At 58.5% G+C, this 57,671-nt stretch carries 43 protein-coding genes (2 of these 43 only partly in view); 4 read left to right on the forward strand and 39 right to left on the reverse strand.

The annotated features are described in order from the left end of the window. The 9 genes from ACK2JC_RS00850 to ACK2JC_RS00890 all read right to left on the reverse strand — a co-directional run. Window positions 1-3,029: the 5' portion of an FtsK/SpoIIIE family DNA translocase gene (locus ACK2JC_RS00850; protein WP_320936495.1), read on the reverse strand. It extends 85 nt beyond the left edge of the window; only the first 3,029 of its 3,114 coding nucleotides appear in the window; it begins with the start codon at window positions 3,027-3,029; its stop codon lies beyond the left edge, outside the window. Between the two features lie 232 nt (window positions 3,030-3,261). Continuing rightward, window positions 3,262-4,020, reverse strand: coding sequence for a ClpP family protease (locus ACK2JC_RS00855; protein ID WP_092360428.1), 759 nt, complete (start codon window positions 4,018-4,020; stop codon window positions 3,262-3,264). A gap of 233 nt (window positions 4,021-4,253) precedes the next feature. Then, window positions 4,254-6,014: an adenine deaminase gene (locus tag ACK2JC_RS00860; RefSeq protein ID WP_411338333.1), complete on the reverse strand. Its 1,761-nt coding sequence runs from the start codon at window positions 6,012-6,014 to the stop codon at window positions 4,254-4,256. 33 nt (window positions 6,015-6,047) lie between these two features. Continuing rightward, window positions 6,048-7,391 (reverse strand): NCS2 family permease, encoded by a 1,344-nt coding sequence (locus ACK2JC_RS00865; RefSeq protein WP_092360426.1) that lies wholly within the window; start codon window positions 7,389-7,391, stop codon window positions 6,048-6,050. 286 nt (window positions 7,392-7,677) lie between these two features. Next, a complete protein-coding gene (locus ACK2JC_RS00870; RefSeq protein ID WP_276947979.1) occupies window positions 7,678-9,306 on the reverse strand; it encodes a C40 family peptidase in 1,629 nt (542 codons plus the stop codon). A 244-nt stretch (window positions 9,307-9,550) separates the two neighbouring features. Then, the gene (locus tag ACK2JC_RS00875) at window positions 9,551-10,348 is read right to left on the reverse strand and encodes an ABC transporter ATP-binding protein (RefSeq protein ID WP_092360424.1); all 798 of its coding nucleotides are present in this window, start codon (window positions 10,346-10,348) and stop codon (window positions 9,551-9,553) included. Beyond that, entirely contained in the window at window positions 10,348-11,280 is a 933-nt protein-coding gene (locus ACK2JC_RS00880) for an ABC transporter permease (protein WP_182481691.1), read from the reverse strand. The genes ACK2JC_RS00875 and ACK2JC_RS00880 overlap by 1 nt, the downstream gene beginning before the upstream one ends. Window positions 11,281-11,583: 303 nt before the next feature. Further along, on the reverse strand, window positions 11,584-12,642 hold the full coding sequence (locus ACK2JC_RS00885) for an ABC transporter substrate-binding protein (protein WP_118756668.1): 1,059 nt from the start codon (window positions 12,640-12,642) through the stop codon (window positions 11,584-11,586). A 191-nt stretch (window positions 12,643-12,833) separates the two neighbouring features. Continuing rightward, the gene (locus ACK2JC_RS00890) at window positions 12,834-15,041 is read right to left on the reverse strand and encodes an ATP-binding protein (protein ID WP_320936472.1); all 2,208 of its coding nucleotides are present in this window, start codon (window positions 15,039-15,041) and stop codon (window positions 12,834-12,836) included. A gap of 190 nt (window positions 15,042-15,231) precedes the next feature. Here ACK2JC_RS00890 and ACK2JC_RS00895 point away from each other — a divergent pair, with 190 nt between their 5' ends. Both ACK2JC_RS00895 and ACK2JC_RS00900 read left to right on the forward strand, forming a co-directional pair. After that, window positions 15,232-15,927, forward strand: a complete 696-nt coding sequence (locus ACK2JC_RS00895) for a response regulator transcription factor (RefSeq protein ID WP_227168981.1) — start codon at window positions 15,232-15,234, stop codon at window positions 15,925-15,927. A gap of 273 nt (window positions 15,928-16,200) precedes the next feature. Beyond that, window positions 16,201-17,514, forward strand: a complete 1,314-nt coding sequence (locus tag ACK2JC_RS00900; protein WP_092360421.1) for a CitMHS family transporter — start codon at window positions 16,201-16,203, stop codon at window positions 17,512-17,514. A 76-nt stretch (window positions 17,515-17,590) separates the two neighbouring features. On the opposite strand, the gene ACK2JC_RS00905 is transcribed toward ACK2JC_RS00900, so the two are convergent. The 23 genes from ACK2JC_RS00905 to ACK2JC_RS01015 all read right to left on the reverse strand — a co-directional run bounded on the left by ACK2JC_RS00905 (window position 17,591) and on the right by ACK2JC_RS01015 (window position 47,593). Beyond that, on the reverse strand, window positions 17,591-18,169 hold the full coding sequence (locus ACK2JC_RS00905; protein ID WP_320936473.1) for an urea carboxylase-associated family protein: 579 nt from the start codon (window positions 18,167-18,169) through the stop codon (window positions 17,591-17,593). 103 nt (window positions 18,170-18,272) lie between these two features. After that, window positions 18,273-18,851: a hypothetical protein gene (locus ACK2JC_RS00910; protein WP_320936474.1), complete on the reverse strand. Its 579-nt coding sequence runs from the start codon at window positions 18,849-18,851 to the stop codon at window positions 18,273-18,275. Continuing rightward, window positions 18,848-19,168, reverse strand: coding sequence for a hypothetical protein (locus ACK2JC_RS00915; RefSeq protein ID WP_320936475.1), 321 nt, complete (start codon window positions 19,166-19,168; stop codon window positions 18,848-18,850). The genes ACK2JC_RS00910 and ACK2JC_RS00915 overlap by 4 nt, the downstream gene beginning before the upstream one ends. Then, window positions 19,165-20,034 (reverse strand): hypothetical protein, encoded by an 870-nt coding sequence (locus tag ACK2JC_RS00920; protein ID WP_320936476.1) that lies wholly within the window; start codon window positions 20,032-20,034, stop codon window positions 19,165-19,167. Before ACK2JC_RS00920 ends, ACK2JC_RS00915 begins: the two co-directional genes overlap by 4 nt. Before the next feature lie 322 nt (window positions 20,035-20,356). After that, a complete protein-coding gene (locus ACK2JC_RS00925; RefSeq protein WP_368274696.1) occupies window positions 20,357-28,033 on the reverse strand; it encodes a type II secretion system protein in 7,677 nt (2,558 codons plus the stop codon). Between the two features lie 9 nt (window positions 28,034-28,042). Continuing rightward, window positions 28,043-28,669, reverse strand: a complete 627-nt coding sequence (locus ACK2JC_RS00930; protein WP_227168970.1) for a hypothetical protein — start codon at window positions 28,667-28,669, stop codon at window positions 28,043-28,045. Beyond that, on the reverse strand, window positions 28,666-29,247 hold the full coding sequence (locus tag ACK2JC_RS00935) for a hypothetical protein (protein ID WP_092360415.1): 582 nt from the start codon (window positions 29,245-29,247) through the stop codon (window positions 28,666-28,668). Before ACK2JC_RS00935 ends, ACK2JC_RS00930 begins: the two co-directional genes overlap by 4 nt. Window positions 29,248-29,267: 20 nt before the next feature. Beyond that, the gene (gene pilM / locus ACK2JC_RS00940) at window positions 29,268-30,269 is read right to left on the reverse strand and encodes a pilus assembly protein PilM (protein ID WP_368270983.1); all 1,002 of its coding nucleotides are present in this window, start codon (window positions 30,267-30,269) and stop codon (window positions 29,268-29,270) included. Between the two features lie 49 nt (window positions 30,270-30,318). Beyond that, window positions 30,319-31,128 (reverse strand): prepilin peptidase, encoded by an 810-nt coding sequence (locus tag ACK2JC_RS00945; protein WP_320936479.1) that lies wholly within the window; start codon window positions 31,126-31,128, stop codon window positions 30,319-30,321. Further along, window positions 31,115-31,567 carry a hypothetical protein gene (locus tag ACK2JC_RS00950; RefSeq protein ID WP_320936480.1) on the reverse strand — a complete coding sequence of 151 codons (453 nt, stop codon included), beginning with the start codon at window positions 31,565-31,567 and terminating at the stop codon, window positions 31,115-31,117. Before ACK2JC_RS00950 ends, ACK2JC_RS00945 begins: the two co-directional genes overlap by 14 nt. Window positions 31,568-31,727: 160 nt before the next feature. Beyond that, on the reverse strand, window positions 31,728-32,177 hold the full coding sequence (locus ACK2JC_RS00955) for a prepilin-type N-terminal cleavage/methylation domain-containing protein (protein ID WP_320936481.1): 450 nt from the start codon (window positions 32,175-32,177) through the stop codon (window positions 31,728-31,730). A 100-nt stretch (window positions 32,178-32,277) separates the two neighbouring features. Continuing rightward, window positions 32,278-33,489, reverse strand: coding sequence for a type II secretion system F family protein (locus ACK2JC_RS00960; protein ID WP_276947958.1), 1,212 nt, complete (start codon window positions 33,487-33,489; stop codon window positions 32,278-32,280). A 29-nt stretch (window positions 33,490-33,518) separates the two neighbouring features. Then, window positions 33,519-34,568, reverse strand: coding sequence for a type IV pilus twitching motility protein PilT (locus tag ACK2JC_RS00965; protein WP_320936482.1), 1,050 nt, complete (start codon window positions 34,566-34,568; stop codon window positions 33,519-33,521). Between the two features lie 8 nt (window positions 34,569-34,576). Beyond that, window positions 34,577-36,271, reverse strand: coding sequence for a GspE/PulE family protein (locus tag ACK2JC_RS00970; RefSeq protein WP_320936483.1), 1,695 nt, complete (start codon window positions 36,269-36,271; stop codon window positions 34,577-34,579). 243 nt (window positions 36,272-36,514) lie between these two features. Continuing rightward, entirely contained in the window at window positions 36,515-37,810 is a 1,296-nt protein-coding gene (locus ACK2JC_RS00975) for an amidohydrolase family protein (protein ID WP_320936484.1), read from the reverse strand. Continuing rightward, window positions 37,794-40,049 carry a prolyl oligopeptidase family serine peptidase gene (locus ACK2JC_RS00980; protein WP_368270984.1) on the reverse strand — a complete coding sequence of 752 codons (2,256 nt, stop codon included), beginning with the start codon at window positions 40,047-40,049 and terminating at the stop codon, window positions 37,794-37,796. The genes ACK2JC_RS00975 and ACK2JC_RS00980 overlap by 17 nt, the downstream gene beginning before the upstream one ends. Before the next feature lie 24 nt (window positions 40,050-40,073). Next, complete coding sequence (locus tag ACK2JC_RS00985) at window positions 40,074-41,594, reverse strand: AbgT family transporter (RefSeq protein WP_320936486.1); 1,521 nt, start codon at window positions 41,592-41,594, stop codon at window positions 40,074-40,076. 149 nt (window positions 41,595-41,743) lie between these two features. Next, window positions 41,744-42,340 (reverse strand): TetR/AcrR family transcriptional regulator, encoded by a 597-nt coding sequence (locus ACK2JC_RS00990; protein WP_320936487.1) that lies wholly within the window; start codon window positions 42,338-42,340, stop codon window positions 41,744-41,746. Window positions 42,341-42,416: 76 nt separating this feature from the next. After that, the gene (locus ACK2JC_RS00995) at window positions 42,417-43,949 is read right to left on the reverse strand and encodes a bifunctional UDP-sugar hydrolase/5'-nucleotidase (protein WP_320936488.1); all 1,533 of its coding nucleotides are present in this window, start codon (window positions 43,947-43,949) and stop codon (window positions 42,417-42,419) included. 18 nt (window positions 43,950-43,967) lie between these two features. Then, window positions 43,968-44,723 (reverse strand): ABC transporter ATP-binding protein, encoded by a 756-nt coding sequence (locus ACK2JC_RS01000; RefSeq protein ID WP_007717776.1) that lies wholly within the window; start codon window positions 44,721-44,723, stop codon window positions 43,968-43,970. A gap of 15 nt (window positions 44,724-44,738) precedes the next feature. Beyond that, a complete protein-coding gene (locus ACK2JC_RS01005) occupies window positions 44,739-45,539 on the reverse strand; it encodes an ABC transporter permease (protein ID WP_092360402.1) in 801 nt (266 codons plus the stop codon). Between the two features lie 59 nt (window positions 45,540-45,598). Beyond that, complete coding sequence (locus ACK2JC_RS01010) at window positions 45,599-46,708, reverse strand: NrtA/SsuA/CpmA family ABC transporter substrate-binding protein (RefSeq protein ID WP_320936489.1); 1,110 nt, start codon at window positions 46,706-46,708, stop codon at window positions 45,599-45,601. A 54-nt stretch (window positions 46,709-46,762) separates the two neighbouring features. Beyond that, window positions 46,763-47,593: an amidohydrolase family protein gene (locus ACK2JC_RS01015; protein ID WP_233460704.1), complete on the reverse strand. Its 831-nt coding sequence runs from the start codon at window positions 47,591-47,593 to the stop codon at window positions 46,763-46,765. 106 nt (window positions 47,594-47,699) lie between these two features. Between ACK2JC_RS01015 and ACK2JC_RS01020 the strand changes: the two genes are divergently transcribed. Further along, window positions 47,700-48,398, forward strand: coding sequence for a cyclic nucleotide-binding domain-containing protein (locus ACK2JC_RS01020; protein WP_092360401.1), 699 nt, complete (start codon window positions 47,700-47,702; stop codon window positions 48,396-48,398). A gap of 56 nt (window positions 48,399-48,454) precedes the next feature. Here the strand turns inward: ACK2JC_RS01020 and ACK2JC_RS01025 are convergent, their stop codons facing one another. The 7 genes from ACK2JC_RS01025 to ACK2JC_RS01055 form a co-directional block, all read right to left on the reverse strand. Next, window positions 48,455-49,849, reverse strand: a complete 1,395-nt coding sequence (locus ACK2JC_RS01025; RefSeq protein ID WP_092360400.1) for an ATP-binding protein — start codon at window positions 49,847-49,849, stop codon at window positions 48,455-48,457. Continuing rightward, window positions 49,842-50,546, reverse strand: coding sequence for a response regulator transcription factor (locus ACK2JC_RS01030; RefSeq protein ID WP_092360399.1), 705 nt, complete (start codon window positions 50,544-50,546; stop codon window positions 49,842-49,844). Before ACK2JC_RS01030 ends, ACK2JC_RS01025 begins: the two co-directional genes overlap by 8 nt. A gap of 127 nt (window positions 50,547-50,673) precedes the next feature. Further along, window positions 50,674-51,669 carry a dipeptidase gene (locus tag ACK2JC_RS01035; protein WP_227168944.1) on the reverse strand — a complete coding sequence of 332 codons (996 nt, stop codon included), beginning with the start codon at window positions 51,667-51,669 and terminating at the stop codon, window positions 50,674-50,676. 160 nt (window positions 51,670-51,829) lie between these two features. After that, window positions 51,830-53,008 (reverse strand): ABC transporter permease, encoded by a 1,179-nt coding sequence (locus ACK2JC_RS01040; RefSeq protein WP_092360397.1) that lies wholly within the window; start codon window positions 53,006-53,008, stop codon window positions 51,830-51,832. Beyond that, window positions 52,992-53,747: an ABC transporter ATP-binding protein gene (locus tag ACK2JC_RS01045; protein ID WP_092360396.1), complete on the reverse strand. Its 756-nt coding sequence runs from the start codon at window positions 53,745-53,747 to the stop codon at window positions 52,992-52,994. Before ACK2JC_RS01045 ends, ACK2JC_RS01040 begins: the two co-directional genes overlap by 17 nt. A gap of 48 nt (window positions 53,748-53,795) precedes the next feature. Next, a complete protein-coding gene (locus tag ACK2JC_RS01050) occupies window positions 53,796-55,589 on the reverse strand; it encodes an efflux RND transporter periplasmic adaptor subunit (RefSeq protein ID WP_276853302.1) in 1,794 nt (597 codons plus the stop codon). Window positions 55,590-55,604: 15 nt separating this feature from the next. After that, complete coding sequence (locus tag ACK2JC_RS01055; RefSeq protein ID WP_092360394.1) at window positions 55,605-56,762, reverse strand: S-layer homology domain-containing protein; 1,158 nt, start codon at window positions 56,760-56,762, stop codon at window positions 55,605-55,607. Between the two features lie 281 nt (window positions 56,763-57,043). Here ACK2JC_RS01055 and ACK2JC_RS01060 point away from each other — a divergent pair, with 281 nt between their 5' ends. Next, window positions 57,044-57,671, forward strand: partial view of a sodium-translocating pyrophosphatase gene (locus tag ACK2JC_RS01060; RefSeq protein WP_092360393.1) — the 5' end (the start) only. It continues 1,490 nt past the right edge of the window; only the first 628 of its 2,118 coding nucleotides appear in the window; the start codon lies at window positions 57,044-57,046; the stop codon falls past the right edge of the window.

Below are 57,671 nucleotides of genomic sequence, written 5' to 3' on the forward strand. Positions count from 1 at the left end.
ACGCCGGCCTCGGCCAGCTGGTCCATGATGCGGGCCGCCCGGTTAAAGCCGATCTTGAACATGCGCTGCAGCATGCCGATGGAAGCCTTGTCCTTGTCGATGATCAGCTGTCCGGCCTGGACGAAATACTCATCCCGCCCGTCGTCCGCCTTGCTCCCGGCGCTCTCCGCCGCAGGGGAGGCGATCCGGTTCTCCACCTCCGGGCTGTACTGGGCCGTCAGACCCTGCTCGGTGAGGAATTCCACCACCCGGCCCACCTCCTCGTCGGACACGAAAGCGCCCTGCACACGCTGAGGTTTGGGGAAGCCCGCCGGGTAAAAGAGCATGTCGCCCTTGCCCAGAAGCTTCTCGGCTCCGTTCATATCGATAATGGTCCTGGAGTCCACCCCCGAGGACACGGAAAATGCGATTCGCGACGGCACGTTGGCCTTGATCAGGCCGGTGATCACGTTCACCGACGGGCGCTGGGTTGCGATCACCAGATGGATTCCCGCAGCTCTTGCCAGCTGGGCCAGACGGCAGATGGACTCCTCCACCTCGCCGGGGGCCACCATCATCAGGTCCGCCAGCTCGTCGATGATAATCACGATCTGGGGAAGCTTGGTCGGCTTGTTGTCGCTCTCCACGTCCTTCAGCTTCTCCACCCGGTCGTTGTAGCCCTTCAGATCCCGGACATTGCAGGAGGCGAACTTCTTGTAGCGGTCCTCCATCTCAGCCACGGCCCAGTTTAACGCGCCGGAAGCCTTTTTCGGGTCCGTAACCACCGGGATCAGCAGATGGGGGATGCCGTTGTAGACGCTGAGCTCCACCACCTTGGGGTCCACCATGATCAGTTTCACGTCCTCAGGTTTGGACTTGAAGATAATACTCATGATCAGCGTGTTGATACACACGGATTTACCGGAGCCGGTGGCGCCCGCGATCAAAAGGTGGGGCATCTTGCCGATGTCCGTCACCACCACCTGGCCGCCGATGTCCTTACCCACCGCAAAGGCCAGACGGGACTTGTGGTTCTGGAAATTGTCGGACTCCAGCAGTTCCCGCAGATAAACCACGTTGTTTTCCTTGTTCGGCACCTCGATGCCCACGGCGGATTTGCCGGGGATGGGGGCCTCGATGCGGATGTCCGCGGCTGCCAGGTTCAGCTTGATGTCGTCGGTCAGACCCACGATCTTGCTGACCTTCACGCCCTGCTCAGGCAGCAGCTCGTAGCGGGTCACCGCCGGTCCGCAGCTGATATTGGTCACGGTCACGCCCACGCCGAAGTTGCGCAGGGTCTGCTGCAGTTTGATGGCTGTGGCCTTGTATTCGTTCTGGGAAAATGCGCCTGCATTGCGGTTCCCGCGCTTTAACAGGGTGGTGGGCGGGAAAATGTACTCCTTTTTCACCACCTCTTCCTCCTTGCGGATCTCCTCGGCCACCTCCACGCTCTCGCTGGCCGTAGCCGCGGCCTGTCGCTTCTTCTCAAGCTTTTTCTGCAACAGCTCGGTTTCGGTCTCAATCACCTTGCCGCCTGCCGTCACCACCCGCTTGGGCTCCTCCGGCACAAAGATGCTGTCGTAATTTACGCCCTGCTCCGAATGATCCTGGCTGTAGTCGTCCTCCTGAACCGAGAGCATCCCGGCCCCGGATCCAGCCGTCTCCCAGGGAGCGGTATCCTCGTAAACCGTGTTTTCCTCCCGGCCGCCTGTTTTTGCCGCATATGGCGTTTTCTCCGGACCGGATGTTCCCTCCGCGCCGGACAGGCCTTCCGCGTAAGCCGTTCCCGCAACGCCGGACAGGCCCTCCGCGTAAGACGTTTCCCCCGCATAAGACACGCCCTTAACGCCGGACAGGTCCTCCTCACCGGACAAGCCCTCCCCATAAAGTTTTTCCTGCCTGCCCACAGGAACATCCAGGCTCACCCGGACCACCGGCTCCTCAAAGGGAGGAATATCCTCCTCGAAAGGCGCTTCCTCCGAGATATCCTGCAGGAAATCCGGCCTGGCCCCAGGTTCCGCTTCCGCGGTCCTCATCCCCGGCTCTCTGTAGCCGTCCTCCACAAACTCCATCTCTCCCAGGGTTCTGTGGTCTCTGGGAAGCCGGATCGTCTCCTCTCCGTCCTCCCTATGTAACAGATACGCGTCCGCTGGCTCCCTGGCCGGGGTGGCCGTCCGCTCCCTGCCGGTTCCCTTCACCGGGGCAGCGGGCTTCTGGTGGCGTTCGATAGAATCCGCCAGCACGGCCACATCGTCGGTCTCATAGGGCAGCTCCTGCTCTCCGCCCTGATACTCCGGCGGCAGATTGATCTGCCCCCGGAACACATCCGCGGCGGCCGCAGCCGGAGCCGCGCCCCCCTGGGCCGATTCGTATCCAATGTTCTCCGGTTCCTCATCTTCCATAATATCCGGCAGATCCCTGGGATCAGTGAGCCTGGTGGCCTCTAAATTGACGCCGCGCACCATCTGCTCCTCCCGCTCCTGCCTGCGCTCCTCCTGCCGTCTGGCGTGGTTTTCGCGCCTGCGCTCCATATCTTCCCTGGCATAGTGGTACGCCTTGTCCCCGCCGGACCGGACCACGGAAACAAAGGATTTCTCCGTGATGCAGACCGCGCAGATAATCAATACCACAAAGAGCACCAGGTAGGCTCCGGCCCGTCCCAGCGCCACGGTCAGCAAGGAGGCCAGCACGCCGCCCAGCCATCCGCCGCCCCGGCCTGTGTCCGCGGACTGCTTGTAATACTCCATCCACTTGGCGCCGTCGGGCGTGGAGCCGAACATAAGCTGCAGCAGGCCGCAGACCGTGATCACGGCCAGGATCACCGCGCCCAGCTTCAGCGCCGCATGGATATTTCCCTCATTCGACATGTGAAAGCATGTCCCCACAAACAACAGAATGGGCACCAGAAAGCCCACCATGCCAAAAACTCCCAGCTGCGCCCGGCGCAGGGCTTCGCCCACCACGCCGCAGAGCCGGAAATTGCTGAGAAACAACAGCACTGCAACAGCAAAAGAGCAGATGACGACCACTTCTGCTCTCAAAAATCCCATATCCTGTTCTGTATTCGCTGACTTTCCCTGGCTTCTCTTCGCCCCGGAACCGCCCTTCCTGGACGTTCCCGCACCTCTTGTGCTTTTCCCTGTATTCTTTGGTGTGCTCTGCCTTTTACGATTTGAATCAGCCACGAAATCAGCCTCCCGTCATTCTATACACGTCTCCGGGCATAAGCCCAGTTAGTATATAGTATACAAAAAAATCCGGGGAAATGCAACGCCAAGGCATTTAATTTTTCGCGTCGATCATCTGATAGAGTTTGTGCAGCGCTTCCTTGATGCCCCCTACCTCGTCGATCAGCCCGGCTTCCACGGCCTCTTTTCCCACCAGAACGGTGCCCAGATCGCGGGTGAGCATCTCGGTGTTGTGCATGAGTTCCTTCAGCTGATCGTAGGCGATGCGGGCGTGGCTCTCCACGAAATTCAGAATCCGGTCCTCGATCATGGCAAAATACTCATACGTCTGGGAACTGCCGATCACCATGCCGGACATGCGCACGGGATGAATCATCATGGTTCCCGAGGGCACAATAAAGGAGTAGTTGGTGGAGACCGCCAGGGGCACGCCGATGGAATGGCTTCCGCCCAGCACCAGGGAGACCGTGGGCATGGACAGTGAGGCGATCATCTCCGCGATGGCCAGACCCGCGTCCACATCCCCGCCGGAGGTGTTGAGCAGCACCAAAAGGCCGTCCACGGTGTCGTCGTCCTCAATCTGGGCCAGCTGGGGCAGCACGTGGTCGTATTTGGTGGCTTTGCTGTTGCCGGACAGGTTCTCGTGGCCCTCCACCTCGCCGATGATGGTGATCAGATGGATTTTCCGATGCCTCCTGTTTTCTTCCAGGGTCATCTGGCCGTACTCCTCCAACTTCTGATCTTCCTTGGCCTCGATGTCCTTCTCGTTTATCTTCTCCTGTGTATTGTCCTGTCCGCCGTTGTTGTCCACAACCGCGTTTTTCTTTTTATTTTTGCTCTTATCCTGCGCCATGGCCTTATCTTCCTTTCCTCGTTCTGCCGCCTCAGACCGTTTTAAGGGTCTGCGGCTGTTCAGGGAATAGTCTGCGCCGGGCGCGGGAAAATATGCATGGCGGCGTTGTGGGCTGCGCAGGACATTTTAAGGCCCGCTTCCCGGAAACGGCGCTTAAAACGGGGCTGCAGCCTGAATTTCATAAATTCGGCAGCAGCCCCGGTATGATCAAAATGAAGGTTAAATGGAACCTACTATTTGAATAGCTCCACAAACGTCTGGGTGCGGCCGTCCACCAGTCCGCGGTCGCTGATGCAGAGAATAGGCGCCGCCAGCAGAGAGCTGATGGCGATCCGCATCATCATCTTATCACTCTTGCAGACCTGTCCCACCGCCTTCTCCAGAGCGCTGATCTGCTCCATCAGCTCATGGCAGGGAAGCTGGGACATCAGTCCGGCCACCGGAAGCGGAAGCCCGGCCAGCACCTGGCCGTCCAGCACCGCGCACATTCCACCGCCCACCTCCTGAAGATAGTTGGCAGCAATAAGGGCATCTTCCGGATTTTTGTAGGCCACGGTAAAATTGTGGCTGTCGTGGGAGACCGTGGAAGCCACCGCGCCGCGCTCCAGGCCGAAGTTTTGAAATACACAGATCGTCCGGTCCTGGGCGCCGTGCCGGTTGCAGACGCTTAAAAAGCAAAGCTCCTCCCGGCCCGTGAGATCGATTCTCCCATTCTTCACCGGCAGCCTCTCGTACAGCGGCTCAGACAGAGCCCGGCCCGCCTCGTTGCAGGGAACGATGCATACCAGGCTGTCCGGCCCCGGAGGCGCCAGATAGAAATCCTCCTCCCCCCGCAGCCAGGACAGCTGCACCGTGTTGGGGAATGGGATTTTTTCCGCGCCGGACGGTCCTGCGCACAGTCTGCCGTCCTCACACATCAGTTTTCCGCCCACAAAGACGGCGAAAGGATTGCGTCCATCCAGCTCCTCCACCAGCTGCAGGTCCGCGGCATAACCGGGAGCCACGGCGCCCAGATCCGCCATCCCAGCCTCCCTGGCCGCGTTGTACGTGCCCCAGCGTATGGCGTCCATCGGGTCCACGCCCAGCTCGATCAGTTTTTTCATAATGCGGTTGATATGGCCCGTCTCCAGCAGATCCTTGGCGTGAACATCGTCGGTGCAAAGGGAAACATTATCATGGTAACGGTGGCCCCGCAGCCCCTGCAGCATCTCCGGCAGGCTCCCGCTGGAAAGCGAGCTGGCCTGCAGGTTCACGTGAAGTCCGGCCCGCAGGTTTTCGCAGCACTCCCTGGCGGTCCGCCCGGAATGATTGTCCGTGGGACCTCCCAGGATATAGGCGGCCAGCTCCTTTCCGTAGACCCGTGGCGCATGTCCCTGGATCAGAACGTCCCGCCGCAGTCCCTCCGCGAGAATGCCGTGCATGCGCTGCGCATCATTGACCACGCTCAACACATCCATCACCTCCGCGATGCCCACAACTCCCTCCCGGTCCAGGAGCATCGCAATCTCCTCCGGGCCGAAACTGGCGCCGGAGCCTTCCAACCCGGGTACGGAGGGCACGCAGGATGAGGCCAGGTTAAACTGACGCACAGGCGACCGCCTGGCGTCCTCCAGCATATACTCCACGCCGGAAATCCCCATGACGTTGGCGATCTCGTGGGGGTCCACGAAAACCGCGGTGGTTCCGCAAAGCACCGCCGCCCTTCCGAATTCCCCGGGGGTGAGCATGGTGCTCTCCACATGCATATGGATGTCGATAAAGCCGGGCATCAGGTATGCGCCGCGGCCGTCATAAACCGTTCCTGACGGCACGGCCGTCATCTCCCCCTCCCGCACGCGCACGATCACGCCGTCCAGCACGTCCACTTCGGCGGGATAGATTTCCCCGGTGATCACATTGACCAGACGGATATTTTGAATGGTCAGATCACAGGGAATCCGCTGCATCGCCGCCGCTATCAGTCTGCTGCGGTCCGGATTTTGAATTGCTCTCAAACGATTACCTCCTTTCATCTTCCGTGTCTGGCGTTAAATGAAGAACTGCAGGCAGGTCAACAGCGCCAGCACAATGGTAAACAGAGATGGCAGCGTTTCCTTGCTCCGCTCATCCGTGAACGTGTAGTACATAATGTTTACGATGCAGTAGGTGACTAACCCGATGGCGATGCCCTTTGGGGTTCCGCCGAACAGGCTTCCGATCATCAAAATCGCCACCGGCGTCCACTTCAGCGGATCGAAATCCACTGATTTGAGTCCGTTCATCATGGAAATTCCAATCAAAATCAGCGCCGGGGATGTTGCGGCCGTGGGGATCATGAGAAACAGCGGGGCGAAAAATACCGCCGCGATAAACAGCAGGCCCGTCACCACGGAGGCCAGGCCGGTGCGTCCGCCCACCTCCACGCCGGTGGCGCTCTCCACATACGTGGTGACCACGGAAAGGCCCATGACGGCCCCTGTAATCGTTCCCATGGAGTCCACCAGGAAGACCTTTCCAATCAGTGGGAAATTGCCGTTCTCATCCATCATTCCCGCCTTGTTCGCCAATCCCAGGGCCGTGCCCAGAGTGGAAAAGAAATCGCTGATAAAAAATGCCAGCATGAAGGCGATGTACTCCGGCCGCAGGGCCCCCAGCACGTCCGCCTTGAAGGCCACGTTGCCCAGGGATGAGAGCGCGCCTTTGGTAAAAATGCTTTCCGGGAATTTCACAACGCCCATGATCAGGCCCAGGACCGTGGTAATGATGATCCCCAGCAGAATGGCGCCGCGGATCTTGTAGGTGCGCCCTTTGATGGTAAAACGGGCGTAGTTGAGAACCAGACAGATGATAAGGCCGATGCCGGCCAGCGCTACGGAGGGCTGGGAAAAATCCCCCAGACCTTTAAAATTCTCCGCCACCAGCTTGGCGTTGACCAGGGCCGTGCGGATGATGAACAGGCCCAGGCCCGCGCTGATGCCGATCTTAATGTCCTTGGGAATCAGCTTCACGATCAGCTCCCGCACCCCGAAAATACTCAGCAGCAGGAAAACGGTGCCGGAGATGAAAACCATTCCCAGGCCTACCTGCCAGGATGCGATGCCGGCGAGAACAATCGAATTGGCGAGAACCGCATTGGACCCCATGCCGGGGGCCAGCGCGAAGGGCATGTTGGAAACCAGGCCCATGACAATGGTGACCAGGCCGGACACAAGGGCGGTGGCCAGCAGCACGCCCACCGCGTCCATGCCGGCTTCACCCATGTATTTCGGCTGAATGATGAGGATATAGGCCATGGTGGCAAATGTGGTGGCGCCCGCAATCACCTCAGTGCGGACGGTGGAGCCTCTTTTTTGAATCTGAAAATATTCCAGCACGTTGCTCACAGTTTGCATCTCCTTTCTTTTTCCGGGCACCTCCCGCGCTGTGCGGTTCAGACCAGGCTTGTGCCGCCGTATTCTGTATACCGGGTGTCCGTCCTCTCCCCTCCTCTCCCGTTCCACCGCAGGAACAGCGTATCTTATAATTTTATTATATGGGACAGGCATAGCCCGATGCAATAGGCGCACAAAATATAATGCCCAAACCCCCTGCTAATTGCAAAAAAAAGCGCCAATGCATGGGGCTTTTGGGGATTTCTCCCAAGCCACAGGCATTGGCACTTCGCTATTTTGCTGTCTGTCAGTCGCCCAGCACGTTGCGGATCGCAACGGGCGTGCGGTAGTTCCAGGTGGAAATCTTGATTCCGCTCTTCTTGCTGGCCGCGTGGACGATCTGGCCGTTGCCGATGTACATGGCAACGTGGTTGACCGTGCCGCCGCTGTTGGCGTAGAAGATCAGATCGCCGGGACGCATCTCGCTGGACTTCACCGGCTTGCCCATCTTGGCCTGGGCTCCGGAGTAATGCGGCAGGGACACGCCGAACTGCTTCATCACCTGCATGGTGAAGCCGGAGCAGTCCGCGCCCTTAGTCAGGCTGGTGCCGCCCCACACGTAGGGATTCCCCACGAACTGAAGGGCGTAGTTGACCACCTTGGAACGCCTGGACGCCGCGGCGTTTGCCGCTTCCTCGGCCGGCGAGAACTTGATGGCCTCGTTCAGCGCATAGCGCACCTCCACGTTGTTGTCCCGGGTGGAGATGTAAGCCTTGTCGCCCTCAGAGCCGTCCTCCTCGTCCACGGAATCCAGCTCAATCTGCACCCAGCCGTCCAACTGGGCCAGCACCGGGTAGCGCTCGTCCTTCACGATCTGGGTCCAGATTTTGGCATCCGTGTTTGGCTCGGTGCGGACATTGAGCACGTCCGTGTTGATCACGGCCCTCAGAGTGGCCGTCTGCATGGCGATATCCTTCGCCTCCTGGCCAGTGGCCGTGTACTGGGGATCCGCCGTGATATATCCGGTAATGGGACCGGACTTGATCTTGTACCATCCGTCCAGGCTTTCCAGGATTTCACCCGCCGCCTTACTGGTCATCTTACCGATGATCTTGCCGTCGGATTTGGGCTCCGCCCGGACGTTTAAGTAGTTGTTCACCTTGGAGATCACCAGGTTGTCATACTGGTTGATGGCCATGGCCTTAAGATCCATCTTGCGCCCCTCGTTCAGGGCGTATTTCACGTCTGCATAATCCGCGGAAATGTAGCCCTCCTCGATCTGGATCCAGCCGTCCTGCTGTCCCAGCACCACGTAGCGCTCGTTTAACAGGGCCTGTCCGATCACGTTGTTGGGGTCGAGAGCGGGCTCCTTGCGGATATTCAGGTTGTCCGTGGTCACAATGGCCCGAAGCTTCACCAGCTCCTTTGCCTTAGACTTAGCCTCGTCGCCGGTGAGCAGGTACTGGTTGTTGATATAGCCGTCCACCCCGCCGGAGGTGATATGGGACCACTCCCCGTCCGTCTCCAGAATCTCACAGCCGGCGTCGCCGGACAGCTTGCCGATGATCTTGCCGTCCAGGCTGGGCGTTTCCCGGATGTTCAGGTAACCGGACACCTGCACAAGTCCCAGATTCTGGTAAGAATTCACCACCTCGTCGATGGCCGCCTGCTGCTCCTGCCGTTCCTTCTCCTCCTGGGAGAGGGTGGGCTCCGCCGCCTGGGCGGGGGTTGCTCCGGGACCTGGGCCGGCTTCCTGTCCCGGTTCCCCGGCCGCGCGGCCGCTGGCCGGCTTCTTCAGACTCATGGCCAGGGCGGCCACGATGCCGATCAGCACCACGGCTCCCAGAATCATCAGAAGATAGCGGGGATCCCATCTGCGGTTGCGCTTCCTTCTGGCTTTGTTCAACGTCTCCAGATAATCTTTATGGTCCAGCATATTTCAACTCGTCTCCATTTTTTATTCTCGCGGGCACAATGAGCCGAAGAACCGTATCCTACGGCAAAAACGGTTCCTGTCCGCGGAGTCGAACGCCCCAAATCCGTACCGTGGCGTTCGGCATTGCCGGTGTACCGGCACATATCAGCAACCAGTATACCATAAAATCAGCCAAAAAAATGTGAAATCTTTCTTAAAATTTACCGATAATTTTGGGGTTTGCCGGACTCTCATCCAAATTTTTCTATTTTGACAGCAGCATACGGTCGTTGGCGAAGGCTCCGCCGCTGGCCTGCGCGAACTTCTCCAGCAGATCCTCCACGGTCAGATTCTGCTTCTCTTCTCCCGCCACATCGTAGATAATCTGCCCGTCGTTCATCATGATCAGGCGGTTTCCGATCTGAATGGCATCCCGCATATTGTGGGTCACCATCAGGGCGGTCAGCTTCTGCTCCTCCACCATCTCCCGGGTCAGATCCAGCACCTTTTTGGCCGTCTGGGGGTCTAAGGCCGCCGTGTGCTCATCCAGCAGCAGGAGCTTGGGTTTCTGGAGCGTCGCCATGAGCAGGGTCAACGCCTGGCGCTGGCCGCCGGAGAGCAGGCCCACCTTGCTGGTCATGCGGTTCTGGAGCCCCAGTCCCAGGCGGGTCAGAAGGTCGTGGTAATAATCCTTCTCCTGGGAACGGATTCCCCAGCCCAACCCGCGCCGGTGTCCGCGCCGGAAGGCCAGCGCCATATTTTCCTGGATCTCCATACCCGCGGCGGTCCCCTTCATGGGGTCCTGGAACACGCGTCCGATAAATTTGGCCCGCTTGTACTCCGGCTGCCGGGAAATGTTCACCCCGTCGATCTCGATGCGCCCCGCATCGATGGGATACACGCCTGCGATCATGTTCAGCATGGTGGATTTCCCCGCGCCGTTACCGCCGATCACGGTCACAAAATCGCCGTCGTTTAAGGTCAGGTTCAGGTTCTTTAACGCCTTCTTTTCATTAATGGTTCCTTTATTGAAGGTCTTGCTCACATTGGTCAACTTCAGCATTACTGTTCTCCTCCTTCCGAGTAGGACCGGTAGGCCTTCCATTTATTGGCAGCCACCGGCACGCAAAGGGCCAGAGCCACGATGAGGGCGGACAAAAGCTTCATATAGTTGGGATTCATTCCCAGCTCCAGCACCACGGCCCGGATCACAAAGTAGACCACGGAGCCGATCACGGCCGCTGCCAGCTTCAGCGCAAAATTCCGGAACCAGCCGAACAGCACCTCGCCGATGACGATGGCCGCCAGGCCGATGACAATGGCGCCCTGACCCATCATCACATCCGCGTACTTCTGGCTCTGACACACCAGCGCGCCGGAAAGGCCCACCAGACCGTTGCTGATCATCAGGCCCAAAAGTTTGGTCCACTTGGTGTTCACGCCCAGGGCGCGGATCATGTCTTCATTGTTGCCGGTGGCGCGGATGGCGCTGCCGATCTCCGTTCCGAAAAACCAGTAGAGCAGGGCCACCACGGCGATGGCCGCCGCGATGCCGATCAGCTGGGATGCCTTTGCCTGGGAGAAGCCGGTGCTCTCCGCCAGAAGGCTTACCATATTGTCCACCTTCGCCAGGGGCGTGTTGCTCTTGCCCATGACCCAGAGGTTCACGGACCACAGCGCCAGCTGGGTCAGAATTCCGGCCAGAATCGCGGGAATATCAAAGGCCGTGTGCAGAGCGCCGGTGACCAGCCCGGCCGCCATTCCGGCCAGAGTCGCAAGAAACAGCGCCAGAAAGGGATTGACTCCCTTCTGGACAATGAGCATGGCGCAGACGCAGCCGCCCAGAGCGAAGCTGCCGTCCACGGTCAAATCCGCGATGTCCAGCAGCTTGTATGTAATGTAAACGCCCAGGACCATCAGCCCCCAGAGCACGCCCTGCCCGGTGGCGTCCAGAAGCTTGGGACCCATACCCGAGAAAAAGTGAATGATAACCATGATTTACCTCCATCAATTTAAAATTACCGCTATGATCAAATAAACCGCCTGCACCCCGGCGTTGCCGCCGTTTCACGGTCTTAACAGGCAGACTCCGTATAAATGGCTTGCCCAAACTCCCTCCAGCCCCTACGCTGCGGCCTTCCTGCGCGCGCAAAACAGCTTGAGTAAACCATCTATGGGATTGCGGATCTGCCGCCTGTTCTCCCCGCACCTAAAGATGGTGCTGCAAGCTCCCGGGCGGTTTTGCCCAGGGCGCTCACAACACCGTTTAAACTCTGATCCGGTTCGGACTGGCTCCGCTTATTTCAGCACGGAAACGTCGATTCCCAGCGTCTGCGCGGTCTCCTCGTTCACGGTCAGCTCGCAGTTTTCCGCCTTCAGATACTCGATGGGCATATCGGCCGGTGAAGCGCCCTCGGTGAGGATCTTCACAGCCTGCTGGCCGGTCATGTAGCCCAGCTGGAAGTAATCGATGCCGTAGGTTGCCAAGCCGCCGCTGTTCACCATGCCGGACTCACCGCAGATCACCGGCAGATTGTTGTCGTTGGCGACCATTGCCACCGTGGTCATTCCCGCCGCGATGGTGTTGTCCGTGGGAGCGTAAACCGCGTCCACCTTGCCCACCATGGACTGAACCACGGTCTGGATCTCGTTGGAGCTGGATACCGTGAAGTCCTGGCTCTCCATACCCGCAGCCGCGATCGCATCTCTTGCCATCTGGGCCTGGATCTCAGAGTTGGACTCAGCAGAGCAGTACAGGATACCGATCTTCTTCGCGTCCGGAAGAACCTTCTGCAGCAGATCAATCTGCTCCGCCACCGGAGTCAGATCGGAGGTGCCGGTTACATTTCCCCCGGGAACCTCGTTGGTATCCACCAGGCCGGATTCCGCCGGGTCGGTCACTGCGGTGATCAGCACGGGAGTGTCGGTCACTGCGCCGGCCATAGCCTGGGCCGCCGGTGTTGCGATGGCCAGAATCAGATCCTTGCCGTCGTTGGCGAATTTGGACGCCACGGTCTGGCACACGGACTGATCGCCGGAAGCGTTCTGCTGGTCCAGATCATACTGGACGCCCGCGTCGTCCAACGCCTTTATAAAGCCCTGGTTGGCGGCATCCAGAGCCGGATGCTGGGTCAGCTGTAAAATGCCGATTTTGTAGACAGCGCCCTCAGCGGGAGCTTCCGCCTGGCTCTCTGCACCCGTCTCCTCCGCGGAGGAAGCAGCCTCGCTTCCGGCCGCCGTAGTGGTCGCGGCAGTGGTGTCAGCAGCTGCATCGGTTTTGCCGGAACCGCATGCGCTCATGGACAGAACCATGGCGCCGGCCAGTACCAGGGACATGATCTTGGATGATTTTTTCATAATACTCGCTCTCCTCTTTTTATAACATTTTTTACGGCCGTTTCGTGGAACGCTGCCGCAATCCGTCCTCACCGTTTGAGGATGTTTCCTATCATACTACAAAAAAATCGGAGAGTCAATTTTATTACTTTAAATTTCTGCGAATTCAACGCGATAAAGTGTACTTTTTTTCATACAATCCGAATAATCGCCTAAATACATCCATTTTTGATAAATTTTAACAGCTGGTCTCCATGGGCTGGCTTGAGCAGATAGCCGTCGATGCGGCCCCTCTGGCAGGCGTCCACGATCTCCGATTTGATCAGGCCGGAGAGAATAAGGATTTTTAAGTTTTTATTCAGGAACCGGGCCTGGGTGGCCAATTCTACGCCGTTCATCTCGTCCATCTGGTAGTCGGAGATTAACACGTCATACTCCGCCAGCCCGCTCTCCAGCGCGGCCAGGGCTTCCCGCGGATCGGCGTAATAGTCGGCCTTAAAACCGTTTTTGCCCAGCACCCGCCGGATCATTCTCAAGGTACTCTCATCGTCGTCCACCACCAGCAGACGGCCCGCGCCCTCGCCTCTCCCCTGCTGCGGCTCCTCCTCCCGGGCGCGGACCGGCTCCTCCTCCCCGGCGTTCCGGAACGGGATACAGTAATAGAAACTGCTCCCCTCCCCCAGCCGGGATTCCACGCAGATGTCTCCCTGGTGCTCGTCGAGGATTTTCTGGGTGATGGCCAGTCCCAGGCCTGTGCCCTCGCCGTGCCTCTTGGTGGTGAAAAACGGGGTGAAAATGTTGTCGATGATCTCGGGGCTTATGCCGCCGCCCGTATCCTGCACCCGCACCAGCACAAACCGGCCGCCCAGGGAAAGGGGGCTTAACCCCTCCGGCAGCTCCTGCGCCTCCGCCACCGTGGCGGTCAGGGTCAGACTGCCCTCGGCGGGCATCTCATAAAAGGCGTTGACGCACAGGTTTAACAGCACCTCGTACAGCTGGGTGGGGTTGCCGTACACCCAGGCTCCCTCCGTGTGGATGCGTGTGTTCAGGGTGATCTTCTCCGGCTTGATGAGGATCACCGACTTGATCCATTTGCGCAGCTCCTCCTCAAAGTCGAACAGGCGGTACTGGGCCTGGTCCGCGCTCTTCTGGCTCAGGGAGGAAATCTGGGCCACCAGCTCCTTGGCCCGCAGGGCCGCATCATAAATCTCCGCCGCGTCGCTGTGGGATAGGCAGTTCTGGGGCAGGTCCCCCATCAACAGCTCCGAATATCCCAGGATGGGAGCTAAAATGTTGTTGAACTCGTGGGAAAGGCCGCTGGTCATGATTCCCACCATCTGCAGCCGCTCGCTGTGTTTGGCCTGCTCCCGGGTCTGGTTCAGCTCCGTCACCGCGCTGCCCAGCTCCTTCAAATACTGGGTCTGGCGCAGCAGTTCCCGCTGGCGCTGGCTGGTCCGGATGAGCCCCCAGGCGCCGATGCCCAGACAGATGAAAATGGCGGCCAGAATTCCCATGGATTCCGCCAGCAGTTGATTGTAGGGACCGATAAAATCGTCGTAGTCCATAGTCAGGGCAATCACCCAAAAACCGTCGTCCATGGCGAGCGGCGAGAAGGCGGAGAACTTCCTGGCCTTTTGGGGCTCCTCGTCGTCGGAAAACCAGTAGGAGTCGTAGACGAAGGTCCCCTCCTGGCCGGAGAGCTGGCGCTCCACCAGCTGCTTCATGCCGGAAATATCCAATCCCGGATAATGCTCCAGACGTCCGGAAACGGCCTGAAGTCCCACCTGCTCCCGGCTCTCGTGGGACAGGATGATTCCGTTCTGGTCCTTGATCACAAAATACCCCCGGATGTCCGGTTTCAGGGCCGCGCTGTCGATCACCCGGTCCAGGTCCGCGAAATCCACCAGCTCCGCCAGGTACAGCGGCCCCTCATATCCATTTACGGATACGGGCGTAACCACCGGAATCAGGCAGCTTCCCTCCTGGGGGATATAGGCGCCCGGCGCCAGCACCTCCCCTGTCCCGGGAAGCGCAAAATCAAACCGGTCCGCCTGGTAATTCACCCCCGGCTCCCGGCTCTTCACATTGAGGAGCACGTCCCCGTTGGCGTTTAACAGCAGCATGTTTCTCCGGGCCTGGGGCTTCATGGCAAGAAACTCCTCCATGGCCCCGGCCAGCTCCTCCCCTGAGCCGTAGCTGCGCCCCGCCTCCCAGGCCAACAGCTCCTTCTCCGTTTTAATATAGGTGCGGACCGTACCGCCCACCGAACGCACGATGCGCAGCATCTGCTCCTGCTGCTGGCTGATCAAAAGCGCGCTGTAGCGCGATATGCAGTGCCCCAAAACCCCCGCCATTGCGGCCAGGGCAATCAAAGCGGCGGCCAGAGCGGCCCGCCCCTTCAAGCTCTTCTTCCGTTCCATATCCAAACCGTTCCTCTCTCGTGACCGGGATATTCCCGCCGTCCCGGCGCACCTGCCTTGCCGGGTGTTCCTATTATAGAACGCCCACAAAGAATTTGCAATTCTTTCCTGATTACGGTAAAATAGGGGAAAACGGCCGGATTTACGGCCAGGACACGGGCCCCAGGCCCGCTGAAAGGAGTTCTTACATTTGCCACAGGATAAAGTTCTGATCGTGGACGACGATCTTCATATACTGCGCATGGCCTCCCGCATTTTACAGAGCGACGGGATCGCAACCACCGAGGTTTCCTCGGGCAGGGAGGCGCTGAATCAGATTCTCTACAGCCATTACGACCTGGTGCTGCTCGACATCAACCTGGACGACTTAGACGGCTTCTCCATCGTGAAGAAGGTCCGGGCCCAGGGTATTTCCACGCCAATCATTATCATCAGCGGCAACACGGAGGAGTACAACACCATCTTCGGCCTGGGGATCGGGGCCGACGACTACCTGGCCAAGCCCGTGAGCCCGGCGATCCTGGGGGCCAAGGTCAAGGCCCTGATCCGGCGCAACCGCACGGCCATGGAGAGCAGCGAGAAGGTCCTGGAGCGCGGCCCCTTCTCCTTTGACTTAGAGACCTACACTCTCTACATGGACCACCGGGAGATTCCGCTGACCTCCAAGGAAAAGCAGCTGGTCTGCCTGTTTCTGAAGAACATCAATACGGTGTTCACGAAGGAAATGCTGTTCGAGCAGGTGTGGAAGGACAAGGCGGTGGACGACAATACCATCATGGTCAATATCAGGAACATCCGCTCCAAGATCGAGCCGGATCCCAAAAATCCCCAGTATTTAAAGACCGTCTGGGGGATGGGGTATCAGTTCGTGCTGCCGCAGAGGTAGCGGGGGACGGGTACGTGGAAGGCGAATACGCGGAAGGCGGGTACTCGGAAGGCGAATACATGGAAGGCAAGTACGCGGAAGGCGTGAAAATGGCTTCGGCCTCTCCCCGGCACTCCCGAACCGCTTTTGTATATTTTGCATAAAAATTCCATTAAAATTTTGTAAGCCAAACCGCGGGATTCTGTAGATTTCTTCAGGATTCCCGCGGTTTTCCTTTATATTTGCAGGGTATAGTTGAGTCCATCGAACGACAAAAGAGGAGGTTACTCAATTATGTATCTTGCGATTATCGGATTCGCCATGGTGGCGGTCATCGTAGCCCTGCTGTTAAAGGGAAAAATGAGCCCCATCGTGGTCCTGATCACCATTCCCACCATCGCCGCCCTGCTGGCCGGTTTCGGAATCAGCGACATCGGTAAATTCATTGTGGACGGGGTGAAAACCACCCAGAACAACGCGGTGCTGTTCATTTTCTCCATCACCTACTTTGGCATCATGACCGACGTCGGCCTGTTTGACATCCTGGTGGGCAAGCTGGTCAAAAAGGCTGGCAACAATGTCATCGCCATCACCGTGGTGACCGCAATCATCGCCATCATGGCCCATCTGGACGGCTCCACCGCCTGCACGGTGCTGATCACCATCCCGTCCATGTACCCCATCTACAAGCGCATGAACATCCGCCCCTACGTACTGCTGCTTCTGACCGCGTCCGCCATGGGTGTTATGAACCTGCTGCCCTGGGGAGGTCCCACCGCCAGAGCCGCAACGGTCCTGGGCATGGACGCCAACGACCTGTGGCTGAAGCTGATCCCCATTCAGATCGTGGGCGTTGTGGTCACGCTGACCCTGGCTGTGATCATGGGTATCATCGAGAAAAAGCGCGGCGCGGGTCTGAACGCAGGCAGCTCTGACACCGTGGAAACCGCCGCTGCCGCCGAGGCCGACAAGAAGGCCGAAGAGTTAAAGCGTCCCAAGCTGCTGTGGTTCAACGGTCTTCTGACCATCGGCATCATCGTTTCCCTGGTGCTCAACGTGGTCAGCTCCTACGTGGTGTTCATGATGGGAACCTGTATCGCCCTGATCGTCAACTATCCCTCCCTGAAGGCCCAGGACGCGCGTTTTAAGGCTCACGCCGCCTCCGCCCTCTCCATCGCCACCACCATGCTGGCCGCAGGCGCAATGGTCGGCGTGATGGAGGGAACCGACATGCTGAGCGCAATGGCCAACGTGCTGATCTCCTTCATCCCGGAAGCGCTGGGACAGTACATCCATGTGATCTTCGGTATCTTCGCCCTGCCCATGGGTATGATGATCGGAACCGACGCCTATTTCTACGGCATCATGCCGCTGATCATCGAGGTGGGCACCAAGTACGGCGTAACCGCCCTCAATACCGCTATGACCATGATCATCGGCAAGAACGTGGCTCTGATGATCAGCCCTCTGGTACCCGCCACCTTCCTGGCCATCGGCCTGGTGGACGTGGAATTGAAGGACCATATCCGTTTCTCCTTCAAGTGGCTGTTCGGGATCAGCCTGGTAATGCTGCTGGCTGGATTTTTGCTGGGCGTTATACAGTTGTAAAAGTAATCAATAGAAAAGGGTGCCCCCAAAATGCCTTGCAGCGGCATTTTGGGGGCACTTTCAATGATTACTAGTCTTAATCAATAACGATCTTGACAGGGGAACACTTTCCGCTATTGCATTTGCTTTCAGAAACGCTGCAGGCGGCCACTCCCAACGTGATATCCATCAGAGCTTTTAATACAATCTTATCTCCCGCTTTCGAGATTGGTTCTTCCACGGAAATACTGCCATCAGTGTTAATTTTCGTGTGCATAAATAAGTTAACAGGCGTGATGACGGCGCGTTTTTCTTCAAGCGCCTTGTTGATATTGTCTAAGCAGTTTGGATGTCCTTCGCCGTTGTGATAAAAGAAGTCATACATCTCCGGCCGGCAGCATGGGTGGATTAAATCGTGTTCTCCTACATCGTCAGAAACCACCTCCATCATTGGATGGTATAAATTGGTATAAATAAGATTGCCCGCATTTAATTTTAGAGATTCATTGCAGTCGATTGTCACTCCGGTTGAAAGAAATTCATTTGCGTTTCCGTTAACCTCGGCGAAAAAATCTACAACCTGACCGCCTTCTATATCAATCACTGTGATGCTTTGACCTTGTCTGACATCAATTTTTATCCCCGAACGCGCCGGAATTATATACTCTTTACTCATCTTCTTATCCTCCATGAATGTTCCGTTTAGCGACAGCCTCTCCATATGGCATTCTATCCGGTCGCACCGCTCTATATCCGTTTTGGGCGTCGTAAGCTCCGCCCTATTTGGGTCCCGCGTTAAGTAGCCGGATTCTGACCCCCTCCAGCTCCGCCTGAACCTTGCCGAAGGGATCGCACACATCATAGGAGATCACCAGGGGTTCCCCGTCCAGGGAGAACAGTGGTTCCTCGCCGTGGGGCTGAATCCGGTAGCCGGAGTAGGTGCTCTCCTGGAACAGATCGTCCGTCCGGGGAGCGGCGTGCTCTCCCTCCCCGCTGTAGGTCAGCTTGATCAGACCGCCTTCCCCCACGCCCTGGGATTCCAGCTTCATGGTGGTTCCTGCCCCGTAGCTTCGGCTGTCGTAGGATACCGACGTTCCGTCCTCCCCGACGGTCAGGCCGGAGGCGTAGCGCAGCTCCTCCGTCATGGCTAAAAGCACCGTGTTGGCCAACACTCTGGATTCCGAGTAGGCTTTTTCCGACCGGTACACCTTCACCGCAATGCCCGTGCCCCCGGCCACCACCATGGTCAGCATCAGCAGGATCAGAACCGCCACCAGCATCTCTCCCAGGGTCGTCCCTCTCCTGCCTGACAATTTTTTCCATATGCCGCACGGCTGCTTTATTCCGGGAATTTTCATGTTCCGGCACCTCCATCCAGCTGGTACGATACCATGTCGTCGCCGTAAAACACCGTCACCGGAAGTTCTTCCGAGACGCCGGTTCCCTCCACCCGGAGAGAACCGCTCCTCTGCTCCACCGCATCTTCCTCCGCCTCAAAACACTCCAAAAGGGACATGGCCTTGTAAAACCGGGAATCCGCCTTTACGGCCTGCCGGTTAATGCGGGCGGCCACCGCCACCATGCCCAAAAACAGAGAGGCGGATACCGCCACCACCAGGATGGCCACCAGCACCTCAGCCAGGGTCTCGCCGCTTTTACTTCTCAGCTTTCTCATGATCCCCCACCTCCCAGGCCGGATCCGTCATAGGGCGGCCTGCCGGAAAATACCGGACGGTCTGAGGATATGACTGCCCTGGATGTGTACTCGTAACGATATTCCGGTCCGCTGTCGGAATCACCGCCCTCGCCGTCCTCCTCATCCTCGCTGTCCCCGTCTCCGCTCTCCACCTCCGTGACTGTCTCCTCCAGCACATAGTAGACCACCCCGTTGGCTGTCATCCGCAGGTAATACTGCCCCTGCGTCCCTTCATCCGGTTCCAGGGAAAGCGCGGACTCAATGCGGACCTGAAGCTGCTGGGAATCCCCGCTGTCCATAACCACGTAGTCCGGCGTCAGGGTAACGTCCGCCCGGACCGTGTCCATCGTCGGTTCCCCCTCGTCCCCCGCTTCCAGGCGGAAGGTGAAGGTCAGGGATTCCCCCTTTTCCTTGCGCTCCTCCTCGTCCTGAGGAACGTACAGCCGGTTGTCCTCCTCCACACAATTTAAATAAACGCGGTACAGCGCGGCCGCGAGGGCCGCCTCCGTCCCGGTACCTGCCGCCTCAGAACCGGCCTTTGCCAGCAGTTCCCCCTTAAAGGCCGCCCGCTGGCTCTCACCTGCCGGGTCATCCTGTTGGCCGTGATCCTCGGAGCACTCCCGCGCCGCGCCCTCCAGCTGTTCTTTCAGCGCCGTGCCCGCGGACATCACGGCCAGGTAGCTCCCCTCGTTGATTTTCTCCGACTTCACATGGCTGATATTGGCCATAGCCGCCGCCAGAACTACGGAGCCCACGGTGGCGCATATGAGAAAATACACCAGGCCGATGGCAAGGGACGCGCCCTTTGTGCTCTGGATTTTTCGGATTCCGCTGTTTCCTGCCAACTGGCGCGCCTCCTTTCTGTTTACTCGGTGTTTTCGTATCAGTTGATGTTTGGGGCCCGGCCGCTGTCCCCGCCCCAGTCGCGGTTCCCGCCTCAATCGCTGTGTCCGTTCCGGCAGCGGTTCCCATTCCAGTCGCAGTCCCCCGGGCCAGTCGCGGTTCCCCGTACCAGTCACAGTTCCTCGTACCAGTCCGCGGCCCCCCGTTCCAGTCCCGGTTCCCCGTACCAGTCACGATTCTTCGTACCAGTCGCGGACCCCCGTTCCAGTCGCGGTCCCCCACCCCAGTCGCGGTTCCCCGTACCAGTCACAGTCCCCGCCTCAGTCACCTTCTAAAAACCGGGTGATACCCCTCAGGTTTATTTCCAACATGGTACAGTCCCACAAGCCCCGCTCCCGTGTCGCTCAACATCGGGAAGGGATATCCGGGGTAGGACGGGCCGGTGTTCTCCATATTCGGCTGCATCTGCGTCAATCTGGCCGTTCCCTGGCCGTCCGCCTCCCGCGTGAGCTCCTCCGCAAACTGCGCCACGCTCCACGCCTCGATCAGGCCGTCGATCCCCTGGTGGGAAGCGTTGTAGGCCGCCAGGCCCGGCTGGGTTCCATCCTCCCTGAGGAAGAAACAGTCGCCCATATTGGACGTACTCCAGGAGCCGGAACCGGTCTGAAGCACATAGTAGGTTGTGCCGTAGGAGCTGTTAAAGCTCTTTACCTCCATCCGGCTGTTGACCTCGATCAGCGCCCGTCTGTCCTGCCGGGAGGCCGCGCTCTCATATCTGGGAAGGCTGACCCGGAAAGCCGTGTAGGTCCCCTCTTTTATCTCGGTCTCATTGATCCAGTAAAGGTAATTGTTATCGATTCTCCAAAGCGTCATAACACCCTGGGCCAAAGACGGCTCGTGGATGGTCTCAAAGTAGCTGTCCCCGGCGTCCGCGCCGTAATCCGGCTCCGTGCGCGGATCCTTCACGATCCCGCTGCCGTCGATCACCTTGCCGTAGGTCTCCACCATCCTGTCCCGCTCCGCCCGCGTGTTCGTCCCCTCGATCCCTTCCTTTAACACATTGGGGTAATAGGGGTATCCCAGAATGTTGTACACCAGAGCCGAGTTTCCCTCCCCGTCCAGCGCTCCGAAGGTGGAGGAGTCCATGGCCGGGCGGCTCTGCATATTCCAGATTGTATTCCCGTTCTGGGCGGCGGGCCGGTTGTGCACCTCCGCCTGTTTCATAATTTGTATCAGGCTCAAAATCATAGGATCGGCCTGGTCAAACCGCGCGTCGGCCCCCTCAGCGGCTCCCAGGAATCCGCCGGTGTCTACGCCCTCAGGCTGCCCCTGGGGAACTCTGCCCACGGAGTAACACTCCCGCAAATCAGCCGAAGCGTTCCCGGATCCGCCGGACCGTCCGCCGAACCCTCCAAAGGATGCGTACTCCGCCAGCCCGTCGCCGGTGTTTACATCCCCCGACGCGTAACAGGACCGCAGCGTCCCGTTCTTTGCGATGAGGCCGAAAAATCCGCCCGTGTCACCGCAGCCTGTCACCGAGCCAGAGGCGTAACAGTTCTGTATCTTTCCGCTGTTGACCGTGCCCACAAAACCGCCCGCAGGCCCGCCACCCCGGCTCTCCACCGCCACATAGGCGAAGCAGTTCTCTACCGTCCCGCCGTCCAGACTGCCCGCAAAGCCGCCCAGGCTGAGGCTGTCCGTGACGCTGCCGTCCTCCCGGCGGATTCCGGCCACCCGGGTTCCCTCCGCCGACAGGTGGGTCACAGCCGTTTTGGTGTTGATGGTTCCGGCCGCTGCCCCTGCGATCTGGTCCGTCTGTATTTCACCACCTAAAAGTGCGATATTCTGGAACAGGGTTTTATCGGAGATCGCGGCCGTCAGCCCTCCAGCGTTGCGGCAGCCCTCCGCCGTAATCGTACCCAGATGGACTTCGCTCCGCTCCCCGGCCACCGGTTTCACGGTCACCGTGCCTGCCGCCCGGCCCAGCAGACCGCCTGCCGCCACGGCGCTGTCCGCCGCTTTCACTTCAATGTCCGGCAGATAGACCTGGCCCGGCAGAAGCAGCGAGGCCGTGGTGGAAAAACGTCCCGCCAGCCCGGCCACCGCGGAATCCTTGTTCATTCGATTGGAAACCGCTACGATGCGGCTGTTGGAGAAATCCCACACCGACTGATCCGATGCCGGACGGATGTTGACGTCCTTCACATTTCCCACGATCCCACCGTAATAGCACACCGGGTTCTCGCCCGCGCTGCCGGTTTCGTCGGTCAGCAGGCGGCCGTTTTCCACGGTCACCGCGCCGAGAGTCAGGGTATTGCCGTTGGATACGCCGGATTTATAGAGGGAACCCACCAGGAACCCACCTACATAGGAGAGGCATCTGCTGCCGTTCTTCACCTTTAAAAGTCCGTCCCCGGCCCCAGTTTCCCCCGCGCCCGCAGGGATTCCGTGCAGCTCTATGCCTTCCAGGCTGACCGGATAATTGACCTCACAGAGACCCGCGATCAATCCAGCGGCATTGTAGAAGCCCCGGTTCTCCCCACTGCCGTGGTTTGCCTGAGCTTGGCTGATATCCGCCGTCCCTTCCATGCGGATGCGGGACAGCGACACTTCCTTGTTGGACAGAATCTGCCCGATCACACCGCCCACCGCTCTGCGGCCCTGCACGGTGATCTCCCCGGAGAGCGTCAGGCCGTCCACGGAGCCGCTGTACATCTTGCCAATCGCGCCGCCCAGCCAGCTGGCCTGGTCGTTGATCACGCTGGAATCCGCAACGCGGCAGTCCTCAAATACCGTGCTCTCCGCCTCAGCCGCCAGAATACCGGCCGGTTTATCCAGATTGTTCGGGCGCAGCCTGATGTCGTGTGCAACCACATTTTTGAGGTGTGCGCCGGAGGCGTTATTGCACAGCGCGGCGCTCCCGCCCGAGATGGAGGAGGACGCCAACGTCAAATCCTCCACCGTTCCGCTCAGATACCCGAACAGCGACGTGTTCACGTTGAACTTGCTCATATTTGAGAACTCCGGAAGGTTGGTGGGACCGCCGCTCCAGGCTCCCAGCCCGGTAATCTTGTGGCCGTCCCCCAGATAGGTCCCCGTAAAGGGGATGTTCTGGCTTCCGATGGAGCTGTTAAACCACCGGTAATTCTGCCTGGGCCTGCCGTCCTTCGAGTTCATGGGTGCCCCGTCCGAATAGTAAAATGCGTACGCATTGTCCGATCCCAGCGGAATGTCCAGCTCCTGGCGGAAGGTATAGCTGTAATAATTGTCGATGCCGTTGGGCCGCTTGGCGATATTCTCAAATCCCAGCGTGCAGAGCTGGCGGGAGGTCCGCACCAAAAGCTCTACCGGCGCGCCGTCCTCCTCCGACCGCTCGCCCACTCCGATTTGCGATTTTGCAAAATGGGGACAGTAATAGAAGATCCGGCTCTTCTCCACCGAAGCTCCCGCCCCCTGGCCGCCGCCCTCGTCCCGGTAATTGCTCTCCACGAACACGTTCAGCTCCTGGTAAATGCTGTCCTCCTCCACGTAGGCGTTGGTGACCACCGCCGCGGGCGGCAGGATGCGGAAATAATACCGTCCGTCGCGCCCGTCCAGATTCAGCGCCACCGGCTTGTCGCCGTAAACAGAATCCGGCTCAAACTCTGCCCTTTTGCCACCGATATTGGTGTAATAGGTCAAATTCCCCTTAAACCGGCTGTCCGTGAACACCTTTCCATTGTTGTCCTTGAGATTGTATATGGATTTTAAGTAATTGGTAGCGCTGCTCACGCTGTTGTCCCCTCCCGCATTGTCCATCCAGCTGAGGTACGCCTTTTTGTTGGAGGAAGAGCTGCCCTGGATCAGGTTCTTCACATTGATATCGTCCATATCGATATACTCTTCGTTGAACAGCAGGCTGTAACCGTCCAGGAAAATTTTCCGGTCGTCCCTCAGCGTATCCAGCCCCAGCGTTTCATTGTAAAATCCCACCGAGTAGGAGGAGTCCCCCTCCTTGTACACCTCAAAATACGCCATTTCCGCGCCCACATACTCGTAGCTGGGCCAGTCTCCGTACTGGATCAGGCCCTCCGCCTTTGGAAATGGGAACAGAGGCCCAAGCAGGCGGCTGAACGCTTTCGTGTCCGAGCCGTCGGCCTTTGCCTTCCAAAGTCCGTCTATCTTGATCTCGTCCCTGAGCTGGCGATAGGTAACTGCTTTTGCCCCGATCACCGGCTGGCCCTCTTTTATATAGTTTTCCGACCAGCTGAGCACATAGCAGTCCTCGCCTGTGACGGATGAAAACGGGTACAGAAATACACCGAAGGGGTCTGCGTACACGCAGTCTTCGTAATGAATCTGCCCATTTTCAATTCTATAATTGGCGGAGTAGCCGTTGCTCACCGCCGCGTAGCAGTTTTTGATCCCGTTTGCACTCCCTGAGAAGCCGGAAGCTGAACCGCCGCCCAGGGTGATCACCCTTCGAAGGGCGTAGCAGCCGCTCACCTCATTGGAGGACATATTGACAAAGCCCGCCGCATAACTGCTGGCCGTGTAGCAGTTGGCGTAGGAATTTCGGACGATTCCATTGTTGTTGTTCACAAATCCGGCCGCCTGGTTCCCGTAACTCGGGGCAACACTTTCCGTCTCCTCATCGTAGACGCCCGTGGTGACAGCGCCCGCCGCCCCGCAGAGTTCGATTTGGCCCACGTTATTGTTCACGAACCCGGCCGCCTCATTCTGGCAGGTAATCAGGGCGTTGGCGTAATTGTTGAACGTCACATTCCAGTTCTCATCATAGAGATGGCGGTAGCGGTCCGCCTCCCCCAGTTTCTCCGGCTGCTGTGGCAACACGTAGCTCTGGGTAATCGTCCCTCCGCCCCCGTTGTTATTCAAAAATCCGGCCGCATCCCCGCTGGCTGAGTAGATTTTGGGGCTCACCACGGAGACATTTAAAATCGTTCCGAAGTTATGGACGGCCAGTCCGGCCGCGCTGCCTCCACCGGAGAGCTTCACCACAGGGTTGACTATTGACAGATTTTTCACCGTCCCGCCGGTTCCAATGGTTCCGAACAGGGCCGCTTCCCCGGAGCCGGGCTCCATGCGCAGGTTGCGGATCGCGTGTTTCTCTCCGTCATACTGTTTTACAAACGCCCCAAGCCTGGAGGCGTCCCCGCCGATCATGCCCTGGACAAACGCATTTTTCGGGTCAGAAAACACATCCCGGTCATAGGTGCTCAAATCATACGCCGCGTAATCCGCGTCCCGCTCCTGGCGGTAATCCCACGGGGCGGACCAGTAATCACTGTTGTTTTTGCTCCCTGTGTTGAACTGGTATCCCAGCTCGTACAGGTGCCGGACCGTGCGGACCACCGCCGTTTCCGGTATCGTCCCGGCCGCCGCCTGGCTGGGGGCGATGGCTTTGGCGAAATGGGGATTATAGTAAAAGGTGGACGGACTCCCGTCGATCTCCAGCTTCAGGGTATCGTAAAACTGGCCGCTGCCGCCTTCAAACTCCCGGAATCCCTTGTGTACCACATTCCACGGCAGGGCGTAGAGATACTGGGGTTTTCCCTGCACCTCCACCTCCACGCTCTTTAAATCCCCCTTCTCCCCGGAAATGATCACGCTGCTCCCGTTCCTGCTTCCCAGGTACCCGTACCCGTCGCTGCGCACCGGCGCGTCGTCCCGGAGCGTGCTCTCCTCCTCCATTCCCGGCGACCAGAAGCCGTACTCCGGCCCGCCAAACGCGCCGGTGTCGTACCGCTCATAGTAGACCAGGCCGGTCAGCGAACCGCCGCCCGCCCAGTCGCCGTGGTAGGTTTTCAGCCAGGAAGGATAGGGGTAGGCCGCAGCCTGTTCCTTCCGGTACATCTCGTCGTAGGGGTAGGTGCCCGCGTGGCCGGGCGTCGCCGCCCCCGCCTCCGCAAGGCCGTCAAGCGGACCGCAGCCGATGGAATTGACCTCCCCTCCGGCTGTGGCAAACGCGCCGCCCAGCGCGTAGGTCATGGACAAATTCTCCGGGGAAGCGGCAGAACCCGCAAATGGCCCGCAGACAGCTCCCCGGACAGAACAAGTGGAAAAGGAACGGCTCACAGCGGCGCGGTCCTCGATCAGCCCCACAAATCCCCCCGCCCGGTTCCTTCCGGTCACATTGGGCCGCTCCAGGGCGTAAGAGCCGTTCTCCGTCTGCCCGCCGGAATAGCAGCTCTCAACTGAAGAACGGCCGGACAGCGCGCCCGCAAAGCCTCCCGCCGCAACCTCCCCCGCCACCTTGACGGAGGCGAAGGAATCTGAGGCTTTCAGATTCCATCCCTTGCCCACAAGCCCGCCCGCGTAGCTGCTGCCGGAAATGACCCCGCTGGCCTGATAGCGCTCGGAAAGACTTTCCTCCTCGGTCCCGTCGATATACACACCGCATTTTTCCACATCGGCGTCCTGCAGATACCCCGCCAGGGCCCCCGCGTAGGACTCCATGGCCGCCCCGCCGGGAAACTCCGGCCGGATCACCGGGTTGACCAGGGTAATTCCGCTCAGGCGCACCTGGCGGCCCTCCCCTTCCCCACCCGCCATGAAACCGAACAGGCCGGCGTACCCGTAACCGCGCCCGCCGTAATCCAGCACGGCGTTTCGGGAAACGTGCAGATTGCGGATCACATGCCCGTTTCCCTCAACTGTTTTAAGTCCCGTGCGCTCGTTGCTGACAGGATAAAAATTCACCGTTTCTCCGCTGCCGCCTCTGGCGGTGCAGACCTGGTCCCAGGACGCCGCGGCCCCGCTCTCCCCGTAAACGGGCTCCATCCAGTCGATGTCCCGGATCAGGCTGGCCCTCTTCGGAGCCAGGTCCGAGTATTCCTCCGTCTTCCAACCGGTCCCCGTCAGGCGCATCCCAAGCCCCGAGACCTCCCAGGACAGGTTCTGGAGATGGCGTCCGTTCTCAATCAGCACGCTTTCGCCTCTCCCGTCCCCGCCCCTGAGCCCGGCAAACAGGCTGTTGATCTCGACGGTCCTGACCTGCGGGAGATAGAGCTGGTCACTGCTCGCGCCGTAGCCGGTCACCGAAATCCGCAGGTCGTCCCCCGCGGCGATGCCGGAAAAATTGTCCGCAAAATGAAGCCCCGGCCTGAGACTGTCCAAGGTGATGGTGTACTGGGATTTCCCGTCCCCCGCGGCCTCCACGTCAAATCCCAGGCCCGCGCTCTGCACCGCGTCCACCGGCGACTCCAGGGACAGGTTTCTGCCCTTTAACCGGTAGGTGTAGACCGGAGAATGCTCCGGGTCAGTTTTGGAACCGATCTCAATCTGGTAGGCGGTCCGGTCCCACAGCCGCTGTTCCATGGAGATGGTCACCTGCAGCTCCTCCGCGTTGCGCAGAATCACCGCGAATTCCAGGTTTTCCGTCCCCTCCACCAGCGCCGCAGCCTCGCCGCCATAATAACCCACCGAGGGCGCCATCCGGTTCTTCCGGTTGGCCGCCCCCCGCAGGTCCAGGGATTCGTACTGGTTGAAATGCTGTGGGTAGGAAAATTGGCTGTCTCTCTGAAAGGCCCCGCCCTTCTCCTCCCAGTAAAACACGGCGTAGACTCTGCCGGTCTGCCGGTTGTACTCGATCACATAGCTCCCGCCGTCGTCCTTCACCAGTCCGGGCGCAAAGGCGGTGTCGTTCATCCACAAAAAGGTGCTGTCCCCATGACAGAGAGCGTAGGTGTCCGGCTTCTCCCCCTGCCCGTCCACATAGTCCGACGGAACCATGGATTCGTCCATCTTCTGTCCGTCCGCCCCCTCCGGCTGCGGCACAGGCAGTTTTCCGCACAGCTTTAACCCCGACATCTGGTTCTGGGCCACATTGAAAATCTCCTTCGCCCGGTCGTCCAGCTCGGTCTGCCGCAGGGAATTGCGCATATGAATGAGCGCAGGAAATGACACCGCGGCCAGAATTGCGATGATCCCCACTACGATCAGCAATTCCGCCAGGGTGTAACCGCCCGCTCTGTGTTTTCTGCCGTCACAACCTGCACTCATAAAAATCAGTTACTCCTGTCCTTCATTTTCCGATTTGCTCTCCTGCTTTTCAAAGACCAGGCCATTGGTATTTTCCGCACCCACCAGGGTCTCGTAGAAGGTGATGTTCACATTCACATTGATCAGCTCCGCCGCGGACATGCCGCCCGCCTCCCCCCTGCTCTTGTTCACGGAAATGGACAGGTCCTTGAGGATACAGCGGTAGGGGCTGGAATGCATCTGCTCCAATATGGAGCGCACCTTCTGGTACGTATCTGCCTGGAAGGAAATGGAAATATCCCGTCTGACAATATTTCCCGACGCCACCGCCTCGGAGAAGCTTAAGTTGTAGGTGGCGGCCGGGGAAAGGGCCTCGTAGAGGTCCGTAATCTCGTTCTTGATATTGTTGTAGGGAAGCAGCTCCCCCTGCTGTTTCTCCGGGGCGTTTTCCAGCTCATCCACCATCTTCTTTTTCCGGGTTGCTTTCATCATCTGCAGCTCCAGGTCCTCCTCCACCGGCACCTGCAGGGCGGCGCACCGCTCCACCTCCAGATTCACCGGGCGGTAGAGGGCGAGATAGTAAAACAGAGCCAGCAACATCACGCTGAGCAGCAGAAGCAGCCACGCTTCCCGGGCCGTAAATTTGCGGTTCATCATCGGTCCTGCCCTCCTGTCAGCGTGATGGTCACATTGGCCGTCACGTTCTGCCGGTCCTGGACTTCCTCATTGTTCTCGGTGGCGGCCGTGGCCACCGATATGTACTGCACCTGGGGATTGCTTTCCAGGTCCGCCACAATCCCGGATATGGTGTTTAAGGGCACGTCGGTGATGGAAATCCGGCAGATATTACCCTGAATGGAGATGCTGGACAGATCGGCCTGATTCATCACACATTCCTCCAGCAGGGTCAGAACGTCCAGACGGTCCCTCAACACGGCCTCGTCCTCGTTCAGATAGTCGTTGAAATACTGGCTGTACTGTTCCCGCACCGCCTCGTAGTCCCGGTTGTACTCCACCAGTCCGCTTAAATCCGCCTGAACCTTTTCAAGCGAGGCCTGGGCGGAGGTCATTTTCTGGAGCTGTCCCTGAACGCCGAAGCGGACAAAGAGGGCCAGAAAGACCAGAAACAGGAGGAAGGCCGGAATCGCTCTGGAAGGGCTGTTGATGGACCGCTCCCGGAACACTAAATTGACCGTCTGTTTTGAGGGATATTCATTTTTTCGGACAGTAAACATATCTCTTACGCTCCTTCCCCCTAACGGTAGGTGATCCCGGCCGCCGCCGGGCTGGTGAACGCCTCCGGGGGCAGCTGTCCCACGGTTTTAAACAGCTCCGCCACCGGCCTTGGGGCCAGCGGAATGCTGCGGACCACCGTGTCCACCAGCGGGGTGATTAACGAACCTCCGCCGCAGAAATACACGGTGTCCAGCCTGCTTGCCGGATTGTTGAAGCCGTAGAAATTGATGGCGCGCATGATTTCTACTGCGATGGTGTCGAAAATATCCTGACAGCACGGCAGCGACCACACATTTTCATAGTTCTCCGTCACGTAGGCGTGGGCGATGTGCTCATCCAGATTCCGCTCATCCGCCACGGCCCGATCCAGCAGGGAACAGCCGTGGTCGATTTCCCGGGTCACCTCAAACCGGTGGCTGGAAAATATATGCAGCTTGGTGGTGTAATACCCCAAATCCACAAAGCAGTATTCCCTGGTTTCCTCCGGCTGCTCCTCAGCCTCGTACGCCCGGATCAGGTTGGAGTAGGCAAATATCTCCGGCGCCGCAACAGTCAGCTTGAATCCCGCGTGCTTTATCATCAGCGTGTACTCCTGAAGCTTTTCTTTCGGCGCCGCTGCGGCCATCAAATCCATGGAAAAGGGCCTGCCGTCGTCGTTATAGTGCATTTCCAGCAGGCAGTAGTCGAACACATACTTTTTCCGGCTCTCGTTGATGAAATCGTGGAACTCGTAGGGGATGTTGATTTTCAAATGCTCCACCGTCATGGCGGGCATGGTCAGCCGCTTGGAGAACGCCACGCTGTTCGGAAGCACCAGCGCGCACTTTTTGTCCGTAAAACGGTGTTTTTTCGCCATCTCCTTCAAAAATTCACTCATCGCCTCCATGGAAACGATGGTTCCTCTGTTCACATAGTTGTCCGGCAGCGGTTCTATGGCCACCCGAAGCACGCAGTTGTCCTCGCACTGCGTCATCTTCACCTGCCTGGAACCGATCTCAATTCCTGTAAAACTGTCCGACATCTTCCGTCTCCTTTCAGGTTTCCCGCGAAAAGCCGCGGTCCCCGCCTTTTTATGACAGGCCGAAAAGCCCTAAATACCAACTGACCAAAGGACCGCCCCCCAGAAGGCACAGCCAGGTGCCTGCGGCGATGGCCGGGCCGAAGGGGATCGCCGCCGGGTCCCCCGGTTTTCTCCCGGAATCCGGCAGCAGAGCCGCCAGAATCAGGGCCAGGAGGCAGCTTACGATCACGTTCAACAGATTCACCGCCAAGCCCAGATAGAGGCCCGTGACAAAGAACAGCTTCACGTCCCCGCCTCCCAGACTCTCCCGGCCCAAAAGCCGGTCGAATACCAGGGAGACGGCGAGCATACCGCCTGCGATGAGAATTCCGCCTGACAGACCTGATATGATATATGAGCCCAACGGTTTTTCCGTGATCAGCGCTCCCGCGCACCACCAGAGGATGGCCGCCACATGAAAACGATCCGGTATCTCATAGGATTCCAGATCCGTCAGCGCCACCCCCAGCAGAATCAGGGAGAATACCAGGTAATAGGGAGCCGCTGGCGTCAGGCCGAAGCGGTACAGGAGGCAGATTGCCCCGAAGGCGGACAACAGCTCTACGGCCGCATAGCGGGAGGAAATCCGCTCCCCGCAGTAGCGGCATCGGCCTCTCAGCGCAAACCAGCTGACTACGGGCACCAGGTCCAGGGCCCCCAGCACATGGCCGCAGGACGGGCAGCAGCTCCGCCCCTTCGTCACCTTCTGTCCCCGGACCAGCCGCCAGGACAGGCAGTTCACAAAGCTTCCTCCGGCCGCGCCTGTGACGGCGGCCAATATTGTAACGTAAAGGGTGAACCCCCAATCATCTGCCGGCATTGTATCCCTCTCTGACCCAGGACAGGGTGTAGTCTGTCCCGTCGTATTCAATCCTGATCACCATGGTTCCGGCTTTTCCCTCGAATGTTCTGCCGTCGATTTCCATGGTGTGATATTCGTTGTAACCCCGGGGAATCTCCCCGGTGATGGTGTTGGTGTCGTGGTCGAAATAGCCTGTCTGGACGCCGTTTTGGGTGTGGGGACAAGCGCTCCCGCCGTCGCAGCCTTTGACGATGCAGCCGTCGATGGAGTTGAGGCTGGCTACCCGCTGGGCCGTCTCCACCATGAGGCGGTCGTTGCCGATTTTGACGGAACGGGTGTAGCTGGTGATGGCGGTGGCCAGGAGGGCAAGGGCAGTGGCGGTGAAGCAGAGGAGGCAGATTGTTTCGATGAGGGATAGGGCGTGGGGGGAGTTTAGTTTGTGGGAGGGTGTTTGCATGTGGGGTTCCTGTCTGTTGTTTTTTGAGGTGTGTTTTGGTGCTTAGCAAAATGTCTCAGGATAGAGATATTTTGCTAAAAGCCAAAAAGTGAGTGGACTTAGAATTTCTATAAATGGGGAATGAGAAGCCGCAACCCTTCGGCTTCTCAAAAACATTTTATTACGTGGTCCCTACAGGTACCCACTTCATTCCAATTTCAACCTCACCATCCGTCGTCGTAGGTGCCGTTATTGTAACTTCTATTATCTGTCCTTTACACTTTGTATCATCAGGATAATACTCTCCATATGTTACTCCACCCTTGGTCTCTGTTCCTTGCCCATATCCATTTATGTCGCTTTTCTTATCCTTCGGCTGCAAAACACCATTATCCGCATCGTAATAAAATGGATCAGCGTAATTAGCATCTGATTCAGTTAAATACATCGACGCAGCCGCAGCCTTCGCCGCCCTCATATTCGCCACATCCGCAGCCTCCCTAGCCTTCTCCAGCTTACTGCTGAAAATCGGCACGGACACCACCACCAGCACTGCAATAATTGCCACAACAATCAGCAACTCAGCCAATGTAAAGCCCTTTTTATTTAATTTCTTACTCATCCTATTCATTTTTAAATCCTCCTGCTATGGTTTCTATCAATGTACTTCTCTGATCTTTCATCCTGCAGACTCAGGAACCACGGGTTGTGATGGTCCGGCCTGCATATTGCTACATCATATCGTAGATATTAAAAATCGGCAGATAGATGGAGATCACGATAAATCCGGCGATTCCTGCGATCAATACCAGGATCGCCGGTTCCAGCTTGGAGAGCGCCTTCTGGGTGGCGTGCTCCGCCTCATTGTCAAAATACCGCCCGATGGTCTTGAGCGTTTCTTCCAGCTCCCCCGTCTCCTCACCGATCACACACATGTCGTTGAGGGTCTGTGGATAGCAGCCGGACTCCTTCATACAGGTTCCCAGGTGGCGGCCCTCCTCCAGCCCGGTGACCATCTTGCTGGTCTCCAGTGAGAGCATATAATTGTCCAGCGTTTTAGCCGTCACCGCCAGCGCCCTGGCCACGGGAAGCCCCGCCCCCAGCAGCGTGGACATGGTATTGGCAAACTGGCTGGAAGCGTTCAGCATGCTGATCTTCCCCAGAATGGGAACCTTCAGCTTCAGCCGGTTCCATTTCACCCTGCCCTCCTCCGTCCTCACAGCGGCCACAGACAGGGCTGTCAGAAGCAGCAGCCCCAGCAGAATCCAGAGAATATGCTTCTGGAAAAATGCCGACACAGAGATCAGCGCCTTCGTGGACGGCGGCATATCCCCGCCCAGCTCATCAAAAATGCCGCTGACCGTGGGAATCACCTTCACCATCACCACGATCATCACCACCACGGCGATGATCATGACAAATACCGGGTAGGTCAGCGCGGCCGACACCTTCTGTTTCGTCTTGTAACGCCTCTCGTAGAACCCGCTCAGGCTCTCAAAGGCATTTTCCAGCGTTCCCGATTGCTCCCCCGAGCGGACGGTCTCAATAAACGTCAGGGGCAGCAGCCCCTTCCCGGCGGTCTCAAAGCTGTCCGCCAGCCCGTACCCCGCCGACACGTCCCGGGCCACATTACTGAGAATCCGTTTCAGCCGTTTGTCCTCCGACTGGCCCGCAATCAGCCCCACGCATTTGGCGATGGGCATCCCCGCCGCCAGAATCACGGAAAACTGGGAGCACACCATGGACAGGGCCTTCAAATCGATCTTTTTTACATTTATTTCCTTTGTCAGGAAACCGGAGCGCTCCCGCACCGGCGTAATCCTGGTCACCAGGCTGCACGTCTCTTTGATCTGAGCCACGGCCGCGTACTCGTCATACGCCTCCACAATGCCGCTCACCGGCAGGCCGTCCCGGGAAATCGCCTTGTATTTAAATGTGACCATGTCCTATCACCCCCATCCGGCGGCGGCCGTCACACCAGCACATACCGTTTCATATAATCCGCGTCCCGGGCGGCTTCCTTCGCCGTCCTGGCGGAAATGACCTGATCCTTGTAGAGCCGCACCAGGAAATTGTCCATGGTGATGCTCCCCTCCTGAGCCGCGGAGGCCATGGAGCTGGCGATCTGAGGCGTCTTGGCCTCCCGGATCAGATTGCGGATGGCGGGCGTCACCATCATCAGCTCGCAGGCCGCCACCCTGCCCCTGCCGTTTTTGCGCTCCACCAGCTGCTGGGACAGCACCGCCAGAAGGCAGGTGGAGAGCTGAAGCCGTATCTGCCGCTGCAAACCGTCCGGGAACACATTTACAATGCGGTCAATGGAATCAGCCGCGGAATTGGTGTGCAGGGTCCCGAATACCAGATGGCCGGTCTCCGCCGCCGTCAGCGCCGTCTCGATGGTGTCCAGATCCCGCAGCTCGCCGATGAGAATCACATCGGGGTCCTCCCGCAGGGCGGCCCTTAAGCCGTCCCCGTAGCTTCTCGTGTCCGTCCCGATCTGCCGCTGGTTGACCACGCACTGGTCCGGCGTGTAAATGTACTCCACCGGGTCCTCCAGCGTGATAATATGCCCTTTTCTGGTGCGGTTGATCTCATTCAAAATGGCCGCCAGGGTGGTGGATTTACCCGAGCCGGTCTCCCCCGTCACCAGGATCAGCCCCCGCTTCATGGACGGGAACTGGGAAACCGCCGGTGGAAGCCCCAGACTGTCCAGCTCCGGAATCCGCCCGCTCAGCAGCCGGATGGCGGCGGAAATATGCCCCTGCTGCCGAAACAGATTGATTCGGACCCGGATGCCCGCAAAGGTTCCCGCCAGATCCAGCTCTCCGATCTCCCGGATCCGCTCATACGCCTCTCCGGCCAGCTCCCTGGCATAACCCTCGCAGTCCGCAGCCGTCAGCATTTCCCCGTCCATATCTTCCAGCCGCCCGTCCCGCCTGAATCTCGGCGGCAGTCCTTTTACCAGATGAATATCCGAAGCGCCCGCGTCCCCGGCCGCCCGAATCATTTCTTCGATTGTCACGTCTGTTCCTACCCTTCTATGGAATTGATGGTGCGGCGGGCCTCGTCAGCCGTGGTAACACCCTCCAGCACCAGGCGCCGGCAGTTGTCCCGGATGGACACATAGTCCGCCCCCTCGGCCGCCTGCACCAGTTGTTCCTTTGAACCGCCCTCCGCGATGCAGCGGCGGGTCTCCCGGTTCATCATCAAAATCTCAAAAACACCCGTCCTGCCCCGGTAGCCGGTGTCAAAGCAGTAGGGACAGCCCTTGCCCTTATAGAAGGTGACATCGCTGCCGCGGTCCATGCCCAGAATCTCCAGATCCTCCGGGGTGGGCTTGTAGGCCGTTTTGCAGTTGGGGCAGATCCGCCGGACCAGGCGCTGGGAAACGATTCCGTTGAGCGCGCTGGCGATCAGATACGGCTCCACGCCGATATCCTTCAACCGGTCGATGGTGGAAATGGCATCGTTGGTATGTATGGTGGAAAGCACCAAATGTCCCGTGATCGCGGCCCGCATGGCGATCTCCGCGGTCTCGCCGTCCCGAATTTCGCCCACCGCGATGATATCCGGGTCCTGGCGCAGAATGGAGCGCAGGCCGTTGGCAAAGGTCATATCCACCTTCTCGTTGATCTGCACCTGATTGACCCCAGAAATATTATATTCCACCGGGTCCTCCAAAGTGACCAGGTTGACCTCCTCCCGGTTCAACTCCCCGATCATGGTGTACATGGTAGAGGATTTACCGCTGCCCGTGGGGCCCACGATCAGGATCACGCCGCTGTGGTTGGAGATCAGCTTGGCGTATTTATCCAGGTCCGGGCCGCTGAGGCCGATGCCCGCCTTATTCAAAAGGTCGGTGGACTTGTTCAGGAGACGGATCACCACCTTTTCCCCGTAAATAAGCGGCAGGGTGGAGATTCGCAGATCGATGTCCTGGCTCTTGATCCTCACGTTGGCGCGGCCGTCCAGCGGAATTCTGCGCTCCGCGATATTCATTCCGCCCATGATCTTGATGCGGGATATCACCGACGACTGCAAATCCTTGGGCACGGTGAGAATCTTGTGGAGCATGCCGTCGATTCTCATGCGAACCGCCACGTCCGTCTCCCGCGGCTCGATGTGAATGTCGCTGACCCGCTCGGTCACGGCCCGCTCGATAATGGAGTTCACCAAGCGCACCGTGGGCGCGCTGATGGTGTCCTCGTCCCCGATCTCCAGGGAGGGCACCGCGGACTCCGGCGACTGCTCCGCATTTCCCGACTGGCGCATCTCCTCGATGGCCCGGGCCACGCCCTCGTTTCCGTACAGGTTCATGATGGCCCGGTCGATGCTGTTGGCGGTGGAAATCATGGGGATCACACGCTTCCGGGAGGCGGTTTTGGCCTCCTCGATGGCCATGAAGTTCATAGGGTCCTTCATAGCCAGGTAGAGCGAATCCTTCTCCACCCGGACCGGCACCACCCCGTATTTGCGCGCGATATTCTTGGGCACCTGGGCGGACATTCTGGGATCGATGTCAATTTTGGACAGATCCACAAACTCGATCCCCAGCTGCATCTGAAGGGCCTCGATCAGCTGTTTCTCCGTGATCACGCCCCGGTCGATGAGCAGCGTTCCCAGGCGCTCCTTCGTCTCCTTCTGCAGCTGCAGCGCATGGTTTAACTGCTCCTCGTTGATCAGCCCAACCGACAGCAGCAGGTCGCCAAGTCTCTTATAAATCACGTTTTGCTCCTCCCCGGAGCTCACGAAAAAAGCCCCGCTGAATATTTAGAATGTTTTTATTATATCCCCTTTTGATTTGGTAATCAATTACAATTTCTCTTCCAGATCGGAGATTTTCGGTTTTTTTTGACTATTTTTGCATTATGTAGAACTTTCTGAAATTTCTGAAATAGAAAAACAGCCTGACTTCTGCTTATGGTGCAAAAGACAGGCTGCTCTCTCTTATCTTTCTTCTACTTCAGATCAGAAAGGATGGCTTCGTCCTCCCCCTTCCCCCAAACAAGATTCCGTCTCATAGATTTCCCCTTCCTTCATCACAAACGCGCAGTCCAGCAGCGCCTTGGGGTCTTTCATCAAATCGCGCTTCCAGGCCGAAATATCGGCATACTTTCCCACCTCCACCGTTCCGATACAATCCTCCAGTCCCAGGATACCGGCGTTGGTGCTTGTGGCGGCTTTTAGGGCCTCGAATGGCTTCATGCCGCTGTTCATCCAGGCCTCGTACTCGTAGCCGCTCTCATAGTTCTGGTGGACCGCCACAAAGTCCGTGCCGTAACCCAGACGGATTTTGCTGTGGCAGATCACCTCCCGCCCGGCCTGCAGCGCTTCCCGGTAAAGCTCCAGTTTTCTGCGGAATTCCGGCTGCTTGTCCTTCAGCCGCTCCGGGTCGTAGTGGACGGCCTCCTCGTAGGGCGAGAAAGTGGGCACCAGGTAGATTCCCCGCTCCTCAATCATGGCGGCCGTCTCCTCGTTCATCAGGCTTCCGTGCTCCATGCCGTCGATCCCTAAGCGGATCAACTTCTGCATCAGCTCGTTGGTGTACACGTGGGCGGTCACTGTTTTGCCCAGCTCATGGGCGGTGGTGATGATCGTTTCCAGCTCCCCGTCGCTTAACTGCTGCTGGACCGGCGTGTCGTAAGGCGTAAAAAAGCCGCCCGTCGCCATGATTTTGAGGAAGTCCGTGCCATACTTCACCTGCTCCCGGACCGCGTTGGCAAAGAAGTCCCGGCCGCTTCCCAGCCCGGGCCGCTGCCGCTGCAGCAGCCCGGACAGCTGCGGATTGCGGGCAAAGCCCTGGCTTAAGTCGCCGTGGCTTCCCGCCGTGCAGAGAAAAACCGGAGCGGCCACGATGCGGGCTCCCGGCAGATATCCCCGTTCCACCGCCTCCTTCACATCCAGAACACCGTAACCGTTGCTGGTGATTCCCCCCACATGGCGCACCGTGGTGAAGCCCCGGGCAAGTGCCATTCTTGCGCAGCGGGCGATGGCCAGGGTCTTGGCTTCCTCGCTGGTGGTGTACACCTCCTCGCGGACCGTGTGCCAGTCAATATAATCCATGTGCATGTGCGCGTCGATCATGCCGGGCGTCACCTGGCAGCCCCGCAAATCGATTTCCAGGGCATTTTCCGGCTCCGGAACCTGCGCTCCCACCGCTGCGATGCGCCCGCCGTCCACCAGGATACTCTGCCCCGGCTTCCACTCTGCCGAAACGCCGTCGTAGAACTGTCCGCAGCGGATGATTTTATATCGTTCTTTCATGTTTTTCCTCCGTGAACGCATTTATTTCCGCCTCACTGCCGGGCTTCTCCGGCTCCACGGCCTTAAACTCAGCCTTAAACTCATACTCCGGCGGTTCCTGCCCCAGGAGATGGCGCACGAAGAAGTCCAGCTTTCTGCGGATAAAGTACAGGTCCGCGGACACGTTGTGGTTCACCCTGGGCAAAATGAGCAGCTCATAATCCTTGTTGCAGCGGATCAGCCGGTCGCACAGCCGCAGGGTCTGGGACATGCTCACATTGTCGTCCAGGGCGCCGCAGGCCAGAAACAGCTTTCCCTTCAGATTTCCCGCCAGGCGGGTGATATCTCCCTGCCCGTAGAGTTCTTCCTGATACAGCCCGTAGTAGCGTTCCGTCCAGGAGTTTTCGTACATCCGCTGATCGTAGTTTCCCGCGGATGCCACGCCTGCCCGGTAAATCTGCGGGTAGCGGAACATGGCGGACACGGTGGCGTAACCGCCCCCTGAGTTGCCCCAGATGCCCACCCGGCTCAGATCCAGGAATGGAAATTGTTCCTTCAGCTCCGGCAGACAGGCCGCGTGGTCCGCCAGACCGGCGCACTCGTGGATGGCTTTCCAGCTGAATTCGTGAAACCGTTTCCCCCGCCCAGGCGTTCCCCGGCCATCCAGGATAATTCCGGCGATGCCTACCTGGGCAAACCCCTGGAGGCCGCCCATGGCCTCCCGTCCCATAGCGTTATCCCAGGTAAATTCCCTGGGTACATTGTAGAGCTGGGCTCCGCCGTAAATGTAATCAATCACCGGATATTTAACATCCGTGGAAAAACCGGCGGGGCGCACCAGAATCCCCCAGAGTCCGGTGACTCCGTCCGCCGCCTTCACCGTAAAACGCTCCGGGACCTGATAACCTGCGGCCAAAAGACCGCTCACGTCCGCCCGCTCCAGCTCCCGGATCAACGCGCCCTCAAGGTCCCTGAGCACCGTCACCGGCGGTAGGTCCACCCGGGAGTAGGTGTCGACAAACGCCTGCTCTCCGATTGTGACCCGATGCACCGCATCCTCAGGCGTGAGCCGCGCCAACCCGCTGCCGTCAAAATTCACGGCAAAGAGCTGATAATAGAGGGGATCGGAGCAATCCGGCACATTGTTTGCCATAAAGTAAATGCGCCCGGCCGCCTCGTCCACCTTTACCAGCTTCTGCACAATCATTTCCCGGCACGCCGCGTCAAATAGGTCGCCCTCGCACGCCCCTGTGTCCAGGCGGTAGCGGTAGAGGTGGGCGTATCCGCTGCGCTCGCTCTGCCAGAAGGCCAGCTTCCGGTCCGCGGTCACAAAGTTGGAAAATTGATAGCTGCCGAAGCCGTCCAGCTGTCCAAAGGCTCCCAGATTCAAAAACGTGTCCGTGGTCTCCCGGACGATCTGCCTGGCCGCTCCGGTGGCAGCCTCAGCCAGGTACAGCCTGCCCTCCCCGTACCCCCGGCTGAACCAGGTGAAGTAGAACCCGCTGCTGTCCGGAAGCCAGCGCACAAAACTCTTTTCTTCAGAGGTGAACACCGGGTCCAGATACGCAGGCGCCTGCACCATGGTCATGTTCCGCAGCTTCACGTCCCCCACGCAGAGCGCAAAATGCGGCAGCTCCCCGTCGGAATCCCCGGCAAAGGGACAGGGGTACTCCCACAGCCTTGGGCGGATATCCTGCGGCGAGTCCCCAAAGGATTCAATGGCGTAAAGCTTCTTTACCGCTCTGCGGTCCGCCCGGTATGTGACGAAATAGTGCCCGTCCGGGCTCCACAGCACCAGCGGATGCTCTGCGGCCCCCTGACGCTTCACCGTAATCTGGCTGTAGACGTCCACGTAGCAGCCGTACTCGCAGAGAGGTTCGCCGTCAAACGTCAGCTGGGTTTCCCCGCCGCCGTCCAGAAGATAAAGGTTGTGTCCGCGGTAAAAAAGACGGCAGTGACCGTCCGGAGAGACGCTAAAGCCGCTTTTCTCCGACCGGCGCGCCTGCGCCGGGTCTGTATCTCCGTTGAGAGCCCCCTGGGGATTCCCGGCTTCACCGGAACGAATCTCCTCCTCGCCAGTCAGAGAGTTGACCCGCACATTCACCGTCTCTTTCCCGCTTTCCCCACGCGTTTCCCGGTCATAGGAAAAGAACACCCCGTCCAGCCATCGGATCTTCGGGCTGCCGTTTATTACCATCTCTCTCGTATATTGGGGCAGCATCCGCTCCGCCGCCCGGTATTTTTCCAGTAAATCCATCATCTCATTCTCCCTGAAAGCTCCAGCTTATAAAAACACCTGGACGCCCGGCCCCAGCGGCAGGTTGAACACCACCCAGACCACCATCTGCACCACCCACACCAGCAAAAACGCGATGGAATAGGGAAGCATCATAGAGATCAGGCTTCCCATGCCGAACTCCTTATCGTACTTTTTCGCCATGCCGATGGCAATGGGTATGTAGGGATAAATGGGGGTGATCGCGTTGGTGCAGGAATCGCCGATGCGGTAAATCACCTGGGCGAAGGCCGGGCTGTAGCCCAGCATCATCATCATGGGCACCAGGATCGGCGCGAAAATGAACCATTTTCCGGAGCCGCTGGTCATAAACAGGTTCACCACGCAGCACAGCAGGATAAAGAACAGCATCAGGGGAATTCCCGTAAACCCGGCGGCCTGCAGGGCATCCGCGCTCTTAACCGCAATGATCATGCCCAGATTGGTGTAGCTGAACATATTGATAAACTGTGCGATGACAAAGACCAGCACAATATACCCGGTCATCCCCTCCAGCGCCTGGGCCATAAACAGCGGCACGTCCGAGCTGTTCTTCAGGGTTCCCGCCACAACGCCGTAGACAACGCCCACCAGAATGAAATAGAAAATCAGGATCGGTACCAGGCCTGCGATAAACGGACCGTTTAAAATGGACCCATCCTCCCCGCGCAGGATACCGCCCCTGGGAATGACCATGAGCGCGAAGGCCAGGATAAACAGCACGCTGAAAATGCCCGCCGCCCGCAGCGCCTTACACTGGCGCTCCGTCAAGCCTGCCTCCCCGGCCTCATTTCCCTGGGCCCGGTAGGTTCCCAGGCGGGGCACAATAAATTTCTTGTTGACAAATACACCCGCCACCGTCAGCGTGAAAACGGATACGAACATAAAGTACCAGTTGCAGGTGGCGTTGACCGTCATGGAGGGATCGATCAGCTGAGCGGCCGACTCCGTAACGCCGCTGAGCAGCACATCCGTGCCCGCCACAATGATACAGGCCGTAAAACCGGCGTTGGTCGCCGCGTAACCGGCCAGAAGCCCGGCCACCGGATGCATGCCGACGGACTCAAAGGCCGCCGCTGCCAACGCGGGAACAACAATGATGGAAGCCTCGGAGGCAATGCTCCCGTTGATGCCCAGAAACAGCACGGTGGCGGTCAGACACCACAGCGGCACGCCCAGAATCGCCCGGCGCATGGCTGTGGTAAGCAGGCCCACCTTCTCCGCAAATCCGATGGCGATCTGCATGGCCAGCACCAGCCCTAACGGGGTGAAGGTCTGGAAATTCGTCAGCAGGTTCTCCAGCAGCCAGACAAATCCGTCCTTGCTGATCAGACTGTTGGACGTCACCGTGTCCCCGGTGGTGGGGTTCACCACGCTCACTCCGGCAGCGGAACAGAGCATGCTGATCACCGCCAGGATCAGGCACAGCCACAAAAACAGGATGTAAGGGTGTGGAAGCCTGTTGCCCGCCCGCTCGATAAAATCCAGCACGCGCCCCCCTCTTTTTTTCTGCATCGCTTTTTCACTCATATGCGCATTCCTCCTTGGTACTTCATTTTCTTTTTTAGACCGTGGTCTTATTATAAGCAAAAAATAAGAACGGCGCAATTACATTTTGCCATTCTTAATTTTATAAAGTCAAACTGTGATTTTTATGCAGTTTTTTCTCTTCGATTCTTCTAATCTTCACGATAGCTCCGATAAAACCGTTCCATCTTTGGCATACTGGCCTCCGTCAGGTCGTATTCCCCCTTGGCCAGGCACCAGGATATCAAAAGGCTCCGCTCCTCCTCAATGATGTCGGTCACGATCTGGCCGCAGTCCAGCTTTGTCGTCAGCTGCCCCAGCTTTTGGCCCTGGGACACGATGGACGACAGAATCCTTCGCACCGCCCGCTCCTCCCCCCAGAAGGAGATTCCCGTGGTGCCGGAAAGCTGGCTGATGTAAAGACTGGTCAAAAGCTCGGCGCCGATTTCATTTGACAGGAACTGAAACATATAGCGGTTGATCTCCAGAAGCTGGTCCCTGGCATGGGCTTCCCGGCAGATCAGACCGTAAAGCTCGATGTATTTCTGATCGAATATCTCGTACAGGGAATCCAAAAGCTCCGCCTTGGCGTGAAAATAATAGTAAAATCGCCCTTTGGAGCACCTGGCGCCGCGCAGAATGTCCTCCATGGTCGTATTCTGGTATCCCTTCTGGTAAAACAGCTGCCAGGCCGTGTTTAAAATCTGCTGCCGCTGCCGCTGCTCGTTTTCCTCGTCCTTTGTCCGCATACTCCATTCTCCTTACCGGCTCAATGTGATGAGTTCCTGTTCTATTTTTGCAGGTTTGGAGGAAAACGTCAAGTGTTTATTGCGGTGATTTCCGGCCGCTCAGATACCCGATTATGTGTTCTGCCACCGGGACCGGATCCGCCTTCAGCAGTTCGCAGGCGCGAAACATTCCGTATCCGTCGCCTCCGGCCCTGCGGTAATTTGTGATGCACAGGGTAAAGCTGTCCTCCGGCAGGATGTCCCTGCCCCCGTATTGCAGGCGGACCACCCGGCTGCCGGGCTCGCGGGTAAAATCCAGCCGATAATCGATTCCCGCGTAAAAGTCATAGTGAAAATACCGCGGTTTGGGCCGCAGAAAACGTCTGTCGATCCCAAAGCCCCCGCTCTCCTCGTTTAAAAACTCAGCCGTCCACTCCAACGCGCTGCGCAGCACGGCTCCGCTGCACCGCACCGTGCACAGGGTATTTGCGCTGGTGTAGGCCAGGAATACATCCGCCACGCGCACCTCGGCGGGCAGGCCAAGGGCCGTGTTGGAAAGGCAGGTGGCCGAAATCTGCGCCCCGGTGACTGCCAGCTGCACCCGGTTGATAAAATCAGCCAGCGCGGACCCGTGGAGAGCCATGTGCACCCGGTCCTGTATGGGAATCGGGGCCGGCAGCGTGCAGATCCGCCCGGACTCCCAATTTTCCAGGGCCTGACGGAGATCAGATAAGGCCGGGAGGGAATCTGCCGGATGAGGCGTGAAAGGAGCCTCCCCCGTAGCCGCCTCTTTCAGACGCGAGACAAACCGAATCTCCCCGTCCATGCCAACCGTGCCGGTGACATCCGCGTAACACCCGCAAAAGCAGCCTGGCTGTACCGCGTAAGAGCCATACAGCGGACGGCCCGGCTCCCTCAGATGCTGATGCCCCGTGAGGAGCAGGTCCAGGCCCGGCTCCCGGCAAAGCGCGCAGGCGACATTCTCGCCGCTGTTATCCAGAACTTCCCCTGTGGCGGGGTCTTCCTCAAAACCTCCGTGGTAGATACAGACCGTCACGTCGCAGCGCCCCCGCAGTCCGCCCAGCACCCTGCGGGCCGCGTCCAGCGGCTTTTCGATGCAAAGCTGACGGATCGTCTCCTCCCGCTCCCATCCCGCCAGGGCGTCGGTGCACAGCCCGAACACGCCGATGCGCAGCCCGTTCTCCAGCGTAAAGATCCGGCTCTCCTCCACCGGCAGAATCCCCGCTTGGCTGTCAATATTGGCGCAAAGGCAGACCCCGCGCAGAGAGGTCAGATAATCAGCCAGATAGGGCAGGCCGTAATTAAAATCGTGATTTCCCAGGGTTACGGCGTCGTAGCCGCAGGCGTTCATCACCTGCGCCGCCGGGTGCGGCGGATGCGGTTTGCGCCCGGACTTTTGCTCCAGCTCCCGTTCCTTTTCCCTGAATTGCCGCACAAAAAAAGTACCGGCGGTCCCGCCCTGAAGCAGGTCCCCGCCGTCAAAAATCAGTGTATTTCCATCCTTATCAAATTCCCGGCCAGCCACGTCCAGCCCGGCCTCGCCGGGCCGGGCGAACAGCCTGCCGTGGATATCGCTTGTATACAGGATTCGGAAGGTTCTCTCCCCCATGTTTTTGATCTCCCCCGGTTATGTTTCCAAAAACTCCTTCATGATCTCCCCGCGGATTTCCAAAAACGCGGGGTCCGTGCGGTCCCTGGGGAACGGCAGGTTTACGGGCACGATCTTCTTCACCACGCCCGGGTTCTTGCCCATGATCACCACCCGGCTGCTGAGGTAAATCGCCTCGTCGATGTCGTGGGTAACGATCATCATGGTGGTTTTGTCCTGCTCCCAGATGCGCAGCACCTCCTGCTGCATGGACATGCGGGTGAAGGCGTCCAGAGCGCCGAAGGGCTCGTCCAGCAGCAGAAGCTGGGGCCTGGTGGCCAGGGCGCGGGCGATGCTGACGCGCTGCTGCATGCCGCCGGAGAGCTGGTTGGGCACGGCGTCCGTGAATTCGGACAGACCCACCAGGTTGATGTAATACTCCACCATCTCCTTCTTCTCCGCTTTGGGAACCGCGTCGGAGATCACGAATTCAATGTTCTGCCGCACGCTCAGCCAGGGAAAAAGTCTGGCTTCCTGGAAGATCATACTGCACTTGGGGGACGGCCCGTTGACCGGTTCGCCGTCCAGCAGAATCTCGCCGGAGCTGATGGATTCCAGGGTGGTAATCAGCTTTAACAGCGTGCTCTTTCCGCAACCGCTGGCGCCCACAATGGCTACCATTTCCCCCTTTTTGACGGTCAGATCCACGCCGGCCAGAACCTCGAACTTCTGACCCCGGATATAAAAGTTTTTGTACAACTGGTGTATCTCAAGAATATTTTCATTTCCAGCCATGGTGTTTCACCCTCCTTATTTGCTGTCCGTGATGCCGCGGGTTTTCGCCAGATAATAGTGCTCCAGCCGGGTCAGCCCTCTGTCGATAAACAGGCCGATCACGCCGATTACCAGCACGCACATATACATGACCCGTGCATTTGCCGTCTCACGGGAAAGGGTGATCAGATAGCCGATTCCGGTGGAGGAGGCGATCATCTCCGCGGCCACCACGCTCATCCAGGCGTTACTCATGCCCAGCCGCAGGCCGGTGAGGATGGCGGGGATGGAGGAGGGGACAATGATCTTGAAAATGGTCTTCAGGGTGGGAATCCGGTAGGTGTACGCCACCTCCAGCAGCTTGTTGTCCACCGACTGGATTCCGTGAACGGTGTTGAGCAGCACCGGCCAGAAGGAACCGAAGGCGATGATCGCCACCTTTGAGGAAAAACCGATGCCCGCCAGCAGAATCACGATGGGCACCAGGGCGATGGTGGGAATAGGGCGCAGCACGCTTACAATGCCGCTGAACGCCGCGTTGACCGGCTTAAACAGTCCCATCAAAAATCCCGCCACCACGCCGCAGACCGCGCCGATCACATAGCCGCACGCCACGCGCCCGAAGCTGACGCTCAGATTTTTCCAGAGTTTCCCAGATTCGATATAGGACAGAAATGTTTTCGCGATTGTCAGTGGAGCCGGCACAAGGGATGCTTTCACCAGCCCGTGGGTTGACGCGAACTGCCATAAGAGAATTACCAAAACCGGAAACACAATGGCAATCCAAAGCAGGATTTTGTTCTGTCTTGCGCTGTTTTTGGAGTTAAGATTAAACATTTATAAACTTCCTTTCCATATATTCCGACGTGTGGCCGGCAGGGCGGCTATAGCCGCGTTTACCGGTAGCCTGCGATCTCCAGGTATTTCAGCTCCAGAATATCGTCCAGCTCGATATCCGGGTTGGACAGCAGGTCGTTGGCTTTCATGAATTCCAGAACCTCGCCCAGCACCCGAAGGTCCTGTTCGGTCAGGTTGATTCCAAAGTTGGAGCCGCCGTACATGGTGGAGAACCAGCTTTCCTCGCGCTGGGTGATTCCGGCCAGCGTGGCAAACGCCTCTTTCTGGTTGGCTTCGCTCTCCGCCATCCAGTCGTCCACGCGCTGAACGGTTCTCAGCACCTTTGCGGTGATCTCAGGATATTTCTCACAGAACTCGGTACGGCCTAAAAAGGCGCTGATCTGGCAGGTGCCGCTGGCGGTTCCGTCCGCAAGCACGTGCACGTCGCCGGCCTCGATCATGGAGTTGAATTTGGCCAGCTGGTCCGCAGCGCCCTGCACCTCCCCTGAGGCCAGAAGCGTCACGGTGTCGTTGGTGTTGACCAGCTCGATGTCGTTCTCCGTAAGGCCGAGGGACTCCAGATAGGTCAGAAGCAGGTAGTGCGCGCTGGTGCCGACGGAAACGGCGATCTTGGCCCCTTTTAAGCCCTGCGCGTCCGTGATGTCCTTGTTGACCACCAGGGGATACATGGTTTCCGTGTCGCAGTTGCGCCCAATGATCTTGTAGCCGTACTCAGCCGAGATTCCAGCGATGGCCGCCTGCTCCCCGAACTCCGCGAAATCCAGGTCCCCGGAGGCGAAGGCCTCGGAGATGGCGGGACCGTTCTGGAAGTAGTCCATGGTGAAAGTCACGTTGCTGCCCTCAAACTCCTCCTCCAGATAGCCCAGATTGTAGGCCAGGTTCAACGGGAACTGGCTGTTGATATCTCCCAAATGGATCTCGATGGGCTCTCCGTCGTACACATAGCTGTCCAGAGCATTTTCCCCCGACGCTTCGGCTGCCGTGGTCTCCCCGGCGGTTGCGCCCTCGGCCTGGGTCTCCTGAGCCGTAGTCTCCGCCTCCGTGGCGGCCGTGGTCTGCGCAGTTGTCTCCGTCTTTGCTCCGGTTGAACATCCGGCCAGTGTCACTGCCATGCAAAGTGACAGTCCGATGGATAGTGCTTTTCTCATGTTACGTTCCTCCTCTTGGTGTGTGGTGTTTTTTCTGTAATACATCGCAATGTGTTACAGTTTCAGCAGCTTCGCCGCATTATTGTAAAAGAAATCCGGCATTACGGATTCTTTTATCCCGCAGGTCTCGTAAAATCCGGCAGCGTCCACGATGTTGAGAATCGGGTAGGCGGTGCCGAAGAGCATCTGGCCCTTCATCAGCGTGTTGGCGGCCTTTACATAATCCTGGCTTCCCGCGCCGGTCAGGCCGTACATGTCCGGGACAATGTAGATATTGGGGGAGTTGAAGGCCATGGCCATCACCTCCAGGTGCCAGGGCCATCCGCCGTGTCCCACGACGATTTTGAGCTCCGGAAACCGCTGGAGCAGAGCGCCTAACTGGCGCACCGTATCCGGGTCCACAACGGGCAGGAGCTTGGCGCTGTAGCTTACAAACAGGACCAGATCCTCCCGCTGAAGCTTCTCATACATGGGATAGGCCACCGGATCGTCGAACCGGTAGGGCCTGGGCTGAAAGGTGGGCTCTGCGCTGACCCCGCGGATATCCCAGACCGCCCGGAAGCGGTCAATCTCCTCCAGCGCGCGCTCCCCGTCCGTGGGATCGATGTAGGGGAACACCATGAACCGTCCGGGATACCGGGAGACCAGCGGAAACATGCCTCCGTCCTCCCCTCCCAGGTTCTTGCGTTCCGGGACCACGCAGAGCTCCACCCCGGCCAGGTCCATTTCCCGCACAAACTGTTCCAGATTGCCTGTGCGCTGGGATTCGGATACGGTAAAGTCAAAGGCGTCGGCGAGCCTGGCAAAATGCGCCTGTTCATTTTGGAACATAGTCAGATAATTACCGAAGGGCGGGCGCACCCTGAAATCAATTTTTTTATACACAATAACACTCCTATGTGAAACATCATGTTCATTTTGTTAAAATTAGTATATAATAGGGGTAACGAAAAAAATATGAGATTTCTCACATTATGAAGAATTTTGGAGGATGAAATTGAAGAGCGCAAAGAGCCCGGAAGCCACGGACAGAATTTTGAAAGAAAATGGATTTCTGCTTCACTTTTCCTTTGATATCCGCCCCTATCTGCGCGTCACGGAGTACGAGAAGGGCGAGTATATTATCCGCAACACGGATCAGCTGACGCGGATTCTCTATCTGGTGAGGGGCACGGCCAAGCTGTACGGATTTCACAAAAACGGAAGGCAGTCCCTGATCAATTTTTTCACGCCGCCCAGCTTTTTCGGCGTGCCGGAGCTGTTTGAGGAGAACAAGCGGCCTTTTCCCATCGTGGCGCAGACGAAGTGCCGCTTCATCGAGGTGGACACCCGGGGCTGCAGGGCCGCCCTGCTGCAGGACGCGCAGTTTCTCCGGTTCTGCTGCAGCATGGCGCTGAAGCAGAACGTGGCCCAGAACCACCGTTACATGTGCCTGACCGCCTATCCCAGCCGCAACAATCTGGCGGCCTGCCTGCTGCTTCTGCAAAACGACGGGGTCCTGTCCGTGAAATACACGGAAATCGCCGAGTACCTGACCATCTCCTACCGCCATCTGATGCAGCTGATCTCGGAGCTGTGCGAAGAACGCATTCTGGAGCGGGTGCCGAAAGGACTCCGCATTCTGGACTGGGAACAGGTGCGGGCCTTGGCCGATGAGATGCGGGAGGACGATCATGGGGCGGGGAATTGAAAAAGCCGCCCTTAAACAGGCGGCTCACTTTTAAAAGTCTTGCCGGATCAAAGTTCTTAAGTTTCGTCCATCGGCAATATCACCACAAACTCGCTCCCCTCGTCCAGCTTCGACTCCACCCGTATGGTCCCGTGGTAATAGCCCACGATGTGCTTCACAATGGACAGGCCCAGTCCGGTCCCGCCCTGCTTGCGGCTGCGGCCCTTGTCCACCCGGTAAAAGCGCTCGAAAATGCGGTCCAGGGAGTCCTCCGGGATGCCCACCCCGTTGTCCCGCACCCGGGCCACCATCTGGTGGTCCGCCTCCCGGACGTTCACCCAGACCTGGCCACCGGGCCGGTTGTATTTGACCGCGTTTCCGATCAGATTGGTGAACAATTCCCGCATGTGCTGGGCGTTGGCGCGGATCATCAGGGGCTGGCAGTCGATGTGGATGAACACCTGGCCCGCGGCGGCCTGGGGCTTCAGGCTGCCCACGATCTCCTCCAGGAGCACGCTTATGCGCACATCGGTCATCACCACCTCCGCCTCCTTTGTCTCCAGCCGGGAGATCATCAGGATGTCGTTGATCAGGCCGGTCATGCGCACGGCCTCTTTTTTGATGCGGCCGGCGAAATCCCGCTGCATGTTCTCATCCCGGATCAGCCCGCCCTCCAGCAGCTCCGCGTAGCCCTGGATGGAGGTGATGGGCGTTTTCAGCTCGTGGGAGGCGTTGCTGAAAAACTCCTGGCGAATCTGCTTTTCCTTCTCGATCCGGGCCAGATACTCCTCCACGTCCCGGGACATCTCCATGGTGGTGTCCGCGATCACATTGATCTCCGGGTACGGGCTTGGCTCAAATTTCAGGGAGCGGTAGTCCCCCCTTACCTTTAGCATCTCCCGGGAAATCACCCGCAGCGGCCGGGTGACCGAGGACACAAAACGCTCCGTCGCCGCGATGGAGCACGCCAAAGCCAGCATAAAACTGCCCATGGCCGCCGGAAACAGCAGCGGAAGGTATTCCCGCATGCCCGAATAAGGCACGGCCAAACGCAGCACGTTGTCCGAGTGGGCGGAGCGCATAGCTACATAGAGCATGGTCCTGCCCAGGGTGGCGGAGCGGCGGATGGCGTACCCGCTGCCCCCCTTAAGGGCGGCCTCCACCTCCTCCCGGTCCAGGTGGTTGTCCAGGGAAGCGGCCACCGCCCCCGTGTCCGCGGCCACCGATCCGTCGGCCGCAATCACGGTCAGACGGCTGTCATAGCGGTCCGTGACCAGCTCCAGCCGGGCCACCTGGCCGTTTAAATCGCCGCCGTATTCCAGAAGGCTGTCGGCGCTCTCCAGAATATACAGCATGTCCTCTCGGGTGCTGTTTAAAATACTCCGGCTGCTGGCCCCATAGAAAATCAGACTGTTCAAAAACAGCGCCGCCAGCAGCACCAGCGCGAATTTTTTCAGCAGCGCTCTACGCATTTGTTTTCTCCCCGGTCTCAGGCTTCACCATCCGGTAACCCACGCCCCGCACCGTGCGGATGCAGGCCCCGCCGTCCGCGCCCAGCTTCTGGCGCAGGGTGCGGATGTGCATGTCCAGGGTTCTGGTCTCCCCGTCGTACCCGTAGCCCCAAATGCGGTTTAACAGTTCGTCCCTCGTCACGACCCGGGAGCAGTTTTCCAGCAGGTACATGAGCAGCTCGTACTCCTTTAAGGTCAGCTCCACCGGCCGTCCGCCGGAATTTACCTCCCTGGTCCGGCGGTCGACCCGGATCCCGTCAAAGGCCAGCTCGTCGCTCCTGTCCTCCCGCCTGCTTCTGCGCAACAGACTGCGGACCCGCGCGGACAGCTCCAGCACGCCGAAGGGCTTCACCATGTAGTCGTCGGCTCCGCAGTCCAGTCCCACCACCTTGTCCAGCTCCTTCTCCCTGGCGGTGAGCACCATGACCGGCAGATTCTTTAAACCCTCGGTGCGGCGCACCTCCTTGATCGCCTGGATGCCGTCCATCCCCGGCAGCATCCAGTCGAAAATGGCCAGGGACGGCGGCTCTTCCTTCATGCGCGCCAGTCCCTCCTCCGCGGTCTCAAAGCTCTCCGCCTGATATCCAAAGCCCTCCAAAGCGATCTGCAGCAGATTGCGGATATTTTCATCGTCCTCTATGATATAGATCCGGTCCATGTTCCTTTTCCTCTCTCCGTCTCATTCCGGCGGCCGCGGCCGCCTCTGGAAACAGCATATCAAATCTGCGTAAAATCCGCCCCTTGGAATTGTAAAATCTATGTAAAATTTTAATATTAAATGCCGGTCAGAGCAGTTCCCGGTAAACCCGCAGCACATTTCCGGCAAAAACCGCCTCGATCTCGCCCGCCGTAAAGCCCTGGCGCTCCATCTCCTGAGCCAGTCTTGGCAGGTCCGCGGCCGTTTTCAGCTCCAGATCACCGCCTATTCCGTCAAAGTCCGAGCCCAGGCCGATGACCTGGATTCCGCCCACATTGCGGATATGCTTCATGTGGGCCACCATGTCGGCAACCCGGCTCACATCCTCGCCGCCCACAGGGACGTCCCGCAAAAATCCGCCGTAATAGTTGATTCCCATCACGCCGCCCCGCTCCGAAAGAGCCCGGATCATCTCGTCGGTCAGGTTCCGGGGATGGGAACAGACGGCCCTGGCGTTGCTGTGGCTGGCCACAAAGGGCTTTTTCGTGTGCAGGAATACATCCCGGATTCCGGCGTCGTTTAAATGGGCCACGTCGATGATCATCCCCAGGCGCTCCATCTCCTCCACAAAGGCGATGCCCGTCTCCGTCAGGCCGTGCTCCGTGTCCGGCACCGCCTGGTAATGTCCGCCCTCCAGGGCTTTGCGGCCGTTGGGAAACGCCAGCTCATTGGGATGGTTCCAGGTGAGCGTCATCATCCGCACGCCCAGCCGGTAGAAATTCCGCAAAAAGGAAAGCTCTCCCTGGCAGACGCCGCCTTCCTCGACGGTCAGTAGCGCGGACATCTTTCCCTGCCGCAGGTTCTCCTCGATATCCGCGTAAGAGCGCACAATTCCGATCAAGTCCCGGTGTGCCTCCAGTTCGGTATAAAATGTGTCCAAAAGCTTCATGCAGTATTCAAAGGGCGGCTCATCGATGGACGCCAGATTGGTAAAAAGCGCAAAATTCTGCAGCCCGTAATCACCGGCCTGCATCTTCTTTAAGTCCAGCATCAAATTGTTTTCCAGCACCGAAACAGTTCCGCCCGCCCGGTGGTCCGCGTACAGCACCGCAATGGTGTCGCAGTGCATATCAACTACTCTCATATCTCCATCCTCTTTCCGGATCCCGCCTGTTGTGGTTCACAGTCCGGCAAAATGCCGCCGGAGCCGTGAACCATAAACGCTCACCCATCCATATTTTACGCTTATCTTACCATATTATCCCTGAAATTTCCAGAGGGAGGTGAGTCAGCCTGTCGCGAGGTTACTCGCTCCGCAGGGCGTCGATGGGATTTAAGTTAGCCGCGCGGCTGGCGGGCATGTAGCCGAAGAGCAGCCCGATGCCCACGGATACGCTGAAGGAAATGATGATAGCCGCCGGTGTGGGCGTGGCATTTATGCCCACCGCCGCCCCAACCGCCGTGGTGGCCACGCAGCCGATGAGAATGCCGATCAGACCTCCCAGGGAGCTGGTCACGGCCGCCTCGATGACGAACTGCCGCATGATCACGCTTTTATCCGCTCCCAGGGATTTGCGGATGCCGATCTCCCGGGTCCGCTCGGTCACGGACACCAGCATGATATTCATAACGCCCACGCCCGCCACCAACAGGGAGATTCCCGCGATTCCGCCCAGCATGCCGCTCATCATGGCGATCTGCTCATTTAAAGAGTCCAGCATCTCGCTCATGGCCGTCACCCGGTACAGGTCGTCGTCCTTGAAAATCTCGTAGAGGTAATTTTCAATCTGTGTTTTGCACTCCTCCGCCTTGGTGGTGTCGATGATGGTAAAGGTGTAGCTGCTGATATTGGCGTTCCGGGACATTTTCACGGCAACGCTGTAGGGCAGCCATACAAAATCGTCGGTTCCGCCCTGCTCCAGATCGTCCTCATCCTGGGCTTCCACCACGCCCACGATCTTGAAGGCGTAGCCTCCGACCTTCAGGGTCTCCCCCAGAGCCTTCTCAGCGCCGCCGTAGAGCTCCTGGGCCACGTAAGCTCCAATCACGCACACCTTCTGGCGGGCGGCGATATCCGCGTAGGAGAGATTTCTCCCCTGCTCCAGCTTGTAGTCCTTGATCTCCAGGTACTGCTCGCTGCGGCCCGCAACGCTGGTGGAGGTCAGGGAATCGTCCCCGTGTTTGATGGTGGTGGACACCGTGACGTTGGGGCTGAGGCCGTCGAACAGGTCCGTGTGCTCGTCGTAGAAGGCGTACATCTCATCCACATCCAGAGAGCGGGAGGACAGATTGGTCACATTCACATTGATCTGATTCACGCCCATGCTGGCAAAGCTCTCCACCACGCTTCCCATGTAGCCGTTGACCAGGCTCACCAGGATGATCACGGCGGCCACGCCGATAATGATGCCGAGCATGGTCAAAAAGGAGCGCATCTTGTTGCCCCATATACTTCTGATCGCCAATTTAAAGGATTGCAGCATAGTCTTTCACATCTCCGTCAAAGGTAATCTTCCCATCCGCAATGCGCACCACCCGCCTGGCCTCCATGGCGATGGAATTGTCGTGGGTGATCATTACAATGGTGTTTCCCTCATCATTCAACTGCTTCAAAAAGTTCAGCACGTCCCGGCTGGTCCTGGAGTCCAACGCTCCCGTGGGCTCGTCGGCCAAAATCAGGGAGGGACTGCCCGCCAGCGCCCTGGCGATGGACACCCTCTGTTGCTGGCCGCCGGAGAGCTGGTTTGGCATACTGCGCCATTTTTCCTCCAGCCCCACCTTGCGCAGGGATTCCAGCGCCCGCTCTCTCCGCTCGGCCTGGCCCGCTCCGGCGTAAAGCAGGGGCAGCTCCACATTTTCCAGCAGGTTCAGCTTGGGCAGCAGATTGTACTGCTGGAAAATGAAGCCGATCATCTTGTTGCGGATTCTGGCCAGCTGCTTATCCGTCATCACGGCCACATCCTCCCCGCCCAGGAAATAATCTCCCCGGGTGGGAACATCCAGCGCGCCGATAATATTCATCAGCGTGGACTTTCCGCTGCCGGATTTGCCCACAATGGCCACAAACTCGCCGCGGCGGATGGTCAGGTTTATGCCGTCGTTGGCCCGGACCTCCTCGCCGCCCAGGGTATAAATCTTATAAATATCCTTCAGTTCGATTAACGGCTGTCCGGCCGCGCCTTCACAACGCGTTGCCTGCGCCTCCCGGTTTGTCTCTTCCATCCAATCCTCCTGGGGCCTGTATTTCATCCTGCGGGGCTCAGGCCAGCGTCAGCGCATGCCTCCGCCTCCCTGACGGTTTCCGCCGCCCTGGCCGCCTTCCGGCGGGCCGCCCATGCCTCCGCCTCCGGCCGGCATCATCATAAAACTGTTTACATTGCTGGCTGTGGATTCCGCCACATAGACCACGTCGCCCTCAGAGAGGCCGCTCTTGATCTCCACATAGGAGTCGTTTGTCAGTCCGGTTTCCACCTCCACGGAGCGGAAGCCCGCGGGCACCGGTCCCTGCTGCTCCGTCACCGTCTCATCCTTCACATACACCCGGTTGCCCCGCATCAGGGCGTCCACCGGGATCGCCAGCACGTCGTTGGCCTCCTCCAGAGTGATCACGCCGTCCACGTTCATGCCGGGAAGCAGATCCCCCGTCTCGTCCAGAGTCACGGTCACCGGATAGGTGCTGACCCCGTTGGAGTAGGTGCTCTCCAGACTCACGTTGGTCACCGTGCCAGAGAAGGACTGGCCCTCAAAGGCGTCCGCCGTCACCGCCACCTTCTGTCCCACCTTCACCTTGCGGATATCCAGCTCGTCGATGGACATCTCAAAGGTCAGGCTGGACAGGTCGTAGATGGTGGCAAGAACTGTGGTGTTGCTGGTATTTTTGGTAATGTTATCCCCAACCTTAAAATTCTTCGCGATCACCTGGCCGGAAATGGGCGCGGTGATGGTGTAATTGTCATAGCTGTCCTGGGTGCTCTCCAGCTTGCTCTGGGCGGATTCCAGCGACTCCTGGGCTTTGTCCAGGGCGTCCTTGTAGCTCTGAATCAGCTTATCCGCCGATTTTGAGGTCATGCGGAACATGGGTGTACCCTTGGACACGTAGTCCCCCTCGTTGACCAGCACGGCCTCCACCTCCACGCCGGTGCTTAAATCCGCGTTCATGGTGGTGTCCACGGAGGCCTCGAAAGTGCCGTCCTCGCTGCCCGAAAAGTCGCCGATCTGGGCCGTGGCCCGCATGGTGTCGGTCAGCCCCCCTGGATTGGGCACGGAAATGGTCACGTAGCGCACCAGCCGTCCGCCGGTCAGCACCCGCTCCTGGTTGGCCACCGCCTTCACGGTGCCCCCAATCTGCTCCCCGGTATCCGTCAGGGTGACAGTGACGCCGTTTCCCACGCCGATGGCCGCCGCCTCGCCGGAGAGAAAGGGGATGCGCAGCTCCATCACATCGTCGCTGTAAATGTCCGCCAGCTTGGTATTTCCGCTCACCTTGTCGCCTGGGTTCACGTACAGCTCCTTGATATAACCCGCCTCAGTTGCCTTGTAGGTGTTTCCGCTGTAGTCGTTTAAGGCGTCCTGATAGTCCTCAGTCGCGTCCTCGTAGGAGCTGTTGGCACGCTCCAGGGAATTGTTGGCGCTGGTCAGCTGGGTCTCCATGCTGGACTTGTCGATCTCATAGAGGACCTGATCCTTCTCCACCTGATCCCCCTCCTCGAAATTGGCGGACAGCACCTCCCCCTCCACCAGGGACGTGATGCTGTAGGTGTCCTTGGCCGCCAGAGTGCCCGAGGAGGACAGCTCGGAGGTGATATTGCGGCGCTCCACACTGGCCGTGTTCTGGGTCTTGGCCGTAGCCGCGGCCTGTTTGGCCTTGGAATTGCGGTAAGCCATGAAGCCGATCAGCGCAGCGGCCACAAGAAGCAGCGCGACGATAATTTTGACTCCTTTTCCGCCTTTTCTTCCCCGCTGTTTTCCCTTTCCGGAGGGCGTCCGGCTCTCTTCGCCCTGCCCGCTGCCAGACGGCGTCTCGCCGCCTTTTTTCCGAAATTTGAACTTGAATTTCCCGTCCATCCCGCACCTCATCTATCAATATTCAATGGCATCCACAGCCGTATAGCTGTTGCTGCCGGACGATCCCTGGCACACCACCACCACCTCATCCCCCACCTGAACGCTGCCGTAGATGGAGAACAGATACTGTAACTGGGAGGAATTCAGCGCAATGGTGATGGTGCCGTCCCCGTCGATCAGCTCGGAGTCGGAGGAGTCGTTCAAATCCACCTCCAGCTCAATGGACGTGGGTGTGATCACATCCGTGGACTTATAGTAAATATTCTTGACCTCGCCCTTGACCAGAATGTAGTTGCCCACTCCGTCTTCGTCGTCCCAGCCCGAGGTGGTGTAGGCCCAGATGGTTTTGGACTTCACGTTGTAGTATATCACCGCAAACCCGCACTCCCTCTGGGACTGGTTCACCGCCGCCAGGCTGCTGGCGACGCCGTTTAGGAACACGTTGGCGTTCTCCGTGCTGAAGGGGACTGACTCGGAAACGGAAAAACCCTTGCGCACCAGGATGGGGCCCTTGCGTTCGTCGTCCAGAATGGTAATGGGGTTGATCTCCCCGTCGGAGTTCAGCTCGCAGCCCAGCACCGCGCCGTAAATCTCATTGCTGTCCTTTTTCTTGGCTTTCAGCAGGTTGTAGAAAATGTTCACGCAGTCCGTCTGATTCAGCACCTCGTCGGGCTGACGGCTCACCTTTTCGTTCAGCTCGAGATAATTGAACTTTGAAATGCGGGAGGTGGCCAAATCCCCGGTGAAATCGCTGTCCGCGTAACCCAGCATGGTCAAAAACGCTTTCGAGGCGTCCTTATATGTAATATAGTCGTCGGGTTTGAACATGCCGCCCAGAAAACCGCTCATCCAGCCCTGGGAGGCGGCGATGCGGATATAGACGGCATTTTCATGGTTCATCGGCACATCCGCAAACACGGAAACGCTGGATACCGGAAGATTTTCCCGATAGCTGGACGCGTTCACCAGCATTTTCGCAAACTCGGACCGCGTCACCTGGCCGGTGTAATCGGTGACACTCAAAATCCCCAGAAGATCCACCACCTTTTTGCGCATATCGAAATTGGCGGTGGACGTGCTGGCGTTCACCGTCATGGGCGCGGCGGCCGTCACCGCCGTCACCGCGGCCAGGGAGGCATAAAAAAAGCGGCCTGCCTTGTATCGTCTCTTCATAACCGTTGCTCCTCTCAAATCGATGGCATATTTCTTTGTTTGCCCATACTTTACCATTTTAATGTGTTTATTTTGTGACTGAGAATTCATAATTTCAACTTTTTTCCAGATCAAATACAGGGTTCATTTTTAAAACGTTTGCAATAATTTTTTATATTTTCAGGGTAATGCCAAATATTTTCTTATATTTATGGCGGCTATATTGAAAAAGTCTGATTTTAGTTCTATACTCAGGTAAAGAGGCATTTTTTTCTTTTCTCACATCAAAAGGGGGCTTATCTATGAATCTTTCGTATCTGGCACCTGTCGGCTCTGTCATCGCCCTGCTGTTTGCGGCGTATCTTGCGCGGGGAGTTCTGAAAAGCGATCCCGGTTCCCGGGAAATGGTCCGGATTTCCATGGCGGTGCGCAAGGGCGCGGGCGCATATCTGAAACGCCAGTACCGGGGTGTATTCCTGTTCTTTGTCGCCATGTTTCTGCTGCTGGCCGCCATGGCCGCGGGCGGATTCCTCACCATGTTCGTCCCCTTTGCCTTTATCACCGGCGGCTTTTTCTCCGGCCTGTCCGGCTTCATCGGCATGAAAATCGCCACCGCCGCCAACTGCCGCACCGCCTGCGCGGCCACGGACAGCCTGAATTCCGGCCTGAAGGTGGCGTTTAAGGCCGGGGCGGTCATGGGCTTCACCGTGGTCGGCCTGGGGCTTTTTGATCTGTCCTTCTGGTTCTTTTTCCTGAAATTCTGGTATTCCGACCCGGCCCACCTGGTGCTGGCCGCCGGACAGTCCCTGGAGAGCGCCCAGGTACAGGCCATCACCTCCGCCATGCTCACCTTCGGCATGGGCGCATCCTCCATGGCGCTCTTCGCCCGTGTGGGAGGCGGTATTTACACCAAGGCCGCGGACGTGGGCG

Origin of the sequence: Enterocloster lavalensis (assembly GCF_046603895.1) — a bacterium.
GTDB classification, from domain to species: Bacteria; Bacillota; Clostridia; order Lachnospirales; family Lachnospiraceae; genus Enterocloster; species Enterocloster lavalensis.

Coding starts and splice junctions, on each gene's coding strand:
- ACK2JC_RS00855 (WP_092360428.1), bottom strand. CDS start 4,020: ATGGCGCAGGATAAGAGCAAAAATAAAAAGAAAAACGCGGTTGTGGAC.
- ACK2JC_RS00865 (WP_092360426.1), bottom strand. CDS start 7,391: ATGCAAACTGTGAGCAACGTGCTGGAATATTTTCAGATTCAAAAAAGA.
- ACK2JC_RS00870 (WP_276947979.1), bottom strand. CDS start 9,306: ATGCTGGACCATAAAGATTATCTGGAGACGTTGAACAAAGCCAGAAGG.
- ACK2JC_RS00875 (WP_092360424.1), bottom strand. CDS start 10,348: ATGCTGAAGTTGACCAATGTGAGCAAGACCTTCAATAAAGGAACCATT.
- ACK2JC_RS00880 (WP_182481691.1), bottom strand. CDS start 11,280: ATGGTTATCATTCACTTTTTCTCGGGTATGGGTCCCAAGCTTCTGGAC.
- ACK2JC_RS00885 (WP_118756668.1), bottom strand. CDS start 12,642: ATGAAAAAATCATCCAAGATCATGTCCCTGGTACTGGCCGGCGCCATG.
- ACK2JC_RS00890 (WP_320936472.1), bottom strand. CDS start 15,041: ATGGAACGGAAGAAGAGCTTGAAGGGGCGGGCCGCTCTGGCCGCCGCT.
- ACK2JC_RS00900 (WP_092360421.1), top strand. CDS start 16,201: ATGTATCTTGCGATTATCGGATTCGCCATGGTGGCGGTCATCGTAGCC.
- ACK2JC_RS00905 (WP_320936473.1), bottom strand. CDS start 18,169: ATGAGTAAAGAGTATATAATTCCGGCGCGTTCGGGGATAAAAATTGAT.
- ACK2JC_RS00910 (WP_320936474.1), bottom strand. CDS start 18,851: ATGAAAATTCCCGGAATAAAGCAGCCGTGCGGCATATGGAAAAAATTG.
- ACK2JC_RS00915 (WP_320936475.1), bottom strand. CDS start 19,168: ATGAGAAAGCTGAGAAGTAAAAGCGGCGAGACCCTGGCTGAGGTGCTG.
- ACK2JC_RS00925 (WP_368274696.1), bottom strand. CDS start 28,033: ATGAGTGCAGGTTGTGACGGCAGAAAACACAGAGCGGGCGGTTACACC.
- ACK2JC_RS00930 (WP_227168970.1), bottom strand. CDS start 28,669: ATGATGAACCGCAAATTTACGGCCCGGGAAGCGTGGCTGCTTCTGCTG.
- ACK2JC_RS00935 (WP_092360415.1), bottom strand. CDS start 29,247: ATGTTTACTGTCCGAAAAAATGAATATCCCTCAAAACAGACGGTCAAT.
- pilM (WP_368270983.1), bottom strand. CDS start 30,269: ATGTCGGACAGTTTTACAGGAATTGAGATCGGTTCCAGGCAGGTGAAG.
- ACK2JC_RS00945 (WP_320936479.1), bottom strand. CDS start 31,128: ATGCCGGCAGATGATTGGGGGTTCACCCTTTACGTTACAATATTGGCC.
- ACK2JC_RS00950 (WP_320936480.1), bottom strand. CDS start 31,567: ATGCAAACACCCTCCCACAAACTAAACTCCCCCCACGCCCTATCCCTC.
- ACK2JC_RS00955 (WP_320936481.1), bottom strand. CDS start 32,177: ATGAATAGGATGAGTAAGAAATTAAATAAAAAGGGCTTTACATTGGCT.
- ACK2JC_RS00960 (WP_276947958.1), bottom strand. CDS start 33,489: ATGGTCACATTTAAATACAAGGCGATTTCCCGGGACGGCCTGCCGGTG.
- ACK2JC_RS00975 (WP_320936484.1), bottom strand. CDS start 37,810: ATGAAAGAACGATATAAAATCATCCGCTGCGGACAGTTCTACGACGGC.
- ACK2JC_RS00980 (WP_368270984.1), bottom strand. CDS start 40,049: ATGATGGATTTACTGGAAAAATACCGGGCGGCGGAGCGGATGCTGCCC.
- ACK2JC_RS00985 (WP_320936486.1), bottom strand. CDS start 41,594: ATGAGTGAAAAAGCGATGCAGAAAAAAAGAGGGGGGCGCGTGCTGGAT.
- ACK2JC_RS00990 (WP_320936487.1), bottom strand. CDS start 42,340: ATGCGGACAAAGGACGAGGAAAACGAGCAGCGGCAGCGGCAGCAGATT.
- ACK2JC_RS00995 (WP_320936488.1), bottom strand. CDS start 43,949: ATGGGGGAGAGAACCTTCCGAATCCTGTATACAAGCGATATCCACGGC.
- ACK2JC_RS01000 (WP_007717776.1), bottom strand. CDS start 44,723: ATGGCTGGAAATGAAAATATTCTTGAGATACACCAGTTGTACAAAAAC.
- ACK2JC_RS01005 (WP_092360402.1), bottom strand. CDS start 45,539: ATGTTTAATCTTAACTCCAAAAACAGCGCAAGACAGAACAAAATCCTG.
- ACK2JC_RS01010 (WP_320936489.1), bottom strand. CDS start 46,708: ATGAGAAAAGCACTATCCATCGGACTGTCACTTTGCATGGCAGTGACA.
- ACK2JC_RS01020 (WP_092360401.1), top strand. CDS start 47,700: ATGAAATTGAAGAGCGCAAAGAGCCCGGAAGCCACGGACAGAATTTTG.
- ACK2JC_RS01025 (WP_092360400.1), bottom strand. CDS start 49,849: ATGCGTAGAGCGCTGCTGAAAAAATTCGCGCTGGTGCTGCTGGCGGCG.
- ACK2JC_RS01030 (WP_092360399.1), bottom strand. CDS start 50,546: ATGGACCGGATCTATATCATAGAGGACGATGAAAATATCCGCAATCTG.
- ACK2JC_RS01035 (WP_227168944.1), bottom strand. CDS start 51,669: ATGAGAGTAGTTGATATGCACTGCGACACCATTGCGGTGCTGTACGCG.
- ACK2JC_RS01040 (WP_092360397.1), bottom strand. CDS start 53,008: ATGCTGCAATCCTTTAAATTGGCGATCAGAAGTATATGGGGCAACAAG.
- ACK2JC_RS01045 (WP_092360396.1), bottom strand. CDS start 53,747: ATGGAAGAGACAAACCGGGAGGCGCAGGCAACGCGTTGTGAAGGCGCG.
- ACK2JC_RS01050 (WP_276853302.1), bottom strand. CDS start 55,589: ATGGACGGGAAATTCAAGTTCAAATTTCGGAAAAAAGGCGGCGAGACG.
- ACK2JC_RS01055 (WP_092360394.1), bottom strand. CDS start 56,762: ATGAAGAGACGATACAAGGCAGGCCGCTTTTTTTATGCCTCCCTGGCC.